General features: G+C 59.9%; 53 protein-coding genes and 1 pseudogene (2 of these 54 only partly in view). 29 read left to right on the forward strand and 25 right to left on the reverse strand.

Annotation, left to right across the window (positions count from 1 at the left end; genetic code table 11):
- Positions 1–382, forward strand: partial view of a PilT/PilU family type 4a pilus ATPase gene (locus A7P95_RS03085; RefSeq protein ID WP_067590982.1) — the final stretch only. It extends 785 nt beyond the left edge of the window; the window shows 382 of its 1,167 coding nt (coding positions 786–1,167); its start codon lies off the left edge, out of view; it ends in the stop codon at positions 380–382.
- Positions 383–537: 155 nt separating this feature from the next.
- On the opposite strand, the gene gltS is transcribed toward A7P95_RS03085, so the two are convergent.
- The 5 genes from gltS to zwf all read right to left on the reverse strand — a co-directional run bounded on the left by gltS (position 538) and on the right by zwf (position 5,865).
- On the reverse strand, positions 538–1,776 hold the full coding sequence (gltS, locus tag A7P95_RS03090) for a sodium/glutamate symporter (protein ID WP_067590985.1): 1,239 nt from the start codon (positions 1,774–1,776) through the stop codon (positions 538–540).
- Positions 1,777–1,987: 211 nt separating this feature from the next.
- Positions 1,988–2,977, reverse strand: a complete 990-nt coding sequence (locus tag A7P95_RS03095; protein WP_067590988.1) for a glucokinase — start codon at positions 2,975–2,977, stop codon at positions 1,988–1,990.
- Positions 2,958–3,671: a 6-phosphogluconolactonase gene (gene pgl / locus A7P95_RS03100; RefSeq protein ID WP_067590990.1), complete on the reverse strand. Its 714-nt coding sequence runs from the start codon at positions 3,669–3,671 to the stop codon at positions 2,958–2,960. Before pgl ends, A7P95_RS03095 begins: the two co-directional genes overlap by 20 nt.
- 106 nt (positions 3,672–3,777) lie before the next feature.
- Positions 3,778–4,254, reverse strand: coding sequence for a hypothetical protein (locus A7P95_RS11900; protein WP_067590993.1), 477 nt, complete (start codon positions 4,252–4,254; stop codon positions 3,778–3,780).
- A gap of 162 nt (positions 4,255–4,416) precedes the next feature.
- Positions 4,417–5,865, reverse strand: a complete 1,449-nt coding sequence (gene zwf / locus A7P95_RS03110; RefSeq protein WP_067590996.1) for a glucose-6-phosphate dehydrogenase — start codon at positions 5,863–5,865, stop codon at positions 4,417–4,419.
- A 137-nt stretch (positions 5,866–6,002) separates the two neighbouring features.
- On the opposite strand from zwf, the gene pmbA reads away from it, so the two are divergent.
- Positions 6,003–7,331 (forward strand): metalloprotease PmbA, encoded by a 1,329-nt coding sequence (pmbA, locus tag A7P95_RS03115; protein ID WP_067590999.1) that lies wholly within the window; start codon positions 6,003–6,005, stop codon positions 7,329–7,331.
- Positions 7,332–7,358: 27 nt separating this feature from the next.
- Here pmbA and A7P95_RS12310 read toward each other — a convergent pair whose 3' ends face one another.
- Positions 7,359–7,487: a hypothetical protein gene (locus A7P95_RS12310; RefSeq protein ID WP_255593039.1), complete on the reverse strand. Its 129-nt coding sequence runs from the start codon at positions 7,485–7,487 to the stop codon at positions 7,359–7,361.
- A 29-nt stretch (positions 7,488–7,516) separates the two neighbouring features.
- Here A7P95_RS12310 and A7P95_RS03120 point away from each other — a divergent pair, with 29 nt between their 5' ends.
- Together A7P95_RS03120 and A7P95_RS03125 are read left to right on the forward strand one after the other, a co-directional pair.
- Positions 7,517–8,305, forward strand: coding sequence for a hypothetical protein (locus A7P95_RS03120; RefSeq protein ID WP_067591002.1), 789 nt, complete (start codon positions 7,517–7,519; stop codon positions 8,303–8,305).
- A gap of 55 nt (positions 8,306–8,360) precedes the next feature.
- Positions 8,361–9,272 carry a DMT family transporter gene (locus tag A7P95_RS03125; protein ID WP_067591005.1) on the forward strand — a complete coding sequence of 304 codons (912 nt, stop codon included), beginning with the start codon at positions 8,361–8,363 and terminating at the stop codon, positions 9,270–9,272.
- A gap of 173 nt (positions 9,273–9,445) precedes the next feature.
- Here A7P95_RS03125 and A7P95_RS03130 read toward each other — a convergent pair whose 3' ends face one another.
- From A7P95_RS03130 to A7P95_RS03140, 3 genes are all read right to left on the reverse strand, one after another.
- Positions 9,446–9,730, reverse strand: coding sequence for a hypothetical protein (locus tag A7P95_RS03130; protein WP_067591008.1), 285 nt, complete (start codon positions 9,728–9,730; stop codon positions 9,446–9,448).
- Positions 9,727–10,149 carry a phage holin family protein gene (locus A7P95_RS03135; protein ID WP_067591010.1) on the reverse strand — a complete coding sequence of 141 codons (423 nt, stop codon included), beginning with the start codon at positions 10,147–10,149 and terminating at the stop codon, positions 9,727–9,729. The genes A7P95_RS03130 and A7P95_RS03135 overlap by 4 nt, the downstream gene beginning before the upstream one ends.
- A gap of 82 nt (positions 10,150–10,231) precedes the next feature.
- Positions 10,232–10,549, reverse strand: a complete 318-nt coding sequence (locus A7P95_RS03140; RefSeq protein ID WP_067591013.1) for an ElaB/YgaM/YqjD family protein — start codon at positions 10,547–10,549, stop codon at positions 10,232–10,234.
- Positions 10,550–10,969: 420 nt separating this feature from the next.
- On the opposite strand from A7P95_RS03140, the gene hemL reads away from it, so the two are divergent.
- From hemL to A7P95_RS03160, 4 genes are all read left to right on the forward strand, one after another.
- On the forward strand, positions 10,970–12,256 hold the full coding sequence (gene hemL / locus A7P95_RS03145; protein WP_067591016.1) for a glutamate-1-semialdehyde 2,1-aminomutase: 1,287 nt from the start codon (positions 10,970–10,972) through the stop codon (positions 12,254–12,256).
- A 137-nt stretch (positions 12,257–12,393) separates the two neighbouring features.
- Positions 12,394–13,275, forward strand: coding sequence for a UTP--glucose-1-phosphate uridylyltransferase GalU (galU, locus tag A7P95_RS03150; protein WP_067591156.1), 882 nt, complete (start codon positions 12,394–12,396; stop codon positions 13,273–13,275).
- 176 nt (positions 13,276–13,451) lie between these two features.
- Entirely contained in the window at positions 13,452–15,032 is a 1,581-nt protein-coding gene (locus A7P95_RS03155; protein ID WP_067591019.1) for an inorganic phosphate transporter, read from the forward strand.
- A 239-nt stretch (positions 15,033–15,271) separates the two neighbouring features.
- A complete protein-coding gene (locus A7P95_RS03160) occupies positions 15,272–15,631 on the forward strand; it encodes a hypothetical protein (RefSeq protein WP_067591022.1) in 360 nt (119 codons plus the stop codon).
- Positions 15,632–15,768: 137 nt separating this feature from the next.
- On the opposite strand, the gene secB is transcribed toward A7P95_RS03160, so the two are convergent.
- From secB to A7P95_RS03175, 3 genes are all read right to left on the reverse strand, one after another.
- Positions 15,769–16,227 (reverse strand): protein-export chaperone SecB, encoded by a 459-nt coding sequence (secB, locus tag A7P95_RS03165; RefSeq protein ID WP_067591024.1) that lies wholly within the window; start codon positions 16,225–16,227, stop codon positions 15,769–15,771.
- A gap of 117 nt (positions 16,228–16,344) precedes the next feature.
- Complete coding sequence (gene dacB, locus A7P95_RS03170; RefSeq protein WP_067591027.1) at positions 16,345–17,784, reverse strand: D-alanyl-D-alanine carboxypeptidase/D-alanyl-D-alanine endopeptidase; 1,440 nt, start codon at positions 17,782–17,784, stop codon at positions 16,345–16,347.
- Between the two features lie 187 nt (positions 17,785–17,971).
- On the reverse strand, positions 17,972–18,658 hold the full coding sequence (locus tag A7P95_RS03175; RefSeq protein ID WP_067591030.1) for an OmpA family protein: 687 nt from the start codon (positions 18,656–18,658) through the stop codon (positions 17,972–17,974).
- A gap of 207 nt (positions 18,659–18,865) precedes the next feature.
- Between A7P95_RS03175 and A7P95_RS12315 the strand changes: the two genes are divergently transcribed.
- The 4 genes from A7P95_RS12315 to A7P95_RS03195 all read left to right on the forward strand — a co-directional run bounded on the left by A7P95_RS12315 (position 18,866) and on the right by A7P95_RS03195 (position 22,328).
- Positions 18,866–18,997 (forward strand): hypothetical protein, encoded by a 132-nt coding sequence (locus tag A7P95_RS12315; protein WP_255593035.1) that lies wholly within the window; start codon positions 18,866–18,868, stop codon positions 18,995–18,997.
- A 104-nt stretch (positions 18,998–19,101) separates the two neighbouring features.
- The gene (locus tag A7P95_RS03180; RefSeq protein ID WP_067591033.1) at positions 19,102–20,046 is read left to right on the forward strand and encodes a LysR substrate-binding domain-containing protein; all 945 of its coding nucleotides are present in this window, start codon (positions 19,102–19,104) and stop codon (positions 20,044–20,046) included.
- Positions 20,047–20,198: 152 nt separating this feature from the next.
- Positions 20,199–20,963, forward strand: coding sequence for a monofunctional biosynthetic peptidoglycan transglycosylase (gene mtgA / locus A7P95_RS03185; protein WP_082890704.1), 765 nt, complete (start codon positions 20,199–20,201; stop codon positions 20,961–20,963).
- Between the two features lie 570 nt (positions 20,964–21,533).
- Positions 21,534–22,328 (forward strand): 3'-5' exonuclease, encoded by a 795-nt coding sequence (locus A7P95_RS03195; protein WP_067591039.1) that lies wholly within the window; start codon positions 21,534–21,536, stop codon positions 22,326–22,328.
- A 195-nt stretch (positions 22,329–22,523) separates the two neighbouring features.
- On the opposite strand, the gene A7P95_RS12550 is transcribed toward A7P95_RS03195, so the two are convergent.
- Both A7P95_RS12550 and thrB read right to left on the reverse strand, forming a co-directional pair.
- Complete coding sequence (locus A7P95_RS12550) at positions 22,524–22,877, reverse strand: avidin-fold protein (RefSeq protein WP_483782935.1); 354 nt, start codon at positions 22,875–22,877, stop codon at positions 22,524–22,526.
- Positions 22,869–23,774 (reverse strand): annotated as a pseudogene (thrB, locus tag A7P95_RS03200) (homoserine kinase); the annotation flags it as partial. The gene A7P95_RS12550 and the pseudogene thrB, both read right to left, overlap by 9 nt.
- Positions 23,775–24,174: 400 nt before the next feature.
- On the opposite strand from thrB, the gene adhP reads away from it, so the two are divergent.
- Entirely contained in the window at positions 24,175–25,215 is a 1,041-nt protein-coding gene (adhP, locus tag A7P95_RS03205) for an alcohol dehydrogenase AdhP (protein ID WP_082890705.1), read from the forward strand.
- 127 nt (positions 25,216–25,342) lie between these two features.
- Here adhP and gluQRS read toward each other — a convergent pair whose 3' ends face one another.
- Entirely contained in the window at positions 25,343–26,233 is an 891-nt protein-coding gene (gene gluQRS / locus A7P95_RS03210) for a tRNA glutamyl-Q(34) synthetase GluQRS (protein WP_067591045.1), read from the reverse strand.
- A 658-nt stretch (positions 26,234–26,891) separates the two neighbouring features.
- Between gluQRS and gyrA the strand changes: the two genes are divergently transcribed.
- Complete coding sequence (gene gyrA / locus A7P95_RS03215) at positions 26,892–29,657, forward strand: DNA gyrase subunit A (RefSeq protein WP_067591048.1); 2,766 nt, start codon at positions 26,892–26,894, stop codon at positions 29,655–29,657.
- 116 nt (positions 29,658–29,773) lie between these two features.
- A complete protein-coding gene (gene dtd / locus A7P95_RS03220; RefSeq protein ID WP_067591051.1) occupies positions 29,774–30,232 on the forward strand; it encodes a D-aminoacyl-tRNA deacylase in 459 nt (152 codons plus the stop codon).
- Positions 30,233–30,411: 179 nt separating this feature from the next.
- On the opposite strand, the gene rplS is transcribed toward dtd, so the two are convergent.
- The 4 genes from rplS to rpsP are packed head-to-tail and all read right to left on the reverse strand — an operon-like array spanning position 30,412 to position 32,318.
- Positions 30,412–30,783, reverse strand: a complete 372-nt coding sequence (gene rplS / locus A7P95_RS03225; protein WP_067591054.1) for a 50S ribosomal protein L19 — start codon at positions 30,781–30,783, stop codon at positions 30,412–30,414.
- A 14-nt stretch (positions 30,784–30,797) separates the two neighbouring features.
- Positions 30,798–31,541 (reverse strand): tRNA (guanosine(37)-N1)-methyltransferase TrmD, encoded by a 744-nt coding sequence (gene trmD / locus A7P95_RS03230; RefSeq protein ID WP_067591057.1) that lies wholly within the window; start codon positions 31,539–31,541, stop codon positions 30,798–30,800.
- Positions 31,541–32,053, reverse strand: a complete 513-nt coding sequence (rimM, locus tag A7P95_RS03235) for a ribosome maturation factor RimM (RefSeq protein WP_067591165.1) — start codon at positions 32,051–32,053, stop codon at positions 31,541–31,543. Before rimM ends, trmD begins: the two co-directional genes overlap by 1 nt.
- A gap of 16 nt (positions 32,054–32,069) precedes the next feature.
- Positions 32,070–32,318: a 30S ribosomal protein S16 gene (gene rpsP, locus A7P95_RS03240; RefSeq protein ID WP_067591061.1), complete on the reverse strand. Its 249-nt coding sequence runs from the start codon at positions 32,316–32,318 to the stop codon at positions 32,070–32,072.
- A gap of 361 nt (positions 32,319–32,679) precedes the next feature.
- Between rpsP and hslU the strand changes: the two genes are divergently transcribed.
- Positions 32,680–34,017, forward strand: coding sequence for an ATP-dependent protease ATPase subunit HslU (hslU, locus tag A7P95_RS03245; RefSeq protein ID WP_225747532.1), 1,338 nt, complete (start codon positions 32,680–32,682; stop codon positions 34,015–34,017).
- 198 nt (positions 34,018–34,215) lie between these two features.
- Here the strand turns inward: hslU and A7P95_RS03250 are convergent, their stop codons facing one another.
- Together A7P95_RS03250 and A7P95_RS03255 are read right to left on the reverse strand one after the other, a co-directional pair.
- Positions 34,216–34,878 carry an NAD(P)H-dependent oxidoreductase gene (locus tag A7P95_RS03250; RefSeq protein WP_067591067.1) on the reverse strand — a complete coding sequence of 221 codons (663 nt, stop codon included), beginning with the start codon at positions 34,876–34,878 and terminating at the stop codon, positions 34,216–34,218.
- Between the two features lie 286 nt (positions 34,879–35,164).
- Complete coding sequence (locus tag A7P95_RS03255; protein ID WP_067591071.1) at positions 35,165–36,637, reverse strand: aldehyde dehydrogenase family protein; 1,473 nt, start codon at positions 36,635–36,637, stop codon at positions 35,165–35,167.
- Positions 36,638–37,016: 379 nt separating this feature from the next.
- On the opposite strand from A7P95_RS03255, the gene A7P95_RS03260 reads away from it, so the two are divergent.
- Positions 37,017–38,093 carry an Ldh family oxidoreductase gene (locus tag A7P95_RS03260; protein ID WP_067591074.1) on the forward strand — a complete coding sequence of 359 codons (1,077 nt, stop codon included), beginning with the start codon at positions 37,017–37,019 and terminating at the stop codon, positions 38,091–38,093.
- Between the two features lie 194 nt (positions 38,094–38,287).
- On the forward strand, positions 38,288–39,082 hold the full coding sequence (locus A7P95_RS03265) for a thymidylate synthase (protein ID WP_067591077.1): 795 nt from the start codon (positions 38,288–38,290) through the stop codon (positions 39,080–39,082).
- Between the two features lie 130 nt (positions 39,083–39,212).
- Here A7P95_RS03265 and A7P95_RS03270 read toward each other — a convergent pair whose 3' ends face one another.
- The gene (locus A7P95_RS03270; RefSeq protein WP_067591080.1) at positions 39,213–39,644 is read right to left on the reverse strand and encodes a hypothetical protein; all 432 of its coding nucleotides are present in this window, start codon (positions 39,642–39,644) and stop codon (positions 39,213–39,215) included.
- Between the two features lie 83 nt (positions 39,645–39,727).
- The gene (locus A7P95_RS03275) at positions 39,728–41,587 is read right to left on the reverse strand and encodes an ABC transporter ATP-binding protein (protein WP_067591168.1); all 1,860 of its coding nucleotides are present in this window, start codon (positions 41,585–41,587) and stop codon (positions 39,728–39,730) included.
- Between the two features lie 378 nt (positions 41,588–41,965).
- Here A7P95_RS03275 and A7P95_RS03280 point away from each other — a divergent pair, with 378 nt between their 5' ends.
- The 7 genes from A7P95_RS03280 to A7P95_RS03310 all read left to right on the forward strand — a co-directional run bounded on the left by A7P95_RS03280 (position 41,966) and on the right by A7P95_RS03310 (position 48,528).
- Positions 41,966–42,832 (forward strand): mechanosensitive ion channel family protein, encoded by an 867-nt coding sequence (locus A7P95_RS03280; RefSeq protein ID WP_067591083.1) that lies wholly within the window; start codon positions 41,966–41,968, stop codon positions 42,830–42,832.
- A 660-nt stretch (positions 42,833–43,492) separates the two neighbouring features.
- Positions 43,493–44,605, forward strand: coding sequence for an LPS export ABC transporter permease LptF (gene lptF, locus A7P95_RS03285; RefSeq protein WP_067591086.1), 1,113 nt, complete (start codon positions 43,493–43,495; stop codon positions 44,603–44,605).
- On the forward strand, positions 44,602–45,672 hold the full coding sequence (gene lptG / locus A7P95_RS03290) for an LPS export ABC transporter permease LptG (RefSeq protein WP_067591090.1): 1,071 nt from the start codon (positions 44,602–44,604) through the stop codon (positions 45,670–45,672). Before lptF ends, lptG begins: the two co-directional genes overlap by 4 nt.
- 184 nt (positions 45,673–45,856) lie before the next feature.
- Positions 45,857–46,408 carry a DUF2726 domain-containing protein gene (locus A7P95_RS03295; protein ID WP_067591094.1) on the forward strand — a complete coding sequence of 184 codons (552 nt, stop codon included), beginning with the start codon at positions 45,857–45,859 and terminating at the stop codon, positions 46,406–46,408.
- Between the two features lie 68 nt (positions 46,409–46,476).
- Positions 46,477–47,097, forward strand: a complete 621-nt coding sequence (locus A7P95_RS03300) for a riboflavin synthase (RefSeq protein ID WP_067591096.1) — start codon at positions 46,477–46,479, stop codon at positions 47,095–47,097.
- Entirely contained in the window at positions 47,094–47,720 is a 627-nt protein-coding gene (locus A7P95_RS03305) for a 1-acyl-sn-glycerol-3-phosphate acyltransferase (RefSeq protein WP_067591099.1), read from the forward strand. Before A7P95_RS03300 ends, A7P95_RS03305 begins: the two co-directional genes overlap by 4 nt.
- 1 nt (position 47,721) lies before the next feature.
- Positions 47,722–48,528: an RNA methyltransferase gene (locus tag A7P95_RS03310; RefSeq protein WP_067591101.1), complete on the forward strand. Its 807-nt coding sequence runs from the start codon at positions 47,722–47,724 to the stop codon at positions 48,526–48,528.
- Between the two features lie 97 nt (positions 48,529–48,625).
- On the opposite strand, the gene A7P95_RS03315 is transcribed toward A7P95_RS03310, so the two are convergent.
- Complete coding sequence (locus tag A7P95_RS03315) at positions 48,626–50,914, reverse strand: Tex family protein (RefSeq protein WP_067591104.1); 2,289 nt, start codon at positions 50,912–50,914, stop codon at positions 48,626–48,628.
- 132 nt (positions 50,915–51,046) lie between these two features.
- Positions 51,047–51,730: an SMI1/KNR4 family protein gene (locus A7P95_RS03320; RefSeq protein WP_067591107.1), complete on the reverse strand. Its 684-nt coding sequence runs from the start codon at positions 51,728–51,730 to the stop codon at positions 51,047–51,049.
- Between the two features lie 139 nt (positions 51,731–51,869).
- On the opposite strand from A7P95_RS03320, the gene yjgA reads away from it, so the two are divergent.
- The 4 genes from yjgA to A7P95_RS03345 form a co-directional block, all read left to right on the forward strand.
- Entirely contained in the window at positions 51,870–52,445 is a 576-nt protein-coding gene (yjgA, locus tag A7P95_RS03325; RefSeq protein ID WP_225747523.1) for a ribosome biogenesis factor YjgA, read from the forward strand.
- A gap of 392 nt (positions 52,446–52,837) precedes the next feature.
- Entirely contained in the window at positions 52,838–54,409 is a 1,572-nt protein-coding gene (locus A7P95_RS03330; RefSeq protein ID WP_179945891.1) for an AmpG family muropeptide MFS transporter, read from the forward strand.
- A gap of 266 nt (positions 54,410–54,675) precedes the next feature.
- The gene (locus A7P95_RS03340; RefSeq protein WP_067591115.1) at positions 54,676–55,437 is read left to right on the forward strand and encodes a hypothetical protein; all 762 of its coding nucleotides are present in this window, start codon (positions 54,676–54,678) and stop codon (positions 55,435–55,437) included.
- Between the two features lie 201 nt (positions 55,438–55,638).
- A protein-coding gene (locus tag A7P95_RS03345; protein WP_067591118.1) for a toxin-antitoxin system YwqK family antitoxin crosses the window boundary here: on the forward strand, positions 55,639–55,869 show its start. 645 nt of this gene lie beyond the right edge of the window; only the first 231 of its 876 coding nucleotides appear in the window; its start codon is at positions 55,639–55,641; its stop codon lies beyond the right edge, outside the window.

Below are 55,869 nucleotides of genomic sequence, written 5' to 3' on the forward strand. Positions count from 1 at the left end.
GCTCTTGAACGACCTCTCGCTCAACCTCAAAGGCTTTATTTCCCAGCGCCTCGTGCCCAAGCCCGACGGCAAAGGCCGCGTGGCCGCCGTAGAAGTGCTGCTCAACTCCCCGCTGATTGCCGAGCTGATTTTGAACGGCGACATCCACGGCGTGAAAGAAATCATGGCCCGCTCCCGCGACTTGGGCATGCAAACCTTCGACCAATCCCTGTTCGACCTCTACGAAGCCGGCCTGATTTCCTACGACGACGCGCTGAAAAACGCCGACTCGGTAAACGACCTGCGCCTCAATATCCAGCTCAACAGCAAGCGCGGCAATGCCGGCCAGGCCTCTGGCATCGACAATCTGGCGATTGTGGGCATGGAAGAAGGCGAAGCCTAATCAGGCTACCTGAAAAAAGTTGGCACAATAAAGGCAGGTATCCAATACCTGCCTTTTTCGGCTTTGCAGAACTCGTTTTTCAGGTAGCCTTTTCCCACTGCACAAACCAAAACGGCATCCCGCAAGAGGATGCCGTTTTTTCAACCGGAGCCAACTTATTTCAGGAAATTCACAAAGCCGGACAGAATCAGCGCATTGATGATGTCCACGAAGAACGCGCCCACCAGCGGCACAATCAGGAAGGCCTTGTGCGAGGGGCCGAAGCGTTCGGTGATCGACTGCATATTGGCTACCGCGGTTGGGGTAGCGCCCAAGCCGAAACCGCAGTGGCCGGCGGCCAGCACGGCGGCATCATAGTCGCGGCCCATAAACACATAGGTGGCATAGGTGGCATACAAAATCATCACCACAGTTTGCACCAGCAGGATGATGGTAACCGGGCCGGCCAGGCCGGTGAGCTGCCACAGTTTCAGGTTCAGCAGCGCCATGGCCAGGAAGAGCGACAGCGAAGCATTGCCGAACACGTCAATGGCGCGGTCGAACATATTGAATTTGAAGCCCATCACCAACACGTTGCGCAACACCACGCCGCCAAACAGCGCCCACACGAATTTGGGCAGGTCGAACAGGTATTGTTTGTCGATGCCGTCCATGATTTCGGAGAAAGAAAGGCAGGCGGCAAACATGGCCAGCGTTTCAATGGCAGAAGTGGCGGTAATCAGGCGGGTTTGCTCGGCGTGTTCGAACACGTCGTCGGTGTTTTTGCCGGAATCGTCGGAAGCGCATTGGCGGTCGGCTTGATTGACTTCCTCGTCAGACAAGGGTTTGCGCCCCATTTTGTTGATCAGGCGGCGGGCCACCGGGCCGCCGATCAAGCCGCCGGCCACCAGGCCGAAGGTGGCGGAAGCCATGCCCAGCTCGGAGGCGGCGGGCACGCCGTATTTCATCAGGTCGGGCGCCCAGCCGGCTGCGGTGCCGTGGCCGCCGGTGAGCGTGATGGAGCCGGTAATCAGGCCGGTCATCGGGTGCAGGCCGAACATGCTGGCCAAGCCCACGCCCACCACGTTTTGTAGCAGGATGAAGGCGCCCACTACGGCAGTGAACACCACCAAGGGCACACCGCCCGCTTTCAGGCGCGAGAAATCGGCGCTCAGGCCGATAGAGGTGAAGAAGATCAGCATGAAGGTGTCTTGCAGCGGTTTTTGGAAACCGAAACTGACGCCGCCGAAAGAATAGAGGGCGAGCAAAGCTGCTGCTGCCGCCAGGCCGCCGGCCACCGGCTCGGGAATATTGAAATCCCGCAAAAATTTGATTTTGCGTACCATCGCCTTGCCCAGCAGCAGCACCATCGTTGCCGCGATCAAGGTATAGTAGCTGTTTACTTCGATTTCCATAGCTGTTTACCTCGTTGAAATAATTAGACAATTAATACAGGCCTGCGGGTCGTTTCAACAGGCCTCAGGCGGATATTAGGATAGCAGTTAAAAATTGTCAAAGCATATTGCTTGCTTTTTACACTCGCGGGAAGGAGCAAAAAACGGCAAAAGGCTACCTGAAAATGCGCAATGCGGGTTTTCAGGTAGCCTGTTGAACGGTCGCACAGATTCAGTGCGCGTCCTGCAAATGTTCGGCCAGCGCCACTGCCGCGCCGGGCAGGCCTGGGTATTTGTTGAGCACCACGAATACCGGAATCGCCGCCAGATAGGCATCGAAACGGCCTTTGTTTTCAAAGCGGCTGCGGAAGGGCGAGGAGTGGAAATAATCGATGAAGCGCGGCACGATGCCGCCACACAGATACACACCGCCGCGCGCGCCTAACGTGAGCGCCAGATTGGCTGCCACCGTGCCGAGCATGGCGCAGAAAATATCCAGCGCCAGCCGGCACAGCGGGGAATGGCCGCTGAGGGCGCGTTCGGTGATGTCGGCGGCGGAGAGCTTGGGGCGGCTGATTTGCTCGCGCGCTGCCAGCCCTTCGTGAATCAGGCTGAGCCCGGCGCCGCACAAAAAGCGCTCGGCCGACACATGCCCGAACTTCTGCTTGGCGTATTGCCACAAAAACACTTCGGTGTCGTCGAACGGCGAAAAGCTCACGTGCCCGCCTTCGCCCGCCAGCGCGGCAAAACGCCCCGCCGCATGCGGAATCAGGCCGGATACGCCCAAGCCCGTGCCCGGGCCGAGCACCGCCACCGGCATATCCGGCAGCGCGGCGCCGCCGCCCACCTGCACCAGCTCGCCGGCAGCCAAATGCGGCAGCGCCAGCGCCTGCGCGGTGAAATCGTTGAGCACCAACAGCGTGTCGAAACGCAGCGCCTGGCGCGTGGTTTCGATGGAAAACGCCCAGTGGTGGTTGGTCATCTGCACCCAGTCGCCCACCACCGGATTGGCAATGGCGATGGCGCAGTGGCGGATTTCAGGTAGCCCCACCTGCGCCAGATAGGCGCGCACGGCATCGGCCAGCGTGTGGTAGTCGTTGCAGGGCAGGATGCGCACTTCTTCGATTTGCAGTGGCGCGGTTTCCAGCGCGAAGCGGGCATTGGTGCCGCCGATGTCGGCCACCAGGCGCGGCCAGTTTGGGTTAGTCTGCGTAGTAGGCATGGCATTTCTCTGGGTGGGATGTGTCTTGCAGGCGTTGCAGCAGCAGGCCGATGGGGAAAGATAGCGGGTTGGCCGCGGCCTGCTCCAGCACGGCGCGTTTCTCCGCCCCTTGGATGGATACGAACAGGTGCGGCACGGCGGCGAGCGCGTTCAGGCTCATGCCGATGCGCTCGTGTGCGGCGGTAATGGGGCTGGTGTGCGCCAGTTTGGCGCCGTATGCGGGCGACACGGCTTCGGCCAGCTGCGGCGCTTGTGGAAACAGCGAAGCGGTGTGCCCGTCGGCGCCCATACCGAGCACGGCGATGTCGGGCGCGGGGAAACGGGCTTCGGCAGCGGCCAGCGCGGCGGCGGGGTGGGCGGTGTCGCTTTGTTCGTCCACCAGCGGCAGGAAACGGGCTTCGGCGGCGGCTTGCGCCAGCAGGTGGCGGCGCACCAGCGCGGCATTGCTGTCGGCGTGGGCTGGCGGCACCAAGCGCTCGTCCACCAGCGTAACGGTAACGTTCGGCCAATCCAGTGCCTGCTGCGCCAGCGCTTCGAAAAACGCCACCGGCGAGCGCCCGCCGGACACGGCCAGCACGGCGCGGCCTTGGGTGCGCAAACATTGCCACAGGCAGCCGGCCACGGCCTGCGCCAGCGCGGCGGCTTGGGCGGCGGGGGTGGGGAAAGTGTGCCAAGTGAGGAAGGGGCTGGTCATATTTTTCAGGTAGCCTTGAAAGGGAAAGGAAACGGCAGGACAAGTTTTCAGGTAGCCTTATCAAGAGGCTACCTGAAATACTCAAGCATGACTGGGATAATGCCTGTTATAAGGAAACCATACCCATCATACTCAATACAAAGATCACGATAAAGCTGTATACAAATAAGCCGCACACGCCGAGGATACCGAAAAATATCGGTTTGCCCCAAGACTTGCGCGGATAATCCGTGCCGAATTCATCTTTCACCTGTGCCACCTGTTTGCGGCCCACGCCGCCATACCACGCGCCCAGCAAGGCGAGGCCGAGCACGTTGGTGCCTATATCAAAAATCACGAAAATCGGAATAGCAATCGCCACCACGGCCAGCATGCCCCAAATGAAGGCTTTGTTCAGTTTCTCCAATTCTTGGTCGCCCAAGGCGCGGGCGTTGAGCATATGCAGTGCCGCGCCGAATATGGGCGAAAACAGCAGCGACCAGCAGGCGGCCGCATTCGGGTTCCACAATTCGGGCGTGCCTTGGCCGCGCAATCCGGTGTTTTCGCTTTGCGGGGCGCGGTAGCGTTCGTCGAAATTATTCATGGTGAAGCTCCTTGGGTTTGGGTGATGGGATGGCGGGATTATAGCTGAATATTCAGTGGATTGTTTTTTCAGGTAGCCTTTTTGCTTGTTGAGGCTACCTGAAATTTTGAAAGCTTTAAAACTCAAATCATTACTATCGATTTTCAGGTAGCCTGAACGAGCCTAGCGGTTGCGCCAGTCCACGCCACAGGCGGCGGCCATGTCGATGGCGGCGTCGGGGCCGTGGCTGCCGGCGGCGTAGGGCAGGGGCTCGGGCCGGCGTGCTGCCCAGTCGTCGAGCACGGGCTGGAGCCAGCGCCAGGCGGCTTCGAGCTCGTCGCTGCGCATGAAGAGGGCGAGTTTGCCGTCGATGGCGTCGAGCAGGAGGCGTTCGTAGGCGTCGGCGCGGCGTTCGGGGAAGATTTTGAGCAGGTCGAGGTCGAGCGCGGCTTCGTGCACGCACAGGCTGGTGCCGGGGGCTTTCATCTGCAGGAAGAGTTTGACGGATTCCTGTGGTTGCAGGCGCACGCTGAGGCGGTTGGGCGAGCCGCCGCAGCCAAACAGGGGGTGGGCTTCGGGCCAGAAGTGCAACACGATTTCGGCCAGCCGCCCGGCCATGCGTTTGCCGGTGCGCAGCAAAAACGGCACGCCGCGCCAGCGGGGGTTGTCGATTTCGGCGCGCAGGGCGACGAAGGTTTCGGTGCGGCTTTGCGGGGAGATGTCGGCTTCTTCGCGGTAGCCGCGCACGCTTTGGCCGCGGATTTGGCCGGCGGTATATTGGCCGCGCACCACGTCGGCGCGCACGCTGTAGGCGTTGAAGGGCTTGAGCGCGTTGAGCACGCCGAGCTTGGCGTTGCGCACGTCGCTGTCGCCGAGGGAGCGGGGCGGCTCCATGGCGGTGAAGCAGAGGAGCTGCAAAAGGTGGTTTTGCAGCATGTCGCGCAGGGCGCCGGTTTGGTCGTAGAACTCGCCGCGTTTTTCCACGCCGAGCTCTTCGGCAATGGTGATTTCTACGGCGCGGATTTGGGCGGAACACCACAGGGGCTCGAACAGGCGGTTGGCAAAGCGCAGGGCGAGCAGGTTTTGCACGGGCTCTTTGCCCAGATAATGGTCGATGCGGTAGATCTGCTCTTCGCGGAAGAAGGCGGCCACGGCGGTGTTGATGCGCTGCGCGGAGGCAAGGTCGTGGCCGAGCGGTTTTTCCAGCACGATGCGGGTTTCGGCGCGGTTGAGCCCGGCGGCGGCGAGGTGGCGGCAGATGGGCATGAAGTAGTGCGGCGCGGTGGAGAGGTAGATCACCAGGGCGCGGCCTTTTTGCCCGGCGGCGTTGCCGAGCTGCCCGGCAAGGCGGTGGAACTGCTCGGCGTTTTCGGCGTCCACGGGCAGGTATTCGATGCGCCGGCAGAAGCTTTGCCATTGCGGCTCTTCTAGGTTGGGGATGTGCGGCCGGGCGGATTCTTCCACTTTTTTCAGGTAGCCTTCGCGGCCGAGATCGCGGCGGCCGAGGCCGATGATGCGGCCTTCGGCGTGCAGCGTGCCGGCGGCGTGGGCTTGGTAGAGGGCGGGCAGCAGTTTGCGCATCACCAGATCGCCGGTGCCGCCGAAGAAGACTAAATCGAATGGGGTGGACATGATGGATGGCCGTGAAACAGAAAAAACAGGCGCATTATAGCGAAAGCATGGGTGGCAGCCCAAAGGCTACCTGAAAAATAGGCAGCCGCTTCGGTTACAATACCGCCTTTCCATTCTATCGACACAGGCACACCACCATGTTCAACCACAGCGAGCAAACCCTGCGCGACGTTTGCGCCCAAGCCCTGGCGCTGGCCAAAGCCGGCGGCGCCACCGCTGCCGAAGCCGACGTGAGCGAATCCATCGGCCAATCGGTGCAGGTGCGTTTGCAGGAAATCGAGCAGATCGAATACCAGCAAGACAAATCGCTCGATCTTACCGTGTATGCTGGGCAGCGCAAAGGCCGTGCCAGCACCGCCGATTTCTCGCCCCAAGCCATTGCCGACACCGTGCGCGCCGCGCTCGACATCGCCCGCTACACCGCCGCCGACGATTGCGCCGGCCTGGCCGATGCCGCGCTGATGGCCACCGAATTTCCCGATTTGCACAGCTACTACGAATGGCCGCTCGACACCGCCGCCGCAGCCGAGCTCGCCCGCCGCAGCGAAGCAGCCGCGCAGCAGGCCGACAGCCGCATTTGCAATTCCGAAGGCGCCGGCGTGCAAACCGGGCATTATCAATACGTTTACGGCAACAGCCACGGCTTCATGCAATACCAAAAAAGCTCGCGCCACAGCCTCTCCTGCAGCATGGTGGCCGGCGGCGGGCAAGGCATGCAGCGCGATTATTGGTATGACATCGCCCGCGACCCCGCCGATTTGGACGCGCCCGAGCACATCGGACAAGCCGCCGCCCGCCGCGCCGTGCAGCGCCTCGGCGCCAGAAGCCTGCCCACCGGCAGCTATCCCGTGCTGTTCGACGCCACCGTTTCAGGTAGCCTCATCGGGCATCTGGTGGGCGCGCTCAGCGGCAGCGCGCTTTACCGCCAAACCAGCTTCCTGCAAGACAGTATCGGCCGCCAAATCCTGCCCGCCGCCCTCAGCCTGCGCGAAGAGCCGCACCTGTCCAAAGCCCTAGCCAGCACCGCCTTCGACGCCGAAGGCGTGGCCACCCGGCCGCGTTTCGTGATTGAAAACGGCATCATCCGCGGCTACTTCCTCGGCAGCTACAGCGCCCGCAAGCTCGGCCTCGACACCACCGCCAACGCCGGCGGCGTGCACAACCTGGTGCTCAACCACACCCACGCCGGCCAGGCCGAGCTCCTGCGCGAAATGGGCAGCGGCCTCTTGGTAACCGAGCTGATGGGGCAGGGCGTGAACACGGTTACCGGCGACTATTCGCGCGGCGCCGCCGGCTTTTGGGTGGAGAACGGCGAAATCGCCTACCCCGTGCAGGAAATCACCATCGCCGGCCGCCTGCAAGACATGCTGCCCAACATCGCCGGCGCCGCCAACGACGCGCTCAAACGCAGCGCCCACAAAGTCGGCTCCCTGCTGCTGGAAAAAATGACCGTGGCCGGGCGTTGAGCATGGCGTGCCGGATGCGGCAAAAGGCTACCTGAAAAATGGGGTGATGAAAGGCCGGAAATATTTTTCAGGTAGCCTGTCCAATTTCAGGTAGCCTTCTGCTTCGTTTAATGCGGCCGGTGTGGCACGGGAGACGAGCCGCAATTTTAAATTCATCGCCCAAACGTCTAATTGATAAGCAAAAAATGGAAACCCTTGAAGCACTGGTGGAACAAGCCTACGAGCTATTTGCCGACTATCCGGCCACCTTCCCGCTCAACGTTTGCGACTGTGGCGGCTGTATGCCCCGAGAAATGCAGCATTCATACCTCAGCATTCCGCTGCGCGAATGGAGCGAAGCCATGATGCGTGTCTATCAGAGCAGTGCAATAGTCATTGTGGGGGAAGCCGCCGATGGCATTGCCGAGTTCAAACATTTCCTGCCGCGCATCGCGCAGGGCATTATCCGGCTGGAAGATACGGCAATCACTACGGAAATGGCTTGGTATCGTGCACATTTTTCGCAGCGCGAATGCTGGCTGCCGGCCGAAATAGACTGGGCAAAACGCTTTGCCCGCGCGTGGTTTGCGCATTTGCTGCACCATGGCTGCCACCCTCTGTCGGAGAACCTGACCGGATTTCTGTGTATGTTCCAACACGCCGAATTGGATATGATTCCCGAGCTGCTGCAATTGTGGACGCAACACAGCATGCAGCCGACGGCGATAGACGAATTTGTTGCAATATTGGAAGAGTTGCCCGATGGCGGCAATGCGGCAGCATGGGATGAAAGCTGCCTCTGCTACCTGCCCGAATACGGCTACCGCAACGAAGAGTTTGCGGCCGTGATGAACGGCTGGCTGCTGGCCCCCGAAACCCGGCAAGCCTTTTTGCAGGCGCTGGCGCATTATCTGCCCCGCAATGTGCCCGATGAATACAACGCCGAGAAATGGCAGCGTGCGTATGCCCGGTTGAGCAGTGAGCATGTGAAATAAAGCAGGCGCGGCTCGAACAGGTTTCGGCGGCTGCGCTGAGTGTGAAGAGAAAAATATGTTCTACCAAATCATGGCGCTGCTCTTGTGGAGCAGCTCGTTTATTGCGGCGAAGTATGTGTATACGATGATGGAGCCGCCCTTGATGCTGCTGTTTCGCCTGGGGATTGCGGCGCTGTTGGTGCTGCCGATGGCGCTGCGCTTCGGGCGGGGCTTGTCGCGGCGGCAGTGGCGGGGGCTGCTGTGGCTGTCGTTTTGGAATTTTGTAGTGGTGTTGAGCTTGCAGTTTTGGGGTTTGAAATATACGTCGGCGGCGAGCGCCTCCACCATCATCGGGCTGGAGCCGCTGCTGATGGTGTTTATCGGGCATTTCTTCTTCCGCGATTATGCGCGCTGGTATCACTGGCTGTGCGGGCTGCTGGCGTTTGCGGGGGTGGCGCTGTTGGTGGCGGGCGGCGGCGAGGGCGGGGAAGTCGGCCTGGCGGGCTGTGCGCTGGTGTTGGCGGGCGGGGCGGTGTTTTGCGCGATTATGCGGCCGATGCAGCGGATGGTGGCGGAAATCGGCTCGCCGGCGTTCACTTCGCTTTCGATGGCGGTGGCGCCGCTGCTGTATCTGCCGGTGGGTTTGCTGTCGCTGGGGAAGGCGGAGGTGGCGTGGAATGTGCCGGGGGTGCTGGGGCTGCTGTATTTGGGGGTGGGGTGCAGCTGGCTGGCCTATACTTTGTGGAATAAGGGCATGAAAACGGTGTCGGCCAATTTTTCGGGCATCCTCACGGCCTTGGAGCCGATTTTCGGGGCGTTTTTGGCGGTGTGGGTGTTGGGCGAGCGGATTTCGGCGCTGTCGTGGCTGGGGATTGTGCTGGTGGTGGCGGCCACTTTGGCGGCGGTGTGGGTGCCGAAGTGGCTGAAGCGGCGGCAGGCGACCGGCGGGTTTGCCATGGCCGAGGCAGATATGGATTTGGCTGAATGAAATCAAGGCTGAACTAAAGGCTACCTGAAAACCGGTTTTCAGGTAGCCTTTATAGCGAACCAAATTGGCTTTCGATACCAGGCAGCGAGCCGCAGACAGTACGGGAGTACGGCAAGGCGAGCTAACGCTGAGCGAAAGTTAAGTTGGTTTGCTATAGCATGGGGCGAGGCAACTTATTTGCCGGATTCGGCCGGCAAACTGCGCCACCAGCGCCACAGCATCCGCCCGGCCTTGGGCAGCAAGGCACGCTGTTTGGCCGGAGGCAGCACGGCAGCCTGCCACAGCAGCATGGCGGCAGGCAGGTGATCGGCCAGCTTGAGCCAGCGCTGCCAGTCGCTGCCGCGGCCTTGCTGCCGCTGGCGCTGTTTGAGCTGCTCGGCGCGGATTTTCAGGCGGGCGAGCTCGACTTGCAGCGCTAAGAGTTCGCGCTGCTGCTGTTTGCTTATCGGGCTGCTCATTCGGCTGGCTCCGTGTCGGCTTGGGGCGCGGGGGCGGGATGGTTGGGCGAACGGCCGCGCAAGGTGTCGATGTCGCGGCGCATATCGGCCAGGGTAGAGGCTACCTGAAAACCGGCCTGCCGCCAGCCGGATGCGGCGCGCGCCAAGGCCATCCAGGCAATCAGCAGCAGCAACACGGGCAGCCCGAAAAACACCCACGCTTTGGCCTGCGCCGGCAGCACCGCATCCAGCCCGAACAGCAGGCTGATCAGCGCGGCGAGCAGCATCACGCCGCCCACTGCCACGGCGGCGAGCATGCGCACCAATCCCGCCGCCTGGCCGGAAAGGTCGATGCCGAGGATTTGCAGGCGCAGCAGCAGCAAATCCACGCCCTGGTTCATCAGGAAGCGGAAGTGGTTGATATTCTGTTTCAGGCTCATGGCGGGCTCCTCGGCGGGGCGGCGGGCAAAACGCCCGCCTGCGCTTGATGGGGCAGGGCGGGCGGTGTATCAATGCGGCTGGTTAGCGGCGGTTGAGCAGCACGCCCACCACCAAGCCGGCCAGCGCGGCAAAGCCCATGGCGTAATACGGTTTTTCCTGCACCAGTTCGTCGGCCTGGCGCGCGGTTTGTTTCACGCGGTCTACGGCCACGTCTTCAAACTCGCCCAGCTTGCGTTGGGCGGCCTGCAATTTGCGTTGCAGCTTGCCGCGCAGCGCTTGGGCTTCTTCGCTGCCGTATTCGGCGCCGGCCTGGTAGAGCTCTTCCACGTTGTCCAGCACGTCGCGCACTTCTTTCATCAGCTCTTCTTTTTGCTGCTCGAAATCTTTCTCTTTGCTCATGGCGGTCTCCTTAGGGTGGGTAACGGCGCGGAAGGTGTGCCGTTTGGGCTAGTATATGGGTCGGGCGGCGGGGATTGCAAGCGCGGCGGCTTGATTTTGGTTTTGCAGAAACTTTGCCGCGTTATGGTTTAACCGCATTGAAGCTCGCGCTTTAGCTTCGCAGAAACTCACTTCGTTCGTTTTCAGGTAGCCTCAAAACATCGGGTGTTTCGTTTGCTTTGCTTTGGGCTACCTGAAAACCTGGATGCACGGTTTCTGCATGGCTTCGGCCGGATGGCTGCGTATATTTTTCAGGTAGCCTCTTCTCAACCTGAGGCTACCTGAAAACGCAGTGCGGCGGAGTTTGTGCGAAGCTAAAAACCCGGCAGCGGAATCTGCTAAAATCCGCCCGTTTCCATTTTTCTATTCAGGACTTCCGCCATGACCGACCGCAACCAACAGCTCTTTTCCCGCGCCAAAGCCGTGATTCCCGGCGGCGTGAACTCGCCCGTGCGCGCCTTCGGCAGCGTGGGCGGCGTGCCGCGCTTCATCAAAAAGGCCGAGGGCGCGTTTGTGTGGGACGAAAACGGCACACGCTATATCGACTACGTCGGCTCGTGGGGGCCGGCCATCGTGGGGCACGCGCATCCGGAAGTGCTGGAAGCGGTGCGTGAGGCGGCACTGGGCGGGCTTTCGTTTGGCGCGCCCACCGAAGCGGAAATCGTAATAGCTGAGGAAATCTGCCGCCTGGTGCCCAGTGTGGAGCGGCTGCGGCTGGTGAGCAGCGGCACGGAAGCCACCATGTCGGCCATCCGCCTGGCGCGCGGCTACACCGGGCGCGATCAAATCATCAAATTCGAAGGCTGCTACCACGGCCACTCCGACAGCCTGCTGGTGAAAGCCGGCAGCGGCCTGCTCACCTTCGGCCACCCCTCCTCCGCCGGCGTGCCCGCCGATTTCACCAAGCACACGCTGGTATTGGAATACAACAACATGGCGCAGCTGGAAGAAGCCTTCGCCCAAGCCGGCGGCCAAATCGCCTGTGTGATTTTGGAGCCTTTCGCGGGCAACATGAACCTGGTGCGCCCCACGCCGGCATTTCTGCGCGCACTGCGCGAGCTCACCGCCAAACACGGCGCGGTGCTGATTTACGACGAAGTGATGACCGGCTTCCGAGTGGCGCTGGGCGGCGCGCAGTCGCTGCACGGCATCACGCCGGATTTGACCACCATGGGCAAGGTAATCGGCGGCGGTATGCCGTTGGCGGCCTTCGGCGGCAAACGCGAAATCATGGACTGCATCTCGCCCTTGGGCGCGGTGTATCAGGCCGGCACGCTTTCGGGCAACCCGGTGGCGGTGGCGGCGGGCCTGAAAACGCTGGAAATCATTCAACGCCCGGGCTTCTACGAAAACCTCACCGCGCGAACCGAGCAATTGGTGCGCGGGCTGAAACAGGCGGCGGCACAAGCGGGCGTTGAGTTTAACGCCGACAGCGTGGGCGGTATGTTCGGCCTGTATTTTTCAGGTAGCCTGCCGCAGAACTATGCCGATATGGCGGCTTCGGATATCGACGCGTTTAAAACCTTCTTCCACGGCATGCTGGATAAAGGCGTGGCCTTCGGGCCTTCGGCCTATGAGGCGGCCTTTGTGTCGGCGGCGCACAGCGAAGAGCTGGTAAACGAGACCGTGGCGGCAGCGGCAAACGTGTTTGCACACATGGCGCGTTAATCCGAATGTTGTAAGGCTACCTGAAAATTTAGCTTCGCAGAAACTCCGCTGCGCTGCGTTTTCAGGTAGCCTTAGATTCACTTTAAGCCGCTATAATGCGGCATCTTTCCATTTTCAAGCCAAACAGAGACGAAATCATGCAACACCCCGTTCCGATCAAAAAAGCCGTGTTCCCCGTGGCCGGGATGGGCACGCGCTTTCTGCCCGCCACCAAGGCCAGCCCCAAAGAAATGCTGCCAATTGTGGATAAGCCGCTGATTCAATACGCGGTGGAAGAAGCCGTGGCCGCCGGCTGCACCGAGCTGGTGTTCATCACCGGCCGCAACAAGCGCAGCATCGAAGACCATTTCGACAAGGCCTACGAGCTGGAAACCGAGCTGGAACACCGCCACAAAACCGCGCTGTTATCGCATGTGCGCGACATTTTGCCGCCCGAGGTAACCTGCCTGTATATCCGCCAGGCCGAGGCGCTGGGTCTGGGGCACGCCGTGCTGTGCGCCCGCGCGGCGGTGGGCAACGAGCCTTTCGCCGTGATTCTGGCCGACGATTTGATCGACGCGCCGCAGGGCGCCATCGCGCAGATGGTCGACGTGTACCGCCAAACCGGCAACAGCGTACTGGGCGTGGAAACAGTGGAGCCCGCGCAAACCGGCTCCTACGGCATTGTGGAAGTGTCGCCTTGGCAGCAGTATCAGCGCATCCGCAGCATTGTGGAGAAGCCGAAGCCGGAAGAGGCGCCGTCGAACCTGGCCGTGGTGGGGCGCTACATCCTCACGCCGCGCATTTTCCAGCTGCTGCAAACCATCGGACGCGGCGCGGGCGGCGAAATCCAGCTCACCGACGGCATCGCCAAGCTGCTGGAGCACGAGCCGGTGTTGGCGCACGCCTTTGCCGGCAAGCGCTACGACTGCGGCAGCAAGCTGGGCTACCTGGAAGCCACCGTGGCCTACGGCCTGAAACACCCGGAAACGGCGGCAGCCTTCCGCGCGCTGCTGCAGGAATATAGCCGGGCGCAATAGTGCGCACAGCCATTGAGGCTACCTGAAAAAGGCTACCTGAAAACCACGTATTATTTTCAGGTAGCCTGATTTTGCGTGTGCTGCGGATGGGTTTTGGTATAATCGCCCCGTTTGCGTGGCGTGCCGCTGCCTGTGCGGCTGCCTTGTTTGAATTTCCGTTTGCAAAGAACACCATAATGGCCGCTTCCCCTGCTTCGCTGCGTTTGAAGAGCGTCAATTTCCTCGGTATTGCCGTGTTGTTTGGCATGTCCGGCTATTTCATCTATTGGGGGCTGGGCTACATCCAGCACCATCATGCGGCGCTGTTTATCCTGGCTGCGCTGTTCGGTATCTTCATGGCCTTCAATATCGGCGGCAACGACGTGGCCAATTCCTTCGGCACTTCGGTGGGCGCGGGCACGCTGAGTATCCCGCAGGCGCTGGCGGTGGCGGCGGTGTTTGAAGTGAGCGGCGCGATGCTGGCCGGCGGCGGCGTAACCGAAACCATCCGCAACGGCATTGTGGATTTGGGCGGCATGTCGCTGGAGCCTTTGCAGTTTGTGTATATCATGATGGCGGCGCTGGCGGCGGCTTCGTTGTGGCTGCTGTTTGCCTCGCAAAAAGGCCTGCCGGTGTCCACCACGCATTCCATCATCGGCGGCATTGTGGGCTCGGCGCTGGTTTTGGGCTTCTACAACAGCGGCTTGGGCGGCCTGAACATGGTGCGCTGGGACAAAATCGGCGAAATCGCCATCTCTTGGGTGCTCTCTCCGCTGTTGGGCGGGGTGACTTCCTATCTGATTTTCAAAAACATCAAAACCTATATCCTGGGCTACAACGTGGCCTCCAGCCGCCATGTGCAGCGCCTGCGCAAAGAGAAGCTGGCCTACAAGAAAGAACACAAAACGCGCTTCGAGCAGATGAGCGAGCTGCAACAGATGGCCTACACCGCCACCATCGTGCGCGACGCCCAGCTCTACAACGAAGGCCATTATCAGCCCGAAGAGCTGGCTTCCGACTATTACCGCGGCCTGCACGAAATCGACTGCCGCAAAGACGAAATCAACGCCTTCCGCGCCTTGCGCCTGTGGGTGCCGCTGGTGGGCGCGGTGGGCGGCATGGTGATGGCGGCGATGCTGCTGTTTAAAGGCTTGAAACATCTTAACTTAGGCCTGAGCACGCTGGACAACCTGCTGATTGTCGGCATGGTGGGCGCGGTGTTGTGGATGGGCACGTTTGCCTACGCCCGCACCCTGAAAACCGGCAACAACCTCGACCGCGCCACCTTCATCATGTTCAGCTGGCTGCAAGTGTTCACCGCCTGCTGCTTCGCCTTCAGCCACGGCTCTAACGACATCGCCAACGCCATCGGCCCCTTCGCCGCCATCATGGACGTGCTGCGCAGCGGTGGCATCGGCAGCGGCGGCGACATCCCGCCGATTACCATGCTCACTTTCGGCGTGGCGCTGGTGGTGGGGCTGTGGTTTATCGGGCGGGAAGTGATTGCCACCGTGGGCGAAAATCTGGCCAAGATGCACCCTTCCTCCGGCTTCGTGGCCGAGCTTTCCGCCGCCACCGTGGTGATGCTGGCTTCCGCGCTGGGCCTGCCCGTGTCGAGCACGCACATTCTGGTGGGCGCGGTGCTGGGCATCGGGCTGGTAAACCGCAATGCCAACTGGCGGCTGATGAAGCCCATCGCGCTGGCCTGGGTGATTACCGTGCCGGCGGCGGGGCTGCTGGCGGCGATTTGCTTTATCGTGCTGAATGCGGTGTTTTGATGAAGGCTACCTGAAAAAGTAGCGACATTTTTAGCTTCGCTGAAGCTGACGCTTTCAGGTGGCCTGAATGTTTGGCACAATCTTCATAGCAGTGGCGGATTTTATATCCGCCTTTTGCTTGCTGTGGTGCCGGCCTCGGGTGTTGTCATGAGGCTACCTGAAAATCGTGTGCGGCCGAGCATCGACAAAGCCAAAATATAGCCGGCACAGCACCACCAAACAACGGAAGAAAGGCAACCATGTCCGCAGACGAATTGGCCAGAAATTTCTATCTGGAAAAGCTTAAATTCCTTAGCTCTTGTTTTGAAGAACAGCCCGCCCATCCCAGCGCAGTCAATGCCAAGATCAAAGCCCTGCTGCTTAACGATGCCCAAGCAGCGCAGCTCAAGGAAGTGATAGACATGTTGCTGGACGACGTGTTCTATACCATCCTGTTAGGATTGGATGGCGAATGCGCGATAGGAAGCGTGCAGCAGACTTACAAAATTTATGATGAGCAGAGCCGCCTTATTTCCGATTGCGGCGAGCTGGAAGTGAGCGCGGGCAAGTATTTCAATGAGCGAAAATACGAAAAAGAGATGGACGAATCAAGGGAATAAGGGCGCAATGTTGAAGCGGCGTTTTCAGGTGCCTTCTGCCTGCGGCATGAGGCTACCTGAAAATCGGCAGCAGCTTAGAGTGAAACAAAAACAGGCTATGGCACTCCTGCCATAGCCTGTTTGGTATCGGTTGAATGTTAAGCGTTGCCGGCAGCCGGGGCGTTGGCGGCGGCCTGTTGCTGCTCGTACATGGCTTCGAAGTTGATCGGCGCCAGCACCACGGGCGGGAAGCCGGCGCGGGTGATGGTGGAAGACACGGCTTCGCGGGCGTAGGGGTAGAGGATGTTCGGGCAGGCGATGCCGAGCAGCACTTTCACGTCAGCTTCGGGAATATTGGCCAGGCGGAAGATGCCGCTTTGCGCCACTTCGTTCAGGAACAATACTTTGCCGTCGGCCAGCTTGGCGGTTACGGTTACGGTTACGGTAACGTTGTAGAAATCTTCTTCCAGTTTTTTATTGTCGGTGTGCACCTGCATTTCCACTTCGGGGGTTTCCTGATTGAGGAAAATCTCGGGGGCGTGAGGCACTTCCAAAGACAAATCGTTTACATAGAGTTTTTCCACGCTGAATACGGGTTGCTGTTGTTGTTCGCTCATATGGGTTCCTTCAAAAAAGGGTGAAAAAAACAAAACAGCGCTAGGCTACCTGAAAATGCCCGGCTTTGCCAGCTTTTCCTTGCCGGGTAAGGCATACGGCGGCTGTTTTGCGGAGGATTACTGGGCGGGGGCAGGCTGAACGGGGGCGGCGCCGTCCAGCTCGTCGGCATCGTGCACAATCCGGCGCACGAGGGCGTCCATATCGGGCAGGTAGCCGCCGGAGCGGTGGCTGTTGATGATCACAACCACGGCGAGTTTGCGCCCGCTAGGCGGCAGCCAGTAGCCGGCTAGGGCGCGCACGTTGCGCAGGGTGCCAGTTTTCATGCGCAGCGAGCGGCCGAGCTGGCGGAAGCGGCCGCGCAGGGTGCCGTCGGTGCCGGCAATCGGCAGGGTGTGGATGAAGCTGTCGCGGAAGGGCGAGCGGTAGGCTTGAAACAGCATGCTGCCGAGGAAGCGGGCGGTGAGGCGTTCGCGGCGCGACAGGCCGGAGCCGTTTTCCAGCACCAGGGCTTCGTCGTCCAAACCGGCGGCCACCAGTTGCCGGCGCACGGCCGCTTCGGCGTTGTGCACGCTGTGCGGGCCGCGTTCCTGATGGCCGAGCGTGAGGAACACGCTGCGGGCAATCAGGTTGTTGGAGTGTTTGTTCATATCGGTGAGGATTTCGCCGAGCGGCTTGGAATAGTGCGCGGCCAGAATGCGGCTGTTGGGCGGGGCGTTGCCGCGGCCGAAGCCGTAGAGCCCGCCCAGGCCTTGCGCCAGCCATTGCCCGCGGAAGCTTTCTTCGGCGAAGCGTTGGGCGTCGAAAACGTTGAGAAACATTTTTTCGCCGATACAGGCGGCGGGCAGGCGGCCGCGGAACACCAAAACGTTGTTTTCGAGCTTGGCGGAAACGTGGTTGGAAAGTTTGCCGCAGCGGCCCGTAGTTTCAACAACTTGGCTGGTGTCGGTGGGAATGCCGTAGAGCGGCGGATTGAGCAGGAAGGCGGGTTGGCCGGCTTCGTTGCGGGAGGCGGTGGCCCACAATACTTTGTAGGCAATCATGTGTGGATCGGGCGGGACAACGAAGCTTTCTTCGGCATCGTTTTCAAAGCCGTCGGCGCTGCCGGCGCTGCCCCATACTTGGCGGTCGAGCACCACTTTGCCGTTGAGCGAGAGGATGCCTTGGCCGGTGAGCTGCCGCTGCATGGCCAGTAAGTCGGGCTGGTCGAAGCCCGGGTCGCCGCTGCCCACCCAGTATAAATCGCCCTGCAAAGCGCCATTGGCAATGGGGGCATTGCTGCGCCATTCGGTTTGCCAGCGGAAATTGCCGCCCAGTGCGCGCAAGGCGGCGAAGGTGGTTACCAGCTTCATGGTGGAGGCGGGGTTCATCGACACGTCGGCACGGTGGGCGAGCAGGATTTCGCCGCTGTCGAGATCTTGCACGTAAACGGCAGCTTCATCCGGCTGGATACGGCCGAAATCCAGGGCAAAGGCTACCTGAAAAAAACAGCTGAAGAGAAGGGTGACCAGCAGGCGGCCAATGGATGGGCGGGGAATACGGGTGAATTTTTCCGGCATGGGCTTGGTTGGGCAAGTGGAGTGAGCAGAACGTTTATGCAGCCTGAATTTTATGGGTTGACGGTGTGGGTGGCACGGGCTAAGCAAGAGTTGGCTTGCTATCAGGAGAATCAGGAAAATAAAAAATGAGGAACTGAACTTTTATCCAAAGCTCAGTTCCTTCATGGTTATCAGCTAGTCGGCTAAATTAGCGAGCCGGCTGTTCTACCACGGTGCGGATGCGAACGTCTACGCGACGATCCGGTTCGATACATGCAATCAGAGCGCTGCGTTTGCGAGCGGCAGAAGCGCGACGACCCAAGTTGCGAACTTCTTGCTGACACTGCTCGGTCATCTTAGCTTGAGATTCGCCCAAGCCAACAGCAGAGATTTTCTCGGCAGGAACACCGCGGCTAACCAAGTACTGGCTAACAGTATTAGCACGGCGCTCAGACAAGCGCTGATTGTAGGCATCGCTACCCATAAAGTCAGTGTTGCCCTCAACACGTACAGACTGCACATTGCTGCCAGCCAGACGCTGAGCCAATTGATCCAGAGTAGTACGAGCCTCAGGTCTCAAATTGAATTTATCAAAGCCGAACAGGAAGTTAGAAGCTAGAGATAGTACTTCCTCGTTTGTCTGTGCCTGAATAGGTGCATCAGGCCGACGATCGCCACACTCTACCAAGCCCAAACGGTCAACTTCGCTATTCAGGAAGTCGTTTTCCCAGCACTCATGAGCGCCGTTGGGCTCATAGTTGGAACGAACCACTTCGCGAGACTGCTGGCTGATGGTGTAGCCGTATTTTTCGTTACTGAAGCTGCTGTCTGCCATGGCGGCGCCGGAAGCAACCAAGGCCAAGAACAAAGCACCAAATTTAAGCTGTTTGGTCATGTTATTCCCTCATCAAAAAATTTGTTATGCGCAGACTTGCAAGCTTTGCAGCATGCCGGCCTTCACAAAAATCACCATATACGGACCGCTCGAAAACAGCGGTTATCCAAATATATTCGGGCTACCACTATAAAAAACCAAACCCGAACTGTCAATAAGGAATTGGCTGCCCGCTGGGCGGACGCCTCCGTTTCCTACGGGGCAATCATGCCCAAAATCGTTCTTGCTGTCAGCATGATATTGGGAAAAGCGGGGGATATTTCTTATCAAGTTGCTAAAAAGCAACAAAATCTGCCGTGTTTGGGCAATAGCAGCCAAAATGGCGGCGGCGGGCTGTGATACCATTTCGGGCCGGTTCGGTTTGCAATTCCAACCGGCCTAGCGGCGTTCGGCACGGCGGCCGCGCTGTCGTATAAATCTGACAAAACAAACTTTGGAGCCTTATGAAGCTGCAACAGCTGCGTTATTTCCTGGAGGTGTACCGCTGTAATCTGAATATTTCGGAGGCGGCGGAAATCCTGTTTACTTCCCAGCCTGGCATTTCCAAGCAGATTAAGTTGTTGGAAGACGAGCTGGGCGTGCAGCTGTTTGTGCGGCACGGCAAGCGCATTGCAGCGGTCACGCCGCCGGGGCAGGCGGTGCTGGAGATTGCCGAGCGCATTTTCCGCGACGTGCAGAGCATCCGCAATATCGGCACGGAATTTGCCGAGCAAGACAGCGGGCGGCTGACAATTGCCACCACGCACACCCAGGCGCGGCATGTGCTGCCGCCGGTGGTGGCCGAATTTTTCCGGCAATATCCCAAGGTGGAGCTTTCGCTGCTGCCGGCGGAGCCTTCGGCGGTGGACCGCATGGTGGCCGAGGGGCTGGCGGATTTCGCCATCAATTCGGAGGACGGCGAGCGCCATTCCGAGCTGCGCTACATCAGCGCGCGCGTTTGGAACCGCTGCGTGCTGGTGCCGAAGGGGCACGATTTGGCGGGCAGGGCGCGCATCGGGCTGGCGGATTTGTCGGGCACGCCGCTGATCGGCTATACCGATGCGGCGCAGGATACAGCTTTGCAGGCGGCGTTTGCCGGCAGCGGGCTGCCTTTGCCGAAGGTGGTGTTGTCCAGCGTGGATGCGGGCGTGATCAAAACTTATGTGCGTGCCGGGCTGGGCGCGGGCTTGCTGGCCGATGCGGCCTACGACCCGGAGCGCGACGATGATTTGGCCTGCCTGCGGGCAGACCATCTGTTTAAGCCGTCGTTGACCTATATCGTGGTGCGGCAGGATGCCTATCTGCGCAACTATGCCTACGATTTCATGCAGCTCTATTTGCCCGGCCTCAGCCGCGAGCGCATCGAGCAGGCGCTGTACGAGCCGATTCGCGAGGATTTCTCGATTTGATGTGCGGCGGTTTGCGTTTGGCTTGGCAAGGCGTCTTTATTTTTCAGGTAGCCTGTGCGGCTTGGCAGAAGGCTACCTGAAAAACCGGCTTCGCTCCCGTTCAAACCAGATTCCTTTATAATCGTCCCGCTTCCCTTCGATTGATATTGCCGATGAATACCCATACCCCCACTCCCGCGCCTGTTGCCGCCCCCGTTCTGCCCCGCCCCCAGCCCGCCAAAAAACGCCCCGGCCTGCTGCGCCGCTGGTTTAAGCGCCTCGTGTGGGGCGTGTTTCTGTTGCTGCTCGGCTTCCATCTGCTCGTGTTCCTGTTGCTGGCCTACTGGAAAAGCCAGCCCGTGCACACCAGCGCCTTCATGCTGCGGCACAACCTTTCCACCCTCTCCCGTGTGCATCAAACCTGGGTGGACGACGACCAAATCGCCCGCGTGGTGAAACAAGCCGCCATCGCCAGCGAAGACGCCCAATTCAGCAACCACGACGGCTTCGACTGGAACGGCATCGAACACGCCATGCGCCGCAACCAGCGCAGCGGCACCATCCGCGCCGGCGGCTCCACCATCAGCCAGCAGCTTGCCAAAAACCTGTTTTTGTTTGCCGAACGCTCCTACGTGCGCAAAGCCGAAGAAGCCGTGATTACCGTGATGCTGGAAAACATGTGGAGCAAAGAGCGCATCCTCACCGTGTATCTCAACGTGGCCGAGTTTGGCAACGGCATCTACGGCATCGAAGCCGCCGCCCAACATTACTACCGCAAGCCCGCCTCCCGCCTGCGCGCCGGCGAAGCCGCCTCCCTCATCGCCATGCTGCCCAACCCCAAATACTTCCAAGAACACCGCCACGACCGCCGCCTGCGCAACAAAACCCGCATCATCCTGCGCCGCATGGGCAGCGCCGATTTGCCGCCCGACGAATAGCCGGCCGCCAAAGCAAAAGGCTACCTGAAAGCGGGCGAAGCGGGTTTTGGCGAAACTAAAAACCGTTTTCCGATTTTCAGGTAGCCTTTAATGGTTGTGGCGAGCGTTGAACTTCAGGCCGCTTGCTAAGTTTAGGTAGTCTTCTCATTTCTACATCGTTCACCTTTGCGCCTTATGCCGGCGCGGGCACTTCCTTTTCTTTGCTTCGCCAAAGAAAAGGAAGCAAAAGAAAGACGACTGCGGGCACAGGTTTGCTACGCAAACTTCCCTCACTCCACGCAATTTTTCGGGCGGGCTCGCAACTTGCGGCTTCGCCGCTTCGAACATGCAAGCCCTTGTTCCCCGAAAAACCGCGCTCCGTTCGGCTGCGCCAGCAGAAGAAGGTGCAGCCCAATCATTCGCACCAAGTTTCCCCTATTTGGTTTCGCAAAAAGGGTTATGTTGTCTGAAGATGGGAAGGCTACCTGAAAACTATTCCCCTTCCCCAGGCAGCCCTCCCGCTTGGCGAAACAAATACTTCGTGCCACAATCCCCGCCGTTTCCAACCCCGCCGCGCCAGCGCCAGCCATCATGACCCCCATCCTCGCCTTCGACATCGAAACCATCCCCGACGTAAACGGCATCCGCCTGCTCCACCACCTCCCCGCCGACACCCCCGATGCCGATATCGTGGCCTGGGCACAGCAGCAGCGCCGCGCCGCCCACAACGGCAGCGACTTCATGCCCTATCACTTGCAGCAAGTGGTGGCCATTTCCTGCTGTATGCGCTGGGGCAGCGACAAAATCCACGTTGGCACCATCGGCGAAACCAGCGACAGCGAAGACACCATCATCGCCAAATTCTTCGAACTCATCGAAAACCACACCCCCCAGCTTGTGAGCTGGAACGGCGGCGGTTTCGACCTGCCCGTACTGCACTACCGCGCCCTCATCCACGGCCTCACCGCCGCCCGCTACTGGGACAGCGGCGAAGGCGACTTCGGCGACAGCCGCGACTTCAAATGGAACAACTACCTCAACCGCTACCACAGCCGCCACTGCGACCTCATGGACCTGCTCGCCCTCTACCAGCCCCGCGCCTACGTGCCGCTCGACGACATGGCCAAACTCTGCGGCTTCCCCGGCAAGCTCGGCATGGACGGCAGCCAAGTATGGCAGGCCTACCACGAAGGCCGCCTGCGCGAAATCCGCAACTACTGCGAAACCGACGCCGCCAACACCTACCTCATGTACCAACGCTTCCGCCTGATGAACGGTGCCGCCGATGCCGACGAATACGAAATGGAAATCAAGCGGCTCAAAGGCTACCTGAAAAACCAAGAAGGCAAAACGCATTGGCAGGAGTTTCTGGAAGCGTGGCATTAACGGCGATGCTGTCCGACAGCGCATAGAGGCTACCTGAAAACCGAAACGCACCAGGCGGCATGGCTATGCCGCCGTTTGTTTGGCCGGCTGGAAGGCTACCTGAAAACACGAAGGCAGCCGACTAACTTGCGGCCGGCTGCAATGACAAAGGCTACCTGAAAATTTTCAGGTAGCCTTTTCTGTATCAAATCATGCTCAGGGCAAGGTTTCCTCCAACACAGTTTCCCCGCCGTTTTCATGCAGGTGCAAACGCAGGCCGCCGGTGGTGCGCTCGAGGCGCAGGTGGCCGCTGGCGCTGTGTGCTTCGGCGGTATTGCTCAGGTGTTGGCTGGTGTGGGCGATGCGGGCGGGGGCGGTGTAGCGGCCGAGCAGGAAGCCTTTGCAGACGGGGCCGCCGCTGTATTCCGCCCACACGGTGCTGCCGTCTTGGTTGAAATGGTAGACGGGCTGGCTGCCGCCGGCGGGGCGGAAGGTTTTGCCGTGCAGGTTGAAGGCTTCTTCGGCGCGGGCGGCGGGGGCGAGGGGAAGGGTGCGGAAATAGAGCAGCAGGTCGCGGAAGACGTCGGGGTCTTTGATGAAGGTCATCTCGCCGCCCTGAGGGAAATGGTAGTCGAGCAGGCGGGACACCCAGAAGCGGATGCAGCCGGCGCGGTGGGCGATGGGGAGGTAGGCCTGCTCGGCGGGGGTGAGCGGGCGCACGCTTTGGTAGCCGCGCATGAAGGCTTGCTGCAATGCGGGATCGATGCGGTTGTCGGCCAGGCGCGCCCAGTCGTTTACGGCGATGGCGAGGTCGTACATGAAGCTGCCGTTGCAGGCGTAGTAGAAATCGATGAAGCCGGCTACCTGAATGCCGTCGAGTAACACGTTGTCTTTGAAGAGGTCGGCGTGGATGATGCCGCCGGGCAGGTGGTGGTCGGGGTTTTGGGCGAGGAAGGCGATTTCGTTTTGCAGCAAATCGGCGTCTTCGGGGCTTAAGCAGGGCAGCAGGCGGCGGCTTTCGGCTTCCCACCAGGCGGCGTGGCGCGGATTGGGCATGCTTTGGTCGAAGCTTTGACCGGCCAGGTGCATTTTGGCGAGCATGGCGCCGGTGTGGAAGCATTGGGCGGCATCGGGCACGGCGGTGTCGCGGCCGTTGAGGAAGCTCACCACGCAGGCGGGCTTGCCGGCGAGCATGCTGTCGAAACGGCCGTCGCGGCGCGGGATGGGGGCGGGGCAGGCCACGCCGTTGCGGCTGAGGTGTTGGCTGAGCTCCATGAAAAACGGCAGCTCTTCGCGGGTGAGCACTTCGAAGATGGTGAGCACGAAGCGGCCGCGGTCGGTGTCGAGGAAATAGTTGCTGTTGGTCACGCCTTGGGCGATGCCTTGCAGCGACACGAAGCCGCCTAAATCGTAGTCTTCCAAAAACTGGCGGATTTCTTGGTCGGAAACGCTGGTGTAAACAGACATGGCGGGCAATCGCGGCGTGGTGGATAAGGATGGGGATTCTAGCAAATACGGCGGCGAGCAGGCTACAGGCTACCTGAAAGCGCGGCGCAGCGGAGTTTCTGCGAAGCTAAAACGTGAGCTTCAAGGAAGCTAAAACGATGCCTTGGCACAGCTAAGGCCGGGTTTCTGGGAAGCGGAGCAGCTAAGCTGGAAACGGTTGTTTATTTTTATGAAAATCGAGCCTTGGCAGCGGGCGGCACATGCCCGATTCGCAGCGCACGGCAGGCGGAGTAATAGTTATAATATAACATCGTTAAATCAACGGTTTATTTGACGCAAATCCTTGACGGCAGCCCGCCGGAAAAGGCATACTGCGCCTGAGCAGTTCCCCCGATTTTTCCAACCCTATGAGGACACGATCATGAAGATGAAAGCAGCAGTGGTTGCCCCCCAATGCGACGGCAACGTGGAAATTGTTGAGCGCGAAATCCCCGCCGTGGGCGCAGGCGAAGCGCTGGTGGAAGTGGAATATTGCGGTGTGTGCCACACCGACTTGCACGTGGCCGCCGGCGACTACGGCAAGAAACCAGGCCGCGTGCTCGGCCACGAAGGCATCGGTATCGTGAAACAGGTCGCCCCGGATGTGACCACCCTGAAAGTGGGCGACCGCGTGAGCATCGCCTGGCTGTTTGCCAGCTGCGGCCATTGCGAATACTGCATCACCGGCCGCGAAACCTTCTGCCGCAGCGTGTTGAACGCCGGCTACACCGCCGACGGCGGCATGGCCACCCACTGCGTGGTGAAAGCTGATTATGCGGTGAAAGTGCCCGAAGGCCTCGATCCCGCCCAGGCTTCCAGCATCACCTGCGCCGGCGTAACCACCTATAAAGCCATCAAAGTGGCCGGTGCTGCGCCTGGCCAGTGGATTGCCATCTATGGCGCCGGCGGCTTGGGCAACCTGGCCGTGCAATACGCCAAGAAAGTGTTCGGCGCACACGTGATCGCCGTGGACATCAACGACGACAAACTGGCGCTGGCCAAAGAATCCGGCGCGGATCTGATTGTGAACCCGGCCAAAGAAGATGCCGCCAAGTTTATCCAAGAGAAAACCGGCGGCGCACACTCCGCCGTGGTAACCGCCGTGTCCCGCGCAGCCTTCAATTCGGCTGTGGACTGCGTGCGCGCCTGCGGCCGCGTGGTGGCTGTGGGCCTGCCGCCTGAAACCATGGATTTGTCGATTCCGCGCCTGGTGCTGGACGGCATCGAAGTGGTGGGCTCGCTGGTGGGCACGCGCAAAGACTTGGAAGAAGCCTTCCAATTCGGCGCCGAAGGCATCGTGGTGCCCGTGGTGCAGCTGCGCCAGCTCGATGAAGCCAACGCCATTTTCCAAGAAATGCGCGACGGCAAAATCCAAGGCCGCATGGTTATCGATATGAAGGCTTGCGGTTGCCATCACCACTAAGCGTTTGCCAGTAAGCAAATAGCAAGGCCGCCCCGGGAATCGGGGCGGCTTTTTTAATGCGGGCATAATGAAAAGGCTACCTGAAATTTTCAGGTAGCCTGTGGCGGCAAGAGGCTACCTGAAAAATTTATTCGGCCACGATTGCCTGCTGCGGCACGTTTTCCAGCCGCCAATGCTGCACCGCCCAATCCAGCAGCGCTTGCGGTTTATCCACTTCGGGCGCGGGCGGCAGTTTCAGGTAGCCCATCACTTGGCGCAGCAGGGCTTCTTTGCGTTGCAAATCAAGCGCGGGGGCGAGGGTTTGCTTCGACCATTTCTGGCCGGCTGCGTTGGTGAGCAGGGGCAGGTGGGCGTAGTGCGGGGTGGGGTGGCCGAGGCAGCGTTGCAGCCAGATTTGGCGCGGGGTGGAGACGAGCAGGTCTTGCCCGCGCACGATGTGGGTGATGCCCTGCGCGGCGTCGTCGGCCACCACGGCGAGCTGGTAGGCCCAGAGGCCGTCGGCGCGCAGCAGCACGAAGTCGCCGATGTCGCGGGCGAGGTTTTGCGCATAGTGGCCGACGATGCCGTCGGTGAAGGATAGGGTGTCGTCGGGCACGCGCAGACGCCAGGCGGGGGTGCGGCCGGCGGCTTGGGGCGGCGGGGCGGTGAGGCGGGAGCAGGCGCCGTTGTAAACGAAGCCGTCGGCGCCTTGGCGGGCGTGGGCGTGCCATTGTTTGCGGCTGCAATAGCAGGGGTAGGCGAGTCGGCGCTGTTGCAGGGTTTCGAGGGCGGAGCGGTAGAGGGCGTGGCGTTGGCTTTGGTAGGCGGTTTCGCCGTCCCATTCGAAGCCAAATGCTTCGAGGGTGCGGAGGATGTGGGCGGCGGCGCCGGGCATTTCGCGCGGGGGGTCGAGGTCTTCCATGCGCACCAGCCAGCGGCCGCCGTGGGCGCGGGCGTCGGCGTAGGAGGCCAGGGCGGTGAGCAGCGAGCCGATGTGCAGGAGGCCGGTGGGGCTGGGGGCGAAACGTCCGATATACATATCAATGGGCTACCTGAAATGTGGGTTTCCACGAAGCGAAAAAGGAGTTCGAATGAAAGAAGAGCGGATTTTTATGAGGCTAAACTGTAGGGAAGTATAGAAAAGTTTGAGTGATGGCCGGTTGTTTATCTAGGGTAAATCAGCCTTAAGTAGATAAAACTGTTTCTATGTGGAAGTATCCATCAGCGATTGATGAGCAGCGGGCAATTCGAAGTTGCCGCCACCTCCAATCAAACGTTCGAAACGGAAGCTGGCATGTTCTACAAAGAAACGGTTGAGAAGTATCCCCCAACGGCAATATCTGAAAATGTGCTTGAGCATTAACAGCTAAAGCCTCAACGTCCGAAACGGGGAGGGGGCATGCACCAATACTACCGCTACTATAAAAAACAATCAATACAGGCTGTATTCATCCAATAAATGGACGAGTGCGGCAATAAAAATCCGCTCTCTCACATAATTATGGAGGCTACCTGAAAGCTTAACGGCATAGGCGCTTAGGTTTTCAGGTAGCCTCTATCGCTTTTCTGCGAATCGTTGCCATGAAAACAACGCGTTTGGTAGGAAAGAGATTTCCCCCGCCCCGCCGCCACAGCCAGCCGCGAAGCCCGTTGTGTGATAAAATAACGCGTTTTTAAACGATTGGGCTTAAATCTCCATGAGCAGCACCCACGACCACCGGTTTGCCAAAGAAACCATCCCCGTCAGCCTCGAAGAGGAAATGCGCAAAAGCTATCTCGACTACGCCATGAGCGTGATTGTCGGGCGCGCGCTGCCCGACGTGCGCGACGGCCTGAAGCCTGTGCACCGCCGCGTGCTCTACGCCATGCACGAGCTGAAAAACAACTGGAACTCGTCTTATAAGAAATCCGCCCGTATCGTGGGCGACGTCATCGGTAAATACCACCCGCACGGCGATTCCGCCGTATACGACACCATCGTGCGCATGGCGCAGCCCTTCTCCATGCGCTATATGCTGGTAGACGGCCAGGGCAACTTCGGCTCGGTAGACGGCGACGGCGCCGCCGCCATGCGTTACACCGAAATCCGCATGGCGCGCATCGCCCACGAAATGCTGGCCGACATCGAAGAAGACACCGTGGATTTCGGCCCTAACTACGACGGCAGCGAGCAAGAGCCGCTGGTGATGCCCACCCGCTTCCCCGCCTTGCTCACCAACGGCTCCGCCGGCATCGCCGTGGGCATGGCCACCAACATCCCGCCGCACAACCTCGGCGACACCGTGGACGCCTGCCTGCAACTCTTGGCCGATCCCGATACCGACATCGACACGCTCATCCACACCATCAAAGCCCCCGACTTCCCCACCGGCGCCACGATTTACGGCCTCTCCGGCGTGCGCGAAGGCTACAAAACCGGCCGCGGCCGCGTGGTGATGCGCGGCAAAACCCACATCGAGCCCATCGGCAAACACGGCGAGCGCGAAGCCATCGTTATCGACGAAATCCCCTATCAGGTAAACAAAGCCAAGCTGGTGGAGAAAATTGGCGAGCTGGTGCGCGAAAAAGTGCTGGAAGGCATTTCCGAACTGCGCGACGAATCCGACAAATCCGGCATGCGCGTGGTGATCGAGCTCAAGCGCAACGAAAACGCCGAAGTGGTGCTCAACCAGCTCTACAAGCTCACTCAGCTGCAAGACAGCTTCGGCATCAATATGGTGGCGCTGGTAGACGGCCAGCCCCGCCTGCTCAACCTCAAGCAGATTCTCGCCGAATTCCTGCGCCACCGCCGCGAAGTGGTTACCCGCCGCACCCTGTTCCGCCTGAAAAAAGCGCGGCACGAAGGGCACGTCGCCGAAGGCAAGGCCGTGGCGCTGTCGAACATCGACGAGATGATCCGCCTCATCAAAGAATCCGCCGACGCCGCCGAAGCCAAAGCCAAACTGCTGGCGCAGCCCTGGCAGTCCGGCCTGGTGGGCGACATGCTCAGCCGCACCGATTTGGATTTGCGCATGGCGCGCCCCGAAGGGCTACCTGAAAACCTCGGCCTCACCGCCGAAGGCTACTACCTGAGCGATTTGCAGGCCGACGCCATCCTGCGCATGAGCCTGCGCAACCTTACCGGCCTCGACCAAGACAGCATCGTCAACGACTACAAAACCATCATGGCGCAAATTATCGATTTTCTGGATATTTTGGCCAAATCCGAGCGCATCACCCAAATCATCCGCGACGAATTGGTGGAAATCAAAACCAATTTCGGCGACCCCCGCCGCAGCGAAATCAACCCCTTCGGCGGCGACATTGCCGACGAAGACCTGATTCCGCCGCGCGAAATGGTGGTCACGCTCACCCACGGCGGCTACATCAAAACCCAGCCCACCACCGACTACCAAGCCCAGCGGCGCGGCGGTCGCGGCAAACAGGCCGCCGCCACCAAAGACGAAGACTTCATCGAAACCCTGTTTGTGGCCAACACGCACGATTACCTGATGTGCTTCACCAACCACGGCCGCTGCCACTGGATTAAGGTTTACAAACTGCCCGAAGGCGGGCGCAACTCGCGCGGCCGCCCGATTAACAACGTCATCCAGCTCGACGAAGGCGAAAAAGTATCCGCCATCCTGCCCGTGCGCGACTTCCCCGAAGACGAATACGTATTCTTCGCCACCGCCCAGGGCGTGGTGAAAAAAGTGCAGCTTTCCGCCTTCAAAAACGTGCGCAGCCAAGGCATCAAAGCCATCGCCCTCAAAGAAGGCGACAGCCTGGTGGGCGTGGCGCGCACCTCCGGCAGCAGCGACATCATGCTCTTCTCCAACCTCGGCAAAGCCATCCGCTTCAACGAATACTGGGAGCGCAGCGGCGACGAAGAAGAGCTTGGCGACGATGCCGAAACCGAAATTTCAACCGGCCAAGAAGACGACGAAGGCAGCGAACACGCCCCCGTGAGCGGCAAACACGGCGTGCGCCCCAGCGGGCGCGGCAGCGGCGGCCTGCGCGGCATGCGGCTACCTGAAAACGGCCGCATCGTCAGCCTCATCACATTCGCCCCCGAGTGCGAACAGCAAAGCGCGCTGCAAGTGCTCACCGCCACCGCCAACGGCTACGGCAAACGCACCCCGATTGCCGACTACAGCCGCAAAAACAAAGGCGGCCAAGGCAACATCGCCATCAACACCGGCGAGCGCAACGGCGAGCTGGTGGCCGCCACCCTGGTGAGCGAAAGCGACGACTTGATGCTCATCACCAGCGGCGGCGTGCTCATCCGCACCAAAGTCGAGCAAATCCGCGAAACCGGCCGCGCCGCCGCCGGCGTGAAACTGATTAACTTAGACGAAGGCGAAACCCTGGTCAGCCTCGAGCGCGTGGCCGAAGAAGAAGCCGACGAGGCCGAAGGCGAAGCTGTGGAAACCGCCGTTTCCGCCGAAGCCGCCGGCCCGAGCGAAGGGCAGGGCGAGGTTTAACCGCCATCAAGAAAAGGCTACCTGAAAATAGTGCGGCATTCATTTTCAGGTAGCCTTTTGTTCAACTGCTTATCCCAAACCGTGTTCCCACCACCCCAAGGAGGCTACCTGAAACCATGCGTGCCGTTATCCAAAAAGTCAGCCATGCTCACATCGCCCCCGCCGATGCGCCCGAGTCCCCGTTCAGCCAAATCGCCCACGGCCTGTGCGTGCTGCTCGGCGTGGGCGGCGAAGACAGCGAAGCCGACGCCCGCTACATCGCCGACAAAATCGCCCACCTGCGCATTTTTGAAGACGAAGCCGGCAAGCTCAACCTGTCGGTGAAAGACACCGGCGGCGAAGTGCTGCTGGTGTCGCAGTTCACCCTCTACGGCGACGCACGCAACGGCCGCCGCCCCTCTTTCACCCAGGCCGCCCGCCCCGAGCAGGCCGAAGCGCTGTATCAGCAAGTGGCCGAACTTCTGCGCGGCCACGGCGTGAACGTGGCCGAAGGGCGCTTCCGCACCCATATGCTGGTGAGCCTGTGCAACGACGGCCCGGTTACCATTCTGCTAGATTCGCAGAAAAGCTTCTGATGCCGCGCAATCCGGCCGTATGGATGGAGCCGGATATTTTCAGGTAGCCTCATTGCCAATCGTGAGGCTACCTGAAAATAGTTGCTCCGTAGATTGCAAGCCATCAAGGCAAAACCGCGATGCCTGCCCGATCAAACAAAAAACCTGCCGCAAGGGCAGGTTTCTTATGGCAAGCAGGATTAATCTTCCTGTTTGCGGGCAGGCAGTTTTTCTTTGATGCGGGCGGCTTTGCCGGTGCGGCCGCGCAGATAGTACAGCTTGGCACGGCGAACGTGGCCGCGGCGTTTCACTTCGATTTTCTCCACGTTGGGCGAGTAGAGCTGGAAAGTACGTTCCACGCCTTCGCCGCTGGAGATTTTGCGCACGATGAAGTTGCTGTTCAGGCCACGGTTGCGGCGGGAAATCACCACGCCTTCATAGGCTTGCAAACGGGTGCGGTTGCCCTCGGTTACGCGCACGGAAACGGAAACCACGTCGCCGGGAGCGAATTCGGGGATGGATTTGTTCAAACGGGCAATTTCTTCCTGTTCGAGCTGTTGAATCAAGTTCATTGCAAAAGTCCTTGTTATGATGGGATATCTCGTTCCTCCTGCCGGATTTTCCGCAGGAGCCTAGATTCCTCTGGGGTTAATTCGCGCTCGGCCAAAAGGTCGGGCCGGCGCAGGAGGGTGCGGCGCAACGCCTGTTCGAGGCGCCATTCCGCAATCAGCGCATGGTTGCCGCTGCGCAATACAGCGGGCACGGCCATGCCCTGAAATTCTATCGGGCGGGTGTAGTGCGGGCAGTCGAGCAGGCCGTTGGCAAAAGAATCCTGCCCGGCCGAATCGGCATCGCCCAGCACGCCGGGAATCAGCCGCAACACCGCATCCATCAGCATCATGGCCGGCAGTTCGCCGCCGGACACCACAAAATCGCCGATGCTGATTTCTTCATCAATACTGCTGGTTAGCAGCCGTTCGTCGATGCCTTCGTAGCGGCCGCACACCAAAATCAGGCCATCCAGCTTGGCCAGCTCGGCAGCCTTGCGGTGCGTGAGCGGTGCGCCTTGCGGGCTTAAATAGATAACCCGGCCGTTTTGCTGCGATTTGGCGGCATGGATGGCTGCCTGCAAAGGCTCGGCCATCATAATCATGCCGGGGCCGCCGCCGAAAGGCCGGTCGTCGATGTAGCCCAGTTTGTTGTCGGCAAACTGGCGCGGATTAACTGCGTCAAACTGCCACAATCCGCGTTGCAGCGCCCGGCCGGTTACACCGTGCTCGGTGATGCTGCGAAACATCTCGCCAAACAGGGTAACGGCTTGGATATACATCAGTAATCCAAGCCCCAGTCGGCCACGATGCCGCCGGCTTCCAAATCCACGCTGTCGATATAGTGCTCAACAAAGGGAATCAGCTTGCGGCCGTGTTCGCCGTCCACCACCAAAATATCGTGCGCACCGGTTTCCATTAGGTTGCTCACGGTGCCGACGAGCTCGCCTTGCCGGTTGTGTACCGCCAAGCCGACCAAGTCGGCCCAGTAGTATTCGCCTTCTTCGGCCGGCTCGAAATCGCTGCGATGGATTTCAATAGTGTGGCCGCGCAGCAGCTGGGCGGCGTCGCGGTCGCCGATTTCGGCGAATTTCACCTGCAATTCGTCGCCGGCCACTTGGCCGCTTTCCAGCGTGTAGCTGTGCGAAGCGCCGTCTTTGCTCAAGCGCCACACGGGATAATCCAAGAGGCTGTCGGCGTATTCGGTGCCAACGGCCACTTTTACCCAGCCTTTTACGCCGAACGCGCCTTTTACATAGCCCATGGCTATCCATTTGTCTTGGCTGCGGCTCATGGCGGGCATTCCGGGATTAGGCGGCTTTTTGCTGCTCTTTCACCAGGCGGGCAACGGCGTCGCTCACTTGCGCACCTTGGCTCACCCAGTAGTTCAGGCGTTCGGTGTCCAGGCGTACGCGTTCCTGTTTTTCATTGGCAACGGGGTTGTAGAAGCCCACGCGCTCGATGAAACGGCCGTCGCGGCGGTTGCGCGAATCGGCTACCACGATGTTGAAAAACGGAGAGTGCTTGGAGCCGCCGCGCGAAAAACGGATCACTACCATATGATTATTCCTTCTTCCTTCGGGAAATTGGGTCAATAAGAAAACAGCGGATTTTAGGATAGTTTGCGAGATGAGCGCAAGTCTTTATTGCAAAAATACTCTTTTTGCGCCGGCGGCGTGGGCAAAACGGCTACGGCGGGCGGGTTCGGCCTGCGGTGCGGACGGATTGGGCGAGGGCTGCATATTGTTTTCAGGCGGCCTCGGATTTTTCAGGTAGCCTCAGGCGGAGGCAGGCTACCTGAAAAAGAAAACGCCGGGCAGCAACCCTGTTCCGCCCGATGTTCGCCCCTTGATTTTCCCCGCGCCGGCGCCATTTCCCCGCCATTCGAAATTCTAAAACCCATAGCAAGGAATGGATTTGATGACTACTTCCGTGATGACCCCGCAAGAGATTGTGCACGAGCTCGACAAACACATCATCGGCCAGCAGCAGGCCAAGCGCGCCGTGGCCGTGGCGCTGCGCAACCGCTACCGCCGCAGCCAGGTGGCCGAGCCGCTGCAAAGCGAGATTGTGCCGAAAAACATCCTGATGATCGGCCCCACCGGCGTGGGCAAAACCGAAATCGCCCGCCGTTTGGCGCGGCTAGCCAATGCGCCCTTTATCAAAATCGAAGCCACCAAGTTTACCGAAGTGGGCTACGTGGGGCGCGACGTGGACAGCATCGTGCGCGACCTGATGGAAATTGCCCTGAAAAACCTGCGCGAACAAGCCGTGCGCAAAAACCGTGACCGCGCGCAGGATGCCGCGGAAAACCGCATCCTCGACGCGCTTTTGCCGCCCCCGCCGCACACCGGCTTCGAAGGCGAGCCCGCCGAGCCACAGCCCGAAAGCAATACGCGCAAAAAATTCCGCGATATGCTGCGCCGCGGCGAGCTGGACGACAAAGAAATCAACATCGAGCTGAGCCAGGCCTCGCCCGCCGCCATGCAGGTGATGGGCCCGCCCGGCATGGAAGAATTCAGCAGCCAATTGCAGGATATGTTTGCCAACCTGAGCAAGGGGCGCACCAAGCCGCACAAGATCAAAGTGTCTGCCGCCATGAAGCTCCTGCTCGACGAAGAAGCCGCCAAGCTGATCAACGAAGAAGAGCTGCGCGAGCAGGCCGTGCACGCCGTGGAGCAGCACGGCATCGTGTTTCTCGACGAAATCGACAAAATCGCCGCCGACAGCAGCCGGCACGGCGGCGACGTATCGCGCCAAGGCGTGCAGCGCGACCTTTTGCCCTTGGTGGAAGGCACCACCGTGCAAACCAAATACGGCATGATCAAAACCGACCACATCCTCTTCATCGCCTCCGGCGCCTTCCACCTGAGTAAGCCCAGCGACCTCATTCCCGAGCTGCAAGGCCGCTTCCCCATCCGCGTGGAATTGAGCAGCCTCACCGTGGAAGACTTCCAAGCCATCCTCACCAGCACCGACGCCAGCCTCACCAAGCAATACCAAGCCCTGCTGGCCACCGACGGCGTTGAGCTCGATTTCACGCCCGAAGGCATCACCCGCCTGGCCGAAATCGCCTTCCAAGTGAACGAGAAAACCGAAAACATCGGCGCGCGCCGCCTGCACACCGTGCTGGAAAAACTGCTGGAAGACGTATCCTTCCACGCCCCGCAGGGCGGAACGCAGATTACCGCCGCCTATGTGGACGAACGGCTGGCCGAAGTGGCCGAGCAGGAAGATTTGGCGCGCTATGTGCTGTAATGCCTAAACCGCGTTGAAGCAATGAAAAGGCTACCTGAAAATATGCCGCAGCATTTTTCAGGTAGCCTTTTGCTATGCGGGGAGGCGGCGGAAAGCTATGGCGAATCAAATTGGCTTTCGATACCAGGCAGCGAGCCGCAGACAGTACAGGAGTACGGCAAGGCGAGCTAACGCCGTAGCGAAAGTCAAGTTGGTTCGCTATTCCACCCACTGTACAATCTCTTCCATCGGCAGGCGGGTTTTGGCGCGGATGTCTTCGCCGCGGTAGCCGAAGGCGGCCATGATGCTGATGCGGTAGGCGGCGGGGTCGAACAAGCCTTTGCCGGCGAGCAGCGCGTTGGCCTCTTCCAGGCGGAAACCCTCAATCGGCGTGGAATCGATGCCGATGAAGGCGGCGGCGCTCATCATATTGGCCAGGGCGATATAGCTTTGTTTGCACGACCAATCGTAGAAAGCGCGCGGGCTTTCGGTGAGGGCGAAATCGCTTTCGGCAAACTGCTTGAAGAAGCCCTCGCGGATTTCCACGGCCTGCGGCGGGATATGGTGCACCTCGCCCCACATTTTGCGCTGGTAGTCCGGCTGCATCGCGGCCTGCGTGCGGGCGAGGATAACGACAAAATGGCTGCAATCCATGATTTTGTCGGCCGCACCCCAGGCCACCTGCCTGATTTCGGCGCGCAATTGCGGATTTTGGATAATGAGGAAACGCCACGGCTCCAGCCCGAAGGAGCTGGGCGAGAGGCGGCCGGTTTCGAGGATAAAGGCAAAATCTTCGCGGCTGATTTTGCGCGCGGGATCGTATTTTTTGCAGGCGTAGCGGCGGAGGAAGGCTTCGAGGACGGTTTGCTTGATATCGGGCATGGCGGGCTCCTGAATCGGGCGGTGGAAAAGGGCAGAGGATAGCGGGGCAGGGGGTGGAAGTCAAAAAGCTACCTGAAAAATATTTTCTACTTCACAAAAGTTTCTCCGCGCTGCGTTGCCATATATTGAAGCAAAAGCCGCACCCCATTTTCAGGTAGCCTGTTGCCGGCTGGAGGCTACCTGAAAAATGAAGGTGATCGCGCCCGTTTGATGAATCGGGCTTCAGCGGGCGCAAAAAAAGCTGCCGGAAATTCCGGCAGCTTTCGCGTTTCGGCACACGGGCAAATCAATACATCCCTTCGCGCTCTTCGCGGGTGCTGATGTAGATGTTTTTCACCTGCGTGTAGGCGGCGAGCATCATTTTGTGGGTTTCGCGGCCGATGCCGGAGGTTTTGTAGCCGCCGAAGGGGGCGCCGGCGGGCAGGCGGTTGTAGCAGTTCACCCACACGCGGCCGGTTTCCAGGGCGCGGGATACGCGCAGGGCGCGGTTGATGTCGCGCGTCCACACGCCGCCGCCCAAGCCGTATTCGCTGTCGTTGGCCAGCTTGATCACTTCTTCTTCGGTTTTGAATTTGATCACAGTGGCCACCGGGCCGAAGATTTCTTCTCGGGCGATGCGGCTGTTGTTATCGGCGGCAATCAGGGTGGGCTCGACAAATTCGCCGCTGCCCAGGCTGCCTTCCACTTTCTTGCCGCCGGTGATGATGCGCGCGCCTTCCTGTTCGCCGATTTTCACGTATTTCAAAATCGTGTTGAGCTGGCCGGCGTTCACTTGCGCGCCCATTTGGGTGTCATCTTCCCAAGGCAGGCCGACTTTCACGCGTTTAAACTCTTCGGCCAGCGCGGCCACGAATTTGTCGTAAATGCCTTCCTGCACGAAAATGCGCGAGCCGGCGCAGCACACCTGACCTTGGTTGAACAAAATGCCTTTCTGCGCGCCTTCGAGGGCTTTGTCGAACGGCATGTCGTCGAAGAAGATATTGGCAGATTTGCCGCCCAGCTCCAGGGTGGCGGGGATGAGCAGCTCGGCAGCAGCAATGCCCACGCGGCGGCCCACTTCGGTGGAGCCGGTGAAGGCGAGCTTGTTGAAGCCTTTGTGGTGCAGCATGTATTCGCCGGATTTGCTGCCTTTGCCGGTGATCACGTTGAGCACGCCTTTGGGCAGCAGGTGGTTCACTTTCTGGGCGAAGGAGAGCAGGCTCAGGGAAGTGCTGGAAGAGGGGTGGATGACGATGGTGCAGCCGGCGGCCAGCGCGGGGGCGATTTTCCAGGCGGCCATCAGGAAGGGGAAGTTCCACGGGATGATTTGACCGACCACGCCGATGGGCTCGCGCAATACGAGCGATAAATCTTCGGCATCCAATTGGTTGGCGCTGCCTTCTTCGCCGCGGATTACGCTGGCGAAATAGCGGAAATGGTCGGCGGCCAGCGGGATGTCGGCGGCGCGGGTTTCGCGGATGGGTTTGCCATTGTCGAGCGTTTCCTGCAAGGCAAACAGTTCGGTATGTTCGTCGATCACGTCGGCGATTCGGTTGAGGATGGAGGCACGTTCGGCGGCGGTGGTGTGGCGCCAGGTTTGGAAGGCTTCCTGCGCGGCGGCCACGGCGGCGTCTACGTCGGCATCGGTGGCGTCGGTGAATTTGGCGAGCAGGACGCCGTTGGAGGGGTTGTGCGATTCGAGCAGGGCGCCGGGGCGGGTCCATTCGCTGTTGATGAGCAAACCGTATTCACGGTCGAAAACATCTAAATTTTTAGCCATTTCTTTGGTTATCCTATGTATGGGTATATCGGATATATGCAGTCGATAATATAAAAACAGCATCCGGGATGCTGTGAATCCATCATAGCCCTTTTTATCCGGCGGTTCAAGAATGCAGATTATCAAACGGCCTGCCGCCGCCTAATCAGGCTACCTGAAAACCGAAACGGCCAGGCATGGAATATTGTGCTGCGGCGAAGAGTTTTGCGGCTCGAATATGGCGCTTGCATCGGCTTCAGTTTGGCGCGAAAATCGCCGTATAACAAGCATAAGCAGCCTGCGGCCGTGTGCGGTTTCCAGTATAAAAACGCAGCGGCGGGCAGGCAGAGCGCATCGGAGGCAAACGGTTTTTGTTCGCGTAAAAGCAAGGAGGAAAGCAATGCAAACGATAAAGAAAATTGATGCCGCCGCCCTGCGCGGTTTCACCGAGGCCGCGTTTAAGGCCTACGGCTTTGCGCCGGAGGAGGCGGAGCAAATCACCGACGTGCTGATGGCCGCCGATTTGTGCGGCGTGGACACGCACGGCTCGCAGCGGCTAGATATGTATCGCAAAAACATCGCCGGCGGCTTCGTGCGCATCGGCGCCAAGCCGGAAACTGTGTTTGAAACGCCCGTGTCGGCGGTGGTGGACGGCCACGCGGCAATGGGGCAGCTGGTGTCGCGCTATGCCATGCAGATTGCCATTGACAAAGCCAAACAGAGCGGCATCGGCATGGTGTCGGTGCGCAATTCCAACCACTACGGCATCGCCGCCTATTACAGCAGCATGGCCGCCAGCCAAGGCCTGGTGGGCATTTCCATGACCAACTCCTTCCCCATCGTGGTGCCCACCTATGGGCGCAGCCCGATGATGGGCACCAACCCCATCGCCGTGGCCATCCCGGCCGATCCGCTCGATTTCAGCCTGGATGCCGCCACTTCCGTGGTGGCCTTCGGCAAGCCCGAGGTGTACCTCAAAAAAGGGCTCACCGCCCCGCTGGGCTGGGCCATCAACAGCCAGGGCGTGGACGAAACCGACCCGCAGATTATTGTGGAATGTGTGCGCCAAGGGCTGGGCGGCGGCATGTATCCCCTGGGCGGCAGCAGCGAGCTGTTTGGCAGCCACAAAGGCTACGGCTATGCCGTGCTGGTGGAATTCTTCGCCGCCAGCCTCTCGCAGGGCACCACCTCCAACCACACCATGAAAAACGGCAGCGCCGGCATCTGCCATTATTTCTCCGCCTTCAACCCCGAAATCTTCGGCAACGCCCAAGCCATCCGCCGCCACTTCAGCGCCTACCTGCAAGAGCTGCGCGAATCGGAAAAAGCCGCCGGCCAGGAGCGGATTTACATTCACGGCGAAAAAGAAGCCGAATGCTGCCGCGAACGCAAAACCGGCGGCATCCCCATCCTGCCCAAAACGCTCGACGAAATGCGCTGCCTGGCCGAAGAGCTCGGGCTGCCGTTTGAGTGGTAGGCGGCAAACGCAGGCGTAAGAAAGGCTACCTGAAAAATATTGCCAACCGTTTTTCAGGTAGCCTTTGCTATCCGCACAGTTCATTTCTGCCCATCGTTTTCGCTTCGCAGAAACTTCGCTGCACTGCGTTTTCAGGTAGCCTCCCGCCCAAACGTGTACAATACGCCGTTTTCATTCCAAGCACGCCCACACCCATGCGCCCATACCTCAGCCTCCTCCAACACATCCTCGACCACGGCACCGACAAATCCGACCGCACCGGCACCGGCACCCGCTCCGTGTTCGGCCACCAAATGCGCTTCGACCTCGCCCAAGGTTTCCCCCTGCTCACCACTAAAAAGCTCCACCTGCGCTCCATCATCCACGAGCTCCTCTGGTTCCTCAAAGGCGACACCAACATCCGCTACCTCAAAGAAAACAACGTATCCATCTGGGACGAATGGGCCGACGAAAACGGCGACCTCGGCCCCGTGTACGGCTACCAATGGCGCTCCTGGCCCTCCCCCGACGGCCGCCACATCGACCAAATCGCCAATGTTGTCGAACAGATTCAGCGCAACCCCGACAGCCGCCGCCTCATCGTATCCGCCTGGAACCCCGCCCTGGTGGACGAAATGGCGCTGCCCCCCTGCCACGCCCTGTTTCAGTTTTACGTGGCCGAAGGCCGCCTCTCCTGCCAGCTCTACCAGCGCAGCGCCGACGTTTTCCTCGGCGTGCCCTTCAACATCGCCAGCTACGCCTTGCTCACCATGATGATGGCGCAAGTGTGCGGCTTGAAGCCCGGCGAATTTATCCATACCTTCGGCGACGCCCACCTCTACAGCAACCACTTCGAGCAGGCGCGCCTCCAGCTCACCCGCGAGCCGCGAGCCCTGCCGCAAATGCAGCTCAACCCCGAAGTGCAAAATCTCTTCGACTTCCGCTTTGAAGATTTCGAGCTGCAAAACTACGACCCGCACCCGCACATCAAAGCCCTCGTGGCCGTGTAGTGCGGGCAGGGCGAGAAAAAGGCTACCTGAAAAGTTTAGCAGCGCAGAAACTTTGCTGCGCTGCGTTTTAACTTCGTTGAAGTTGATGCTTTCAGGTAGCCTTTTGGCGTTTGAGTATTCCGAATAGTTATTACTTTGAGTGGTCTAATTTAGATAATAAAGAATGGAATACAATACTGTCTATCGATGATTTTGGTGCAAAATCCACAACTATATATTTAATTTTTTTCATAATATCTCTCGTTACCTTTTTTGTGCCTAGAATGGAATTCATAGTATCTATGATAGAGACTTGGACTTCGTATGAGCTTTTATCAAAAATTAAAATACAGCTTGCCAACGCATTATGGAAATTTTCAATTTCAGATAAGGTATCAATAAATGCTACATACCATAATTCATCTTTTTTATTTTTTAGATCGTTGAGTAGGAATTCCCATTCGGAATCGTTAAATTTGTCTATGATTTCAATAGCATTAAATACTAAATAATCATACCAATAATTGTCAAAATCTCCTCTATATTTAGATAGGATGCGATTGTATTCAAGTACATTTTTCATTTGTGTCCCTTATTTAGGATAAAAGGCTACCTGAAAATTTTCAGGTAGCCTTTTTAGTTTAGTTGGCTAAAACGCGTTCATGCTCACTTTTCGCCCTGCGGATGTGCCTTCACGCTGAGGAAGCCGCCGCTTTGGTGTGCCCACAGGCTGGCGTAGAGGCCGCCTTTGGCCAGGAGTTCGGCGTGGCTGCCTTCTTCCACGATGCGGCCTTGGTCGAGCACGATGAGGCGGTCCATGGCGGCGATGGTGGAGAGGCGGTGGGCGATGGCGATCACGGTTTTGCCGTCCATCATTTTATCCAGGCTTTCCTGAATGGCGGCTTCCACTTCGGAATCGAGCGCGCTGGTGGCTTCGTCCAAAAGCAGAATCGGCGCGTCTTTCAGCATCACGCGGGCGATGGCGATGCGCTGGCGCTGGCCGCCGGAAAGCTTCACGCCGCGTTCGCCCACGTGGGCGTCGTAGCCTTTGCGGCCTTTGGCGTCGGAAAGGGCGGGGATGAAGCCGGCGGCTTCGGCGTATTCGGCGGCTTGCAGCATGTCGGCTTCGGTGGCGTCGGGGCGGCCGTAGATGATGTTGTCGCGCACGGAGCGGTGCAGCAGGCTGGTGTCTTGCGTAACCAGGCCGATTTGGGCGCGCAGGCTTTCTTGGGTAACGTCTTCGATGTTTTGGCCGTCGATGCAGATTTTGCCGCTTTGCGGCTCGTAGAAGCGCAACAGCAGGTTCACGATGGTGGATTTGCCGGCGCCGCTGCGGCCGATGAGGCCCACTTTTTCGCCGGGGCGGATGTGCAGGCTGAAGCCGTTGAGCAGGGGTTTGCCCGGCTCGTAGGAAAAATCGATGTGGTCGAAGCAGATTTCGCCTTTGCCCACCACAAGCGGCTTGGCTTCGGGCTTGTCGAGGATGGTTTGCGGCTTGGAGAGCGTGCCCATGCCGTCGGCCACGGTGCCGATGTTTTCAAACAGGCGGGCGGATTCCCACATGATGTATTGCGAAAGGCCGTTCACGCGCAGCGCCATGGCGGTGGCGGTGGCCACGGCGCCCACGCCCACCTGGCCTTGGTGCCACAGCCAGATGCCGAGCACGGCGGTGGAGAGGGTGAGCGCGGTGTTGACGGCGGCGCTGGCGCTGTAGAGCAGGGTGGCGAGCCGCATTTGTGCGTGCACGGTAACCATAAATTCTTCCATCGAGCGGCGGGCGTAGTCGGCTTCGCGCGCGCCGTGGGAGAAGAGTTTGACCGTGGCGATGTTGGCGTAGGCGTCGGTAACGCGGCCGGTCATCAGCGAGCGGGCGTCGGCCTGGCGGGCGGCGGTTTGGCCAAGCTTGGGAATCAGGAAGCGCATCACCAGGCTGAAGGCAATCAGCCAGCCGATGAAGGGCAGCAGCAGCCAGCTATCCAGCGCCACCAGAATCACGCCGGAAGTGATGAAATACACCAAAACATACACCACCATATCGGCAATGGTCATCACTGTGTCGCGCACGGCCAGCGCGGTTTGCATCACTTTGGCGGATACGCGGCCGGCGAATTCGTCTTGATAAAAGCTGAGGCTTTGGCCGAGCATCAGGCGGTGGAAATTCCAGCGCAGGCGCATGGGAAACACGCCCTGCAACACTTGCAGGCGCACGGAAGAAGTGAAAAACGTCCAGACGACAAACACCACCATCAGCACGCCCATGCCGATGAGCGCGCCGCCTTTTTCGGTAAACAGGGTGGCCGGCGTGTAGCGGCCGAGCCAATCTACGATTTTGCCCATAAACTGAAACAGCAGCGCTTCGGCAATGCCGATACCGGCGGTGAGCAGCGCCAAAAGCGCGAGCCAGCCGCGTACGCCTTCGAGGTTGCTCCAGATGAAGCCGAAAAGGCCGGAGCGCGGGGTTTGCGGCGCGCCGGCGGGATAGGGGTCGATGCGGGATTCAAACCAGGAAAAGAGGCGGTTGAGCATGGTGTGGCGGTGTGTCATTCAAATTAGGGTTAAGGGTTTCAGGTAGCCTGTCAGATAGGGCTACCTGAAAAACAATGTTGCCTTGGTGTAGCCAAGGCCGGGCTGCCGCGCCGCGAAAAATACGGTTGCCGGATGGGCGGGAAAGTGCGGCTAAAAAGGCCGCTATCATAACAGAAACAGGGGGCTGGGCACAGGGCGGCTGTGGCAATGCGGAATGCGGGGCGGCGATTGGCTATAATGCGCGGCATCAGAAAAGAAGTATCCAATCAGGCTTCAGGCTACCTGAAAAATGAGTGAAGCAGTTTTTGGCAAAGCCAAACAGGTTTTAACTTCGTTGAAGCTTTCGCTTTCAGGTAGCCTCTATCAAGGAAACCGATTATGTGGAACACATTGCAAAACTGGCTGCACGGCAGCCCGACGGCTTATCAATGGCTGGGCACGCTGCTTTTGGTGCCCGGCGTGCTGCTGGCGCGGCTGGTGCTGCTGCGACTGTATTTCCGACGCCATCCGCGTTTGGAAATCGACGAAATGCGCCGCGCGCTGGTGGTGAGCCGTAATATGGGGCTGATTGTGTGCGCCTTGGGCTTGTTTGCCGTGTGGTTTGCGCAGATTCAAACCTTCGCGCTTTCCATGGTGGCGCTGGCGGCGGCCACGGTGCTGGCCACCAAGGAGCTCATCATGTGCCTTTCCGGCAGCCTGATGCGCATGCTCACCAAGCAATATTCGGTGGGCGATTTCATCGAAATCGGCGGTATCCGCGGGCGGGTGGTGGACATCAATATGTTTAACACGCTGGTGATGGAAATCGGGCCCAACGCGCTGGTGGAGCATATGTCGGGGCAGGCGGTGTCGTTTCCCAACAGCCTGGTGCTGGCGCAGCCCTTGCGCCGCGACAATGTGTTCGGCAGCTATGTGGTGCACACGTTTGAAGTGCCGGTGCCGATTGCGCTCGACCCGGCTGCGGTGCTGCCGCCGCTGCGCGCGGTGCTGGAGCGGCTGTGCGCGCCAGAAACGGCGGCGATTGCGGCCTATCTGGAGCAGGTGCAGGCGCAGCGGCTGTTTATCACGCCGGCGGCCGAGCCGCATATCGGCTGCGTGCCGTTTGACGACAAGTTGTATAAGCTGGCCGTGCGCTTCGCCGCGCCGCTGCCGCGCCGGCTGGCCATCCAGCAGGCGGTGTTGGACGAGTTTATGCGGGTGCAGCACCGTTTGCTGGCGCAGGCGGGGCGGGAAGAGGCTACCTGAAAAATATCCGCCCGGCTGCGGCAGCCTTGGCGCGGCGTGGCAAAAAAGGGCGTTCTGCCGTACAATCCGCGCGATTTGTTTAACGGGGCAAGGGCTTGGCTTGCGTGGCGAAAGGCTACCTGAAGAATTAGCCTTTGTTCGGGTGGATGTTGTGCAGCCATGCCTTGTATGGTATTCGGAATTTCTGCAACAAATATTTTCAGGTAGCCTTTCTCGGTTGGGCTTCGTTCACCTTTGCGCCTCGTGCCGGCGCGGGCACTTCCTTTTCTTTGCTTCGCCAAAGAAAAGGAAGCAAAAGAAAGGCGACTGCGGGCACAGGTTTGGCTTCGCCAAACTCCCCTCACTCCGCACGGTTTTTTGGGCGGGCTCGCAACTTGCGGCTACGCCGCTTCGAACATGCAAGCCCTTGTTCCCCGAAAAACCGCGCTCCGTTCGGCTGTGCCAGCAGAGAGGGCGGCAAGCCCAGAATGTTTATGGTAAATAATTCTGTTTTGAAAAGGCGGTATGTAGAGGCTACCTGAAAAAAGGTAGGATACCTGAACCCATCCCCTAGGGGTGTGCAAGACAGGTATGATTCATCAACATCTGCCACTTTCCCACAACACAACGCGGCGCCCGCCGCCCATCCGGCCGCATCCGCCGGCCTTGCTATGGAACAATATGGTTTATCAGAGAAAATTCATTAAAGAAGTGTCGCAAACCGCCATGGGCGTATTTGTGCTGCTCTTGGCCACGCTGGTGGCGGTGCAGGCGGTGAAGCTCTTGGGCAGCGCGGCCGGCGGCAAGGTGGCGGCCGATGCGGTGGCCACGCTGGTGGCGTTTTGGACGGTGGCGTTGATGCCCATCGTGCTCATCCTCACCGCCTACATCAGCGCGCTCACGGTGCTCTCCCGCTATTGGCGCGACAGCGAAATGGCGGTGTGGCTCTCTTCCGGCCTCTCGCTCTACGGCTGGATTAAGCCGCTGATGGCCTTTGCCGTGCCTTTTGCCCTGCTCACAGCGCTGGTGTCGATGCTGGTGATGCCGTGGGCGGATTCGCGCAGCCGCGAGTTTGCCGAAGTGCTCAAGCGGCGGCAGGACACATCCATGGTGCGTCCGGGCGTGTTTCAAGAATTCGGCGGCAGCACGCCGCGCGTGTATTTTGTGGAGAAATTTGACGCGGGCAGCGGCGATGCGGCCAATCTGTTTATCCGCGAGCAAAACGCGCAGGGGCGCGACACGCTGATTACCGCCGAGCGCGGCCGTTTCGCCGAAGCCGACAACCAGCGCACGCTGGAGCTCTTCAACGGCCGGCGCTACAGCGGCACGCCCGGCATGGCCGATTACGACGAAGTCTCCTTCGAGCGGCTGCACCTGATTGTGGGCACCGCGCCCAAGCTGGTGCAGCGCGACATCCACCGCCGCACCGTGCCCACCGCCAAGCTGTGGGGCAACCCCAATCCGGAATTGCGCGGCGAGCTGATGTGGCGCATCACCATGCCGGTGAGCGTGCTGATTTTGGCGCTTTTGGCGCTGCCGCTCTCCTATATGGACAACCGCAGCGGCCGCAGCTACAGCCTGCTGATTGCCATCGGCATGTTTCTGCTTTATCAAAACGGGCTCACGCTGGTGCGCGACGGCATCAGCAGCGGCAAGATTCCGCTGTGGCCGGGCTTGATTGTGCCGCATCTTTTAATGCTGATGCTGGCTGTGTTGCTGCTGCGCGTGCGCAGCCAGCCGGCCAGGCCGTTTTGGCAGGCGCTGCGCCTGGCTCTGGGAGGCAAACCGGCATGAAACTGCTCACCCGCTATCTGATCCGCCGCCTGGGCACGGCCACGCTGTATGCGCTGTTGGCCTTGGTGGCGCTGTTTTCCTTTTTCGAAGTGATTAACGCCGTGGACGACGTGGGCGACGGCAGCTACACCGTGCTCACCCTGCTGCTGTATGTGGGCATGCGCCTGTTCGGGCATATGTATACCCTGCTGCCGCTGGCGGTGTTGGTGGGCTGCCTGGCTGCGCTGAGCCAGCTGGCTTCGGCCAGCGAGTGGACGGTGATCCGCACCAGCGGCGCTTCGCTCAAGCGCATCATCGCCACCGTGGCGGCGGTGGGGCTGCTGGCCGGCTTCATCGGCGTGGCGCTGGGCGAATGGGTGGCGCCGTATATGGAGCAGCGCGCCGAGCGGCTGCGCCTGCACGCGGTGCAGCAAACCGTGAGCCTTGGTGGCAGCGGCCTGTGGTTCCGGCAGGGGCGCGACAACATCAATGTGCGCGAAATGCTGCCCGATGGCCGCCTGCGCGGCATCCGCATCTACCGCTACAACGAGCACGCCGCCCTTGCCGCCGCCTGGCAGGCCGAGGAAGGGCGCGTGAACGGCAACGGCACGTGGACGCTCAAGCAGGTGGCGCGCACCAGCCTGCTGGCCGAGCGCACGCACACCGAGCGCCTGCCCGAAACGCAGTGGCAAAGCGAAGTGGGGCTGGATTTGCTCGGCGTGCTGCTGGTGGACACCGACCAAATGTCGGCGCGCAGCCTGAAGGTGTATATCGACCACCTGCAAAGCAACGGCCAGCAAACTGCCACCTATGCCACCGCCTGGTGGCGCAAACTGCTCTACCCGCTGGTGTGCACGGTGATGGCGTTGGTGGCGCTGGCCTTCACGCCGCAGAGTGCGCGCCACGGCAACATCGGCGTGCGCCTGTTCCTCGGCATCTGCCTCGGCCTCGCCTTCCACTTTGCCGGCCTACTCTCCGGCTATGTGGCGCAACTCTCCGGCCTGCCGCCCTTGGGCGCCGCCGCGCTGCCCGGCGCGGTGTTTGCCCTCGCCGCCACTTGGTTGATTCGGCGGCAGGAAGTGCGCTGAGGAGGGGCTGGTTGGGTTTTCAGGTAGCCTGTTTGAATCTTTATCGGGCTACCTGAAAATAAGATGGCGGCATTTTTCAGGTAGCCTCAGATTGTTGTTTACAAGAATGTGCGGTTTAGGGCTTCAGGTAGCCTATTGATGGGGCTGTTGTTGTTCGGATGGGTAAAAACGGGAGGATAAGAAAATGATGCTGATACTGGTTGTGGTGGTGGCTGTGATTGTTTTTGCTATGGTTTCCGGTTCGAAAAAAGGCGGTGGTAGGAAAAGAGCCTCTAAGGCACAGCAGAGAGCATCGGAAGACGTGAATGAGCCTTGGCCGTTTTATCCCAGCTATGCTATGAGCCGCAACGAACAAGAAGTGTATTGGAAGCTGGAGCAGGCCTTGCCAGACTATATTGTGCTGGCGCAAGTACAGGCTTCGCGGGTATTAAAGGTAAAGCGGGGAGAGAACCATCAGGCGTGGCTTAACCGGATTAACCGCATGAGCTACGATTATCTAATTTGTCATAAAAACACTTACCCGTTGCTGGTGATTGAATTGGATGATTCCACGCACGATCGGGCAGATCGGCAAGATGCCGACCGCCGCAAAGAGATGGCCTTGGCCGGTGCGGGAATTAAAATCGTCCGTTGGCGGAAGCAAGATGTACCCTCTGCGGAGCAGATTCTGGCGCTTGTACGGCAGCAGCAAGCAATGCTTCAGGAGAGGATGAAACGGAAACAACAGGCTACCTGAAAAACAGGCTTGGCAATTTTCAGGTAGCCCTAATCAAGCAGTCATCACAATATAATCAAGGAGAAACCATGTTTACAGGAATTGTACAAGGCTTGGGCGAAGTGCTGGCCGTGGAGCAGCGCGCGCCCGATTTCCGCAGCCACACCGTGCGCCTGCCCGAAGGTGCGGATGCCGATTTGCGCGTGGGCGCATCGGTGGCGCACAACGGCTGCTGCCTCACCGTTACCCGCGTGCACGCCAACGGCGCGGCCGATTTCGACCTGATGGGCGAAACGCTGGCCAAAACCAACCTCGGCGCGTTGCGGCCGGGCGACAAGGTAAACATCGAGCGTGCCGCCCGCTTCGGCGACGAAATCGGCGGCCACAGCATGAGCGGGCATATCAGCAACACCGCCGAAATCAGCCGCATCGAAGAGAGCGGCCTGAACCGCACCGTGTGGTTCAGGCTACCTGAAAACCTGAAAGGCTATGTATTCCCCAAAGGATTCATCGGCTTGGACGGTTGCAGCCTCACCGTCGGCACGGTAACCGACAGCGAGTTCAACGTGCACCTGATTCCCGAAACCCTGAGCCGCACGCTGTTTGGCAGCCGCCGGGCCGGCGAGCGCGTAAACGTGGAAATCGACCCGCAAACGCAGGTGATTGTGGACACCGTGGCGCGGATTCTGGCTGAACGGGCGAAGCAATGACAACGAGCGAACTGCCGCCGCAAGTGCCGCGACGGGGCGGCAGGCTGAGCCGCCGCGTGGCGGCCGTTTTGCTGCGGCTTTTGGGCTGGCGCGTGGCTGGCAGCGTGCCGGATGTGGCCAAATGCGTGGTCATCGCCGTGCCGCACACTTCTAATTTCGACGGGCTGTATGTGCTGCCCGCCCTCTTGGCCTTGGATTTGAAAATCAGCATTTTCGGCAAGCAAAGCCTGTTTGCCGTGCCCGGCCTGGCGGCGTTTTTGCGCTGGGCGGGCGTGATGCCGCTGGATAGGGCGCACGCCGGCGGCGTGGTGGACGAGGCGGTGGCAAGCTTCCGCCGCAGCGAGCGCCTGTTTCTCGGCATTTCGCCCGAAGGCACGCGCCACGCCGCGCCCAAATGGAAAAGCGGTTATTGGCGGATTGCGCGCGGTGCGGGCGTGCCGATATTGCCGGTGGCGATTGACTACGCCCGGCGCGAAGTGCTCTTCTTGCCGTTGTTTGCCCCCAGTGCCGACATGGCCGCCGACCATGCCGCCCTGGCCGCGCTGTTTCGCGGCGTCGAGCCGAAACACCGGCACCGCCTGTCCTTGCCGTTGCGCGAACATCCGATAAACGAAACCGATTGATATGACCGACACCCCCACCGTTCCCGACTACCTGCGCCACATCCGCGTGGTGCTCGCGCGCACCAGTCACCCCGGCAACATCGGCGCCGCCGCCCGCGCCATGAAAACCATGGGTCTGAGCCGCCTCACCCTGGTGGCGCCGAACCTGATGGCCACGCCGATGACGCCCGAGCCGCCCGCCTTCGATGCCGGGCGCGCCGCCGCATTCCGGCTGCCGGAAGAAAGCTTCATCCTCGCTTCCGGCGCGCGCGACGTGCTGGAGCAGGCGCAGATTGTGGCTACGTTGGACGAAGCGCTGGCCGACACCGTGCTCAGCTGCGCACTCACCAGCCGCCGCCGCGAGCTCTCCGCCCCGCTGCACACGCCGCGCGAGCTGGTGCCCGAGCTGTTGCAGGCCGCGCGGCAGGGTTTTCAGGTAGCCCTCGTGTTCGGCAACGAAACCTTCGGCCTGAATATCGACGAAGTGCAGCGCTGCAACCGCCTGCTCACCATCAGCGGCAATCCCGCCTATTTTTCGCTCAACCTGGCGCAGGCCGTGCAGGTGGTGTGCTACGAAATTTTCAGCCAAACCGGCATGGGCGTGAGCCGGCTGGCGCACGAGCACACCCCCGCCACGCAAAGCCAAATCCGCGGTATGGTGGAACACTTGGAGCAAATCATCGAGCAAACCGGCTTCGCCCACCGCCGCAACCAAGAACGCATGATGCGCCGCCTGCACAGCTTGTTCGACCGCGCCTCGCCTAGCCGCGAAGACATCGACCTGCTACGCGGCCTGTGGAACAGAATCGGGCAGCGCTTGAAGGGGTGAGCTTGCCTTTCTAGTGTGTTTGTTTGGAAAGAGAAAAGGCTACCTGAAAACCATGTTTCGGTTTTCAGGTAGCCTTTTGCTTGGGGGGAATACGGTTTTACCGCTTCAACTTCGCCAGTGCATCCGCCATTGCCGAGTTTGCAGGCTGCTTTTCGCGCGGTGGTTTGCCGTTTTTCAGGCTGCCTGAACGGCTGTTCGCGCCACGTTTTTCGGTTTCAGACGGCCTTCCGCGTTTTTCCGCGCCCGCTTCGTCATCCAAGCGCATGGTCAGCGCGATGCGTTTTCTGGCGGCATCGACTTCCAGCACTTTCACTTTCACCACGTCGCCGGCTTTCACGACTTCGCGCGGGTCTTGGACGAACTTGTTTGCCAGCGCGGAAATATGCACCAAGCCGTCTTGGTGTACGCCGATGTCCACGAATGCACCGAAGTTGGCGACGTTGGAGACCACGCCTTCGAGTATCATGCCGACTTGCAAGTCGCTGATTTCGTTAATGCCTTCGGCAAACGATGCCGTCTGAAACTCGCCGCGCGGGTCGCGGCCGGGTTTTTCCAGCTCGGACAGGATGTCCAAAATAGTGGGCAGGCCGAAGCGTTCGTCGGTGAAGTCGGATGCTTTGATTTGCTTCACGCGCTCGCGGTTGCCGATAAGTTCGGCGGCGGTAATGCCTTGTTGCGCCAGCATTTTGGCGACGACGGGGTAGGCTTCGGGGTGTACCGCGCTTGCGTCCAGCGGCTCTTTGCCGCCGTTAATCCGCAAGAAGCCCGCCGCCTGCTCGAAGGTTTTTTCTCCCAAGCGCGGTACTTTCAGCAGTTTTTTGCGGCTGTCGAACGCGCCGTTTTCATCGCGGTAAGCGACGATGTTTTGGGCAAGGGTTTGATTCAAACCGGAAATCCGCGCCAAAAGCGGGGCGGAGGCGGTGTTCACATCGACGCCGACAGCGTTCACGCAGTCTTCGACCACCGCGTCCAGCGATTTGGCGAGCTGGCTTTGGTTTACGTCGTGCTGATACTGCCCCACGCCGATGGATTTGGGGTCGATTTTGACCAACTCGGCAAGCGGGTCTTGCAGCCTGCGGGCGATGGACACCGCGCCGCGCAGGGAAACGTCCAAGTCGGGGAACTCGCGCGCCGCCAGTTCGGACGCGGAATAAATCGACGCGCCGGCTTCGGAAACGACGATTTTGTGCAGCCCCATTTCAGGCAGCCCCTTCACCAGTTCGCCCGCGATTTTGTCGGTTTCGCGGCTGGCGGTGCCGTTGCCGATGGCGATGAGCTTCACGCCGTGCTGCTTAATCAGGCGCGACAGCATGGCAAGCATATTGTTTTCTTGGTGCAAATAGACGATGACCGTATCCAGCAGCTTGCCCGTGTCGTCCACCACAGCGCATTTCACGCCGTTGCGGTAGCCGGGGTCGAGACCCAAAGTCGTCAGCCGTCCGGCGGGCGCGGCGAGCAGCAAGTCTTTGAGATTGCGTGCGAATACGGTAATTGCGTCGGTGTCGGCGGCTTCTTTCAGACGGCCTAAGGCTTCAAGTTCCAGCGACAAAAAGATTTTCGCGCGCCAAGTCAGGCGCACGGTGTCGCGCAGCCATTTGTGGCCGTCTGAAATCTTGAAGCGGCGGGCGATGATTTGCTCGTATTCGCTTTGCTGCGTAATCGGTGTGTCGTCGGGCTGGTATTTGAGTGCGATGTTCAACACGCCTTCGTTCCTGCCGCGCAAAACCGCCAGTGCGCGGTGGCTGGGTATGGCGCGGACGGGTTCGCGGTGGTCAAAATAATCGCTGAATTTTTCGCCTTCGGTTTCTTTTCCTTCAACGACTTGCGCGTGGATTTCGGCTTCGTTCCACAGCTTGTCGCGCAGCGTGCCGATGAGTTCCGCGTCTTCGGCAAACTGTTCCATCAGAATCGAGCGCGCGCCGTCCAGCGCGGCTTTGGTGTCGGGGATGTTTTCGTTCAGGTAGCCTTGCGCGGCGGCTTCCACGTCCTGCGGCTGCTCGGCAAGCAACACGTCCGCCAGCGGCTGCAAACCGTGTTCGCGCGCGATTTGCGCTTTGGTGCGGCGTTTGGGTTTGTAGGGCAGATACAGGTCTTCCAGCGCGGTTTTGTTGTCGGCGGCTTCGATTTGCGCCCTGAGGTCGTCTGAAAGCTTGCCTTGCTCTTCAATGCTTTTTAAAACAACGGCTTTGCGCTCTTCCAGCTCGCGCAGGTATTGTAGCCGCTCGGCAAGCTGGCGCAACTGCGTGTCGTCCAGCCCGCCCGTGGCTTCCTTGCGGTAGCGGGCGATAAACGGCACGGTCGCGCCGTCGTCCAAAAGCTCGACGGCGGCGGTGATTTGGGCGGCGGTGGCGGAGAGTTCTTGAGAGAGGATTTGGGTGATGTTCATGGGTGTGCTTTCTAAAAATATCAGGCTGTGTTTCAGTAAAGGCTACCTGAAAAACGATGTCTTGGCGAAGCCAAGGCAGAGTTTCTGTGTTAGTTAAAATGCAGTTTCTGTGGAGTTGAAAATATCGGTGGTTTATTCTTCGTCGTCTTCATCTTCATAAGAAGTGTAGAGCCAATTATCCCAGCCGAACAGTTCGAGCAGCGTGTCGAAGCGGTTTTGCTCGGCGGTGCCGATAAACACACCGCCGACATTGCCGCCTTCGGCAAAACAGAGCAGGATGATTTCGTGGAAGCCGTCGGTGTAGAAGCGTTGGTTTTCTTGGCGCAGCTCGACGATTTCGGTGCGGTTTTGCCGGACAAACTGCACGGCTTGGCTGCTTACCGATTCTTCGTCCATGATGTTGGCGCAGTAGCGCAGGCCGCCCATGACGGCGTTGGTGCAGGCCAGTTGCAGCAGCAGGGCGCGGGTGTCGGGCAGGTGCGGCTGCCATTGGTTGGCATCGGCAATATCGAAGGCGATGTGGACAGGTGGGTCGTCTTGCGCCAAGTCGGCTTTGGCAATACCGCACAGGAACACGCCTTGGTTTTCTTCCTCCAGCACCAGATAATCGCCATCGAAATCCATTTTGTCTAACGGTAGCAATCGGTTAAACGATTGATTAACCGCTTCGCTGCCGCCCAAGGCAAGCAAATATTCGCGCAACACGGCGGGGAAGCGGATGCCTAAGCGTTGTTCGGCGGCGGCGATGTCGGCTTCGGGCAGGCCGCAGGGGGAGTTGATTTGATAGAGGGTGGCGATGTGGTTGAGATAATCCATAACTTAGGTTTGAGGCTACTTGAAAAAATCCGCTCGGAAGCAAAACGCGGATTATGCCACATATCGGTTTTCAGGTAGCCCGAAAGCCGCCGCGCGCAAACTTTGCTAAAATGCCGCCATCTTTTTTATGGAAACCGCCATGCACAAGCAGCCAAGCAGCCAGCAGGAACAAGAACAAGAATGGGTGAGCAAAACCCGCCGCAAGCAGGAAATGCACGATTTGCAGGATTTGGGCATGCAGCTCGCCCGCCTTTCTGCCGACACACTGAAGAAAATCGAATTGCCCGAAGAATTGCGCGAAGCCATTGCCATGTATAGGAAAATCCACAGCAACGGCGCGCTCAAGCGGCAAACCCAATACATCGGCCGCCTCATGCGCGACCTCGATCCCGCCCCCATCCGCGAGTTTCTCGACAAACTGCAAGGCAGCCACGCCGCCTACAACGCCTTTTTGCAGCGCGTGGAGCAGATGCGCGAAACCCTGCTGGAACACGACGACGCGCTCACCGATTTCCTGCGCGATTACCCCGCCGCCGAAGCCGGCCAACTGCGCACCCTCATCCGCAACACGCGCAAAGAACGCGAGCAGGCCAAGCCGCCCAAACACTTCCGCGCGCTCTACCGCTACCTGAAAGAAATAATGGAAGCGGATCATCCCACCGCAGAAATGCCCGCAGCAGAAGGGGAAGAAGAGCAGGGCGGAGCCTTGGAATAAAGCGTTTGGCATCCACCAACAAAATAAAGGCTACCTGAAAACTGCAAACCGGTTTTCAGGTAGCCTTTTTACGTTTTCACCACAGGCAGTTTGCCAACCACGCCCTAATGCCATAATGGCTACCTGAAAGCGTCGCTCCAACAAAGTTGGAACGCACACGGCGCAAACGAGGCAGCCTTTCCAAAACCGAAATTTTTCAGCTAGCCCCTCGCGCAGGGCGCCGCTGATAGCTGAAATGATGATTTCCGCATACCAGGCGGCAAGCCGCAGGCAGTAGGGCAAGGCAAGCCAACGCAGCAGGAAGTGAAGTATTTTGGCGATAACCTTGCCGCCGAAGCAAACGCGCTATAATGCCGCGTTTTCCCCGTTTCACCCCGCAGCGGAGCCGCACCATGACTTCATCCCGCCCACGCCCGGCCGATTCCCCTTCTCCCGCCAGCAGCCCAGCGCCCAAACGGCGCGCCTGGGCTGGCTATGCCGACCGCCGCGCCGCGGCCATGCTGCTGCTCGGTTTCGCGGCGGGGATTCCGATTTTGCTGATTTTCTCCAGCCTTTCGCTGTGGCTCACCGAAGCGGGAGTGGACCGCGCCACGGTAACCATGTTCAGCTGGGCGGCGCTGGGCTATTCCTTCAAATTCATCTGGGCGCCGCTGGTGGATGCGCTGCCGCTGCCGTGGCTCACGCGCCGTTTGGGGCAGCGGCGCGGCTGGCTGCTGCTCGCGCAGGGGCTGATTATTGCGGCGATTTTGGCGATGGCCGCGCTCGATCCGGCGCAGGCGGCGGCCCTGCCTTGGATGGCGGCCTCGGCGGTGCTGCTCGGTTTTTCTTCGGCCACGCAAGACGTGGTGATCGATGCCTACCGCATTGAAATCGCGCCGGGCGATGCGGGTATGCAGTCGGTGATGTCGGCCACTTATACGGCGGGCTACCGCGTGGGCATGATTGCGGCGGGCGCGGGCGCGCTGTGGCTGGCCAGCGGCTTCGGCTCGGAAAAGGGGCATTATCTGTATGCGGCATGGCGCAACACTTATTGGCTGATGGCGGCCACCATGGGCGCGGGCGTGCTGACCACGCTGTGGGTGCGCGAGCCGGCGGTGCGGCGCGAGCGTCCGGCGGGCGCGTCGCTGGGCGACAATGCGCGGCTGGTGGGCTTGTTTGCCTGCGCGGTGCTGGCTTTTGTGCTGGTGTTCCGGCTGGCGGGCGGGTGGCTACCTGAAAATTCGGGGCCGCTGGCTTCGCTGCTGCTGGAGGGCTTGCGGCTCTTGGCGGCGCTGCTGGCAGCGGGCGCGGTGGCGCGGCTGCTGGTGGCCGCCGGGCTGGTGCGCGGCGAGGCGGTGCGGCAAACTTGGGTGTCGCCGCTGGCGGATTTTTTCCGGCGCTACGGGCGGCATGCGGCGCTGCTGCTGGCTTTGATTGGGATGTATCGGATTTCGGATATTGTGGCGGGGGTGATTGCCAATGTGTTTTATGCCGATATGGGCTTCAGCAAGGAGGAGATTGCGGGCGCGGTGAAAACGTTTGGCGTGCTGATGTCGATTGCGGGCGGCTTTTTTGGCGGCGTGCTGGCGCAGCGGTTTGCCGTGATGCGCATGATGATGCTGGGCGCGGTGCTGGCTTCGGCCACCAATCTGCTGTTTATCCTGCTGTTTTGGCAGGGGCACAATCTGCCTTTCCTTTATCTGGCGGTGGCGTTCGATAATTTGGCGGGCGGGCTGGCCAGCGCGGTGTTTGTGGCCTTCCTCTCGTCGCTCACCAGCATCCGGTTTACCGCCGTGCAATACGCGCTGTTCAGCTCGCTGATGACGCTGCTGCCCAAAACGCTGGGCGGCTATTCGGGTAGCATCGTGAACCAGATTGGCTACGACGGTTTCTTTCTCTTCACCGCGCTGTTGGGCGTGCCGGTGCTCGGGCTGGTGTGGCTGGTGCGGCGCAAGTTGCCTATGCAGGGCGGGGGCGAGCTTTAGCGGCGCAGAAACCGCTTCGCTTTTTTAGCTTCGCAGAAACTCAGCCATCGTTTTAACGAAACTCATTGTGCTTGTTTTAGCTTCGCAGAAACTCGCTGCGCTCGTTTTCAGGTAGCCTTCCTCCTGCAGGAAAAGGCTACCTGAAAAACCATCCCGCCAAAATATCCAATGAAAATAGCCTGCTGCCTCCGCACTAAACACAGCGCCCGCCATTTGGTGTAGACTGCGCGCCACTCAGCTATTTTTCCCTAGGAGAACATCGCATCATGTTGAAAAACATCCTCACCGCCGCCGTATTGTCCGCCCTGCTCGGCGCCTGCGCCGCCACCGGCAGCGGCGACGCCATCCCCGCCCAGGCCGACCAGCTCGCCGCGCGCACCAACCAAGCCGCCGCAGCCGTGCGCCAGCGTGAAGCCCAAGAAAACATCATCGCCTACTACGACGCCGACGGCGACCCCGCCGAACGCGCCATGCCCGGCGGCTACTACCGCATCCTGCTCGGCCGCACCGCCGAAGGCCGCGCTGTGGTGCAGGATTTCTACCAAGACAGCCGCACCAAGCAAATCAGCCCCGTGATCATCGGTAAAGACAGCGAGTTGAAAAACTTCAACTCCGAAGTGATCGAAGGCCTGGTGGTGTGGTACACCCCCGAAGGCCGGCTCACCAACTTCTCCGAAATTCACAACGGCAAACAGCTGCGCGCCGGCATGTATAACGAAAACGGCCGCCTCGCCCTCAGCATCGTGGGCGAGCCCGACGAAAAAGAAGGCGTTTTCGAGCTGAAAGGCTTCTACGACGACGGCAAGCTCCTGTTTGCCATGCGCGACGACAAAACCGAAAACGGCCTCGTCCGCACCTACTACTACCCCAACGGCAACAAGCTGATGCAAACCACTGGCAAAGACAGCAACGCCAAAACCGAATTCTGGAAAGAAGACGGCAGCAGCGCCACCGCCGCCGACGTGCAAACCCCGCTGCGCGACAACCTCCAGCGCGTAAACTACCTGATGAGCAAACACCTGCGCTAAAGCCGCCGGCGCGGCATAAGAAAAGGCTACCTGAAAATTCGTTCCGTAGAATTTTCAGGTAGCCTTTTCTTATGCCGCCCGGCAAAGGGTGGATTAGACAAATCGGCCAAGGTTTCCGCTATGGATTTTTAAGGGTTAAGGCTTTAGAATGCGGCAGTCTGCCGTATACGCAAACATTCATCCATTCCTACGGGGAAATCCATGAACAAACTCTTTTCCATCGTGGCCGCCGCCCTGCTGCTGGCCGCCTGCAATCCCAGTCAAAACAACAGCCAAAACAGCGAAGCTTCCGCTCCGCCCGCCGCTTCCGGCACCGCCCAGGCCGACAGCCAGCAGCCGCCGGCTTTAGCCCTGCCGCTTGAAGCGCAAGCGCTGGAAGCCGCTGCCGCCAAAGCCGTGGAAGGCTACCAGCCTGCCGCCGAAAAACAGCTT

This window comes from Eikenella longinqua (genome assembly GCF_001648355.1).
GTDB classification, from domain to species: Bacteria; Pseudomonadota; Gammaproteobacteria; order Burkholderiales; family Neisseriaceae; genus Eikenella; species Eikenella longinqua.

Bases quoted from the DNA above. Each gene is read 5' to 3' on its own strand.
- gltS (WP_067590985.1), bottom strand. From the start codon at position 1,776: ATGGAAATCGAAGTAAACAGCTACTATACCTTGATCGCGGCAACGATG.
- A7P95_RS03095 (WP_067590988.1), bottom strand. From the start codon at position 2,977: ATGCCTACTACGCAGACTAACCCAAACTGGCCGCGCCTGGTGGCCGAC.
- pgl (WP_067590990.1), bottom strand. From the start codon at position 3,671: ATGACCAGCCCCTTCCTCACTTGGCACACTTTCCCCACCCCCGCCGCC.
- A7P95_RS11900 (WP_067590993.1), bottom strand. From the start codon at position 4,254: ATGAATAATTTCGACGAACGCTACCGCGCCCCGCAAAGCGAAAACACC.
- zwf (WP_067590996.1), bottom strand. From the start codon at position 5,865: ATGTCCACCCCATTCGATTTAGTCTTCTTCGGCGGCACCGGCGATCTG.
- pmbA (WP_067590999.1), top strand. From the start codon at position 6,003: ATGTTCAACCACAGCGAGCAAACCCTGCGCGACGTTTGCGCCCAAGCC.
- A7P95_RS12310 (WP_255593039.1), bottom strand. From the start codon at position 7,487: ATGAATTTAAAATTGCGGCTCGTCTCCCGTGCCACACCGGCCGCATTA.
- A7P95_RS03120 (WP_067591002.1), top strand. From the start codon at position 7,517: ATGGAAACCCTTGAAGCACTGGTGGAACAAGCCTACGAGCTATTTGCC.
- A7P95_RS03125 (WP_067591005.1), top strand. From the start codon at position 8,361: ATGTTCTACCAAATCATGGCGCTGCTCTTGTGGAGCAGCTCGTTTATT.
- A7P95_RS03130 (WP_067591008.1), bottom strand. From the start codon at position 9,730: ATGAGCAGCCCGATAAGCAAACAGCAGCAGCGCGAACTCTTAGCGCTG.
- A7P95_RS03135 (WP_067591010.1), bottom strand. From the start codon at position 10,149: ATGAGCCTGAAACAGAATATCAACCACTTCCGCTTCCTGATGAACCAG.
- A7P95_RS03140 (WP_067591013.1), bottom strand. From the start codon at position 10,549: ATGAGCAAAGAGAAAGATTTCGAGCAGCAAAAAGAAGAGCTGATGAAA.
- hemL (WP_067591016.1), top strand. From the start codon at position 10,970: ATGACCGACCGCAACCAACAGCTCTTTTCCCGCGCCAAAGCCGTGATT.
- galU (WP_067591156.1), top strand. From the start codon at position 12,394: ATGCAACACCCCGTTCCGATCAAAAAAGCCGTGTTCCCCGTGGCCGGG.
- A7P95_RS03155 (WP_067591019.1), top strand. From the start codon at position 13,452: ATGGCCGCTTCCCCTGCTTCGCTGCGTTTGAAGAGCGTCAATTTCCTC.
- A7P95_RS03160 (WP_067591022.1), top strand. From the start codon at position 15,272: ATGTCCGCAGACGAATTGGCCAGAAATTTCTATCTGGAAAAGCTTAAA.
- secB (WP_067591024.1), bottom strand. From the start codon at position 16,227: ATGAGCGAACAACAACAGCAACCCGTATTCAGCGTGGAAAAACTCTAT.
- dacB (WP_067591027.1), bottom strand. From the start codon at position 17,784: ATGCCGGAAAAATTCACCCGTATTCCCCGCCCATCCATTGGCCGCCTG.
- A7P95_RS03175 (WP_067591030.1), bottom strand. From the start codon at position 18,658: ATGACCAAACAGCTTAAATTTGGTGCTTTGTTCTTGGCCTTGGTTGCT.
- A7P95_RS12315 (WP_255593035.1), top strand. From the start codon at position 18,866: ATGCCCAAAATCGTTCTTGCTGTCAGCATGATATTGGGAAAAGCGGGG.
- A7P95_RS03180 (WP_067591033.1), top strand. From the start codon at position 19,102: ATGAAGCTGCAACAGCTGCGTTATTTCCTGGAGGTGTACCGCTGTAAT.
- mtgA (WP_082890704.1), top strand. From the start codon at position 20,199: ATGAATACCCATACCCCCACTCCCGCGCCTGTTGCCGCCCCCGTTCTG.
- A7P95_RS03195 (WP_067591039.1), top strand. From the start codon at position 21,534: ATGACCCCCATCCTCGCCTTCGACATCGAAACCATCCCCGACGTAAAC.
- adhP (WP_082890705.1), top strand. From the start codon at position 24,175: ATGAAGATGAAAGCAGCAGTGGTTGCCCCCCAATGCGACGGCAACGTG.
- gluQRS (WP_067591045.1), bottom strand. From the start codon at position 26,233: ATGTATATCGGACGTTTCGCCCCCAGCCCCACCGGCCTCCTGCACATC.
- gyrA (WP_067591048.1), top strand. From the start codon at position 26,892: ATGAGCAGCACCCACGACCACCGGTTTGCCAAAGAAACCATCCCCGTC.
- dtd (WP_067591051.1), top strand. From the start codon at position 29,774: ATGCGTGCCGTTATCCAAAAAGTCAGCCATGCTCACATCGCCCCCGCC.
- rplS (WP_067591054.1), bottom strand. From the start codon at position 30,783: ATGAACTTGATTCAACAGCTCGAACAGGAAGAAATTGCCCGTTTGAAC.
- trmD (WP_067591057.1), bottom strand. From the start codon at position 31,541: ATGTATATCCAAGCCGTTACCCTGTTTGGCGAGATGTTTCGCAGCATC.
- rimM (WP_067591165.1), bottom strand. From the start codon at position 32,053: ATGAGCCGCAGCCAAGACAAATGGATAGCCATGGGCTATGTAAAAGGC.
- rpsP (WP_067591061.1), bottom strand. From the start codon at position 32,318: ATGGTAGTGATCCGTTTTTCGCGCGGCGGCTCCAAGCACTCTCCGTTT.
- hslU (WP_225747532.1), top strand. From the start codon at position 32,680: ATGACTACTTCCGTGATGACCCCGCAAGAGATTGTGCACGAGCTCGAC.
- A7P95_RS03250 (WP_067591067.1), bottom strand. From the start codon at position 34,878: ATGCCCGATATCAAGCAAACCGTCCTCGAAGCCTTCCTCCGCCGCTAC.
- A7P95_RS03255 (WP_067591071.1), bottom strand. From the start codon at position 36,637: ATGGCTAAAAATTTAGATGTTTTCGACCGTGAATACGGTTTGCTCATC.
- A7P95_RS03260 (WP_067591074.1), top strand. From the start codon at position 37,017: ATGCAAACGATAAAGAAAATTGATGCCGCCGCCCTGCGCGGTTTCACC.
- A7P95_RS03265 (WP_067591077.1), top strand. From the start codon at position 38,288: ATGCGCCCATACCTCAGCCTCCTCCAACACATCCTCGACCACGGCACC.
- A7P95_RS03270 (WP_067591080.1), bottom strand. From the start codon at position 39,644: ATGAAAAATGTACTTGAATACAATCGCATCCTATCTAAATATAGAGGA.
- A7P95_RS03275 (WP_067591168.1), bottom strand. From the start codon at position 41,587: ATGCTCAACCGCCTCTTTTCCTGGTTTGAATCCCGCATCGACCCCTAT.
- A7P95_RS03280 (WP_067591083.1), top strand. From the start codon at position 41,966: ATGTGGAACACATTGCAAAACTGGCTGCACGGCAGCCCGACGGCTTAT.
- lptF (WP_067591086.1), top strand. From the start codon at position 43,493: ATGGTTTATCAGAGAAAATTCATTAAAGAAGTGTCGCAAACCGCCATG.
- lptG (WP_067591090.1), top strand. From the start codon at position 44,602: ATGAAACTGCTCACCCGCTATCTGATCCGCCGCCTGGGCACGGCCACG.
- A7P95_RS03295 (WP_067591094.1), top strand. From the start codon at position 45,857: ATGATGCTGATACTGGTTGTGGTGGTGGCTGTGATTGTTTTTGCTATG.
- A7P95_RS03300 (WP_067591096.1), top strand. From the start codon at position 46,477: ATGTTTACAGGAATTGTACAAGGCTTGGGCGAAGTGCTGGCCGTGGAG.
- A7P95_RS03305 (WP_067591099.1), top strand. From the start codon at position 47,094: ATGACAACGAGCGAACTGCCGCCGCAAGTGCCGCGACGGGGCGGCAGG.
- A7P95_RS03310 (WP_067591101.1), top strand. From the start codon at position 47,722: ATGACCGACACCCCCACCGTTCCCGACTACCTGCGCCACATCCGCGTG.
- A7P95_RS03315 (WP_067591104.1), bottom strand. From the start codon at position 50,914: ATGAACATCACCCAAATCCTCTCTCAAGAACTCTCCGCCACCGCCGCC.
- A7P95_RS03320 (WP_067591107.1), bottom strand. From the start codon at position 51,730: ATGGATTATCTCAACCACATCGCCACCCTCTATCAAATCAACTCCCCC.
- yjgA (WP_225747523.1), top strand. From the start codon at position 51,870: ATGCACAAGCAGCCAAGCAGCCAGCAGGAACAAGAACAAGAATGGGTG.
- A7P95_RS03330 (WP_179945891.1), top strand. From the start codon at position 52,838: ATGACTTCATCCCGCCCACGCCCGGCCGATTCCCCTTCTCCCGCCAGC.
- A7P95_RS03340 (WP_067591115.1), top strand. From the start codon at position 54,676: ATGTTGAAAAACATCCTCACCGCCGCCGTATTGTCCGCCCTGCTCGGC.